54 protein-coding genes and 1 riboswitch (2 of these 55 cut by a window edge) are annotated in these 55968 nt (G+C 68.3%); of the genes, 27 read left to right on the top strand and 27 right to left on the bottom strand.

Annotated elements, in window-relative coordinates:
* From K6T84_RS06300 to K6T84_RS06290, 3 genes are all read right to left on the bottom strand, one after another.
* Nucleotides 1-804 carry the 5' portion of an SCO6745 family protein gene (locus K6T84_RS06300; RefSeq protein ID WP_225401236.1) on the bottom strand. The gene continues 99 nt to the left of window position 1, outside the view, so 804 of the gene's 903 nt are visible here — the first part of the coding sequence; its start codon is at nucleotides 802-804; its stop codon lies beyond the left edge, outside the window.
* Between the two features lie 48 nt (nucleotides 805-852).
* On the bottom strand, nucleotides 853-2328 hold the full coding sequence (locus K6T84_RS06295; protein WP_225401237.1) for a cytochrome P450: 1476 nt from the start codon (nucleotides 2326-2328) through the stop codon (nucleotides 853-855).
* A gap of 128 nt (nucleotides 2329-2456) precedes the next feature.
* Nucleotides 2457-3071 (bottom strand): TetR/AcrR family transcriptional regulator, encoded by a 615-nt coding sequence (locus tag K6T84_RS06290; RefSeq protein ID WP_224864207.1) that lies wholly within the window; start codon nucleotides 3069-3071, stop codon nucleotides 2457-2459.
* Nucleotides 3072-3177: 106 nt separating this feature from the next.
* Here K6T84_RS06290 and K6T84_RS06285 point away from each other — a divergent pair, with 106 nt between their 5' ends.
* Complete coding sequence (locus K6T84_RS06285) at nucleotides 3178-4041, top strand: short-chain dehydrogenase/reductase (RefSeq protein ID WP_224864208.1); 864 nt, start codon at nucleotides 3178-3180, stop codon at nucleotides 4039-4041.
* Between the two features lie 3 nt (nucleotides 4042-4044).
* On the opposite strand, the gene K6T84_RS06280 is transcribed toward K6T84_RS06285, so the two are convergent.
* Nucleotides 4045-4662, bottom strand: a complete 618-nt coding sequence (locus K6T84_RS06280) for a TetR/AcrR family transcriptional regulator (RefSeq protein WP_225401238.1) — start codon at nucleotides 4660-4662, stop codon at nucleotides 4045-4047.
* A gap of 91 nt (nucleotides 4663-4753) precedes the next feature.
* Between K6T84_RS06280 and K6T84_RS06275 the strand changes: the two genes are divergently transcribed.
* The 3 genes from K6T84_RS06275 to K6T84_RS06265 are packed head-to-tail and all read left to right on the top strand — an operon-like array spanning nucleotide 4754 to nucleotide 8264.
* Nucleotides 4754-5662 (top strand): metal-dependent hydrolase, encoded by a 909-nt coding sequence (locus tag K6T84_RS06275; protein WP_225401239.1) that lies wholly within the window; start codon nucleotides 4754-4756, stop codon nucleotides 5660-5662.
* Nucleotides 5659-6738 carry a PDR/VanB family oxidoreductase gene (locus K6T84_RS06270; RefSeq protein WP_225401240.1) on the top strand — a complete coding sequence of 360 codons (1080 nt, stop codon included), beginning with the start codon at nucleotides 5659-5661 and terminating at the stop codon, nucleotides 6736-6738. Before K6T84_RS06275 ends, K6T84_RS06270 begins: the two co-directional genes overlap by 4 nt.
* A 29-nt stretch (nucleotides 6739-6767) precedes the next feature.
* Nucleotides 6768-8264 carry a flavin-containing monooxygenase gene (locus K6T84_RS06265; protein WP_225401241.1) on the top strand — a complete coding sequence of 499 codons (1497 nt, stop codon included), beginning with the start codon at nucleotides 6768-6770 and terminating at the stop codon, nucleotides 8262-8264.
* Between the two features lie 6 nt (nucleotides 8265-8270).
* On the opposite strand, the gene K6T84_RS06260 is transcribed toward K6T84_RS06265, so the two are convergent.
* Nucleotides 8271-9032 carry an isocitrate lyase/PEP mutase family protein gene (locus K6T84_RS06260; protein WP_225401242.1) on the bottom strand — a complete coding sequence of 254 codons (762 nt, stop codon included), beginning with the start codon at nucleotides 9030-9032 and terminating at the stop codon, nucleotides 8271-8273.
* 180 nt (nucleotides 9033-9212) lie between these two features.
* Between K6T84_RS06260 and K6T84_RS06255 the strand changes: the two genes are divergently transcribed.
* A complete protein-coding gene (locus K6T84_RS06255) occupies nucleotides 9213-9989 on the top strand; it encodes a hypothetical protein (protein ID WP_304621310.1) in 777 nt (258 codons plus the stop codon).
* A 99-nt stretch (nucleotides 9990-10088) separates the two neighbouring features.
* Here K6T84_RS06255 and K6T84_RS06245 read toward each other — a convergent pair whose 3' ends face one another.
* Entirely contained in the window at nucleotides 10089-11681 is a 1593-nt protein-coding gene (locus K6T84_RS06245) for an acyl-CoA synthetase (protein ID WP_225401243.1), read from the bottom strand.
* Between the two features lie 374 nt (nucleotides 11682-12055).
* Here K6T84_RS06245 and K6T84_RS06240 point away from each other — a divergent pair, with 374 nt between their 5' ends.
* Together K6T84_RS06240 and K6T84_RS06235 are read left to right on the top strand one after the other, a co-directional pair.
* A complete protein-coding gene (locus K6T84_RS06240) occupies nucleotides 12056-12604 on the top strand; it encodes a hypothetical protein (RefSeq protein WP_225401244.1) in 549 nt (182 codons plus the stop codon).
* A 24-nt stretch (nucleotides 12605-12628) separates the two neighbouring features.
* A complete protein-coding gene (locus K6T84_RS06235; protein WP_224864217.1) occupies nucleotides 12629-13759 on the top strand; it encodes an alkaline phosphatase family protein in 1131 nt (376 codons plus the stop codon).
* Nucleotides 13760-13771: 12 nt separating this feature from the next.
* Here K6T84_RS06235 and K6T84_RS06230 read toward each other — a convergent pair whose 3' ends face one another.
* On the bottom strand, nucleotides 13772-15268 hold the full coding sequence (locus K6T84_RS06230; RefSeq protein ID WP_225401245.1) for a potassium/proton antiporter: 1497 nt from the start codon (nucleotides 15266-15268) through the stop codon (nucleotides 13772-13774).
* A 157-nt stretch (nucleotides 15269-15425) separates the two neighbouring features.
* Here K6T84_RS06230 and K6T84_RS06225 point away from each other — a divergent pair, with 157 nt between their 5' ends.
* Both K6T84_RS06225 and K6T84_RS06220 read left to right on the top strand, forming a co-directional pair.
* On the top strand, nucleotides 15426-16106 hold the full coding sequence (locus K6T84_RS06225) for a potassium channel family protein (protein WP_224864219.1): 681 nt from the start codon (nucleotides 15426-15428) through the stop codon (nucleotides 16104-16106).
* A complete protein-coding gene (locus K6T84_RS06220; protein WP_225401246.1) occupies nucleotides 16103-17017 on the top strand; it encodes an SAM-dependent methyltransferase in 915 nt (304 codons plus the stop codon). The genes K6T84_RS06225 and K6T84_RS06220 overlap by 4 nt, the downstream gene beginning before the upstream one ends.
* On the opposite strand, the gene K6T84_RS06215 is transcribed toward K6T84_RS06220, so the two are convergent.
* Nucleotides 17014-17757: an MBL fold metallo-hydrolase gene (locus K6T84_RS06215; RefSeq protein ID WP_225401949.1), complete on the bottom strand. Its 744-nt coding sequence runs from the start codon at nucleotides 17755-17757 to the stop codon at nucleotides 17014-17016. The two genes, K6T84_RS06220 and K6T84_RS06215, sit on opposite strands and share 4 nt — an antisense overlap.
* Before the next feature lie 64 nt (nucleotides 17758-17821).
* Between K6T84_RS06215 and fgd the strand changes: the two genes are divergently transcribed.
* Nucleotides 17822-18832: a glucose-6-phosphate dehydrogenase (coenzyme-F420) gene (gene fgd, locus K6T84_RS06210; protein ID WP_224864221.1), complete on the top strand. Its 1011-nt coding sequence runs from the start codon at nucleotides 17822-17824 to the stop codon at nucleotides 18830-18832.
* A 9-nt stretch (nucleotides 18833-18841) separates the two neighbouring features.
* Here fgd and K6T84_RS06205 read toward each other — a convergent pair whose 3' ends face one another.
* From K6T84_RS06205 to glnX, 3 genes are read right to left on the bottom strand one after another with little or no spacing between them, the layout of a single operon-like run.
* Nucleotides 18842-21064 (bottom strand): serine/threonine-protein kinase PknG, encoded by a 2223-nt coding sequence (locus K6T84_RS06205; RefSeq protein ID WP_224864222.1) that lies wholly within the window; start codon nucleotides 21062-21064, stop codon nucleotides 18842-18844.
* Complete coding sequence (locus K6T84_RS06200) at nucleotides 21061-22035, bottom strand: glutamate ABC transporter substrate-binding protein (RefSeq protein WP_224864223.1); 975 nt, start codon at nucleotides 22033-22035, stop codon at nucleotides 21061-21063. The genes K6T84_RS06205 and K6T84_RS06200 overlap by 4 nt, the downstream gene beginning before the upstream one ends.
* A complete protein-coding gene (gene glnX, locus K6T84_RS06195) occupies nucleotides 22035-23354 on the bottom strand; it encodes a protein kinase G-activating protein GlnX (RefSeq protein ID WP_225401247.1) in 1320 nt (439 codons plus the stop codon). Before glnX ends, K6T84_RS06200 begins: the two co-directional genes overlap by 1 nt.
* A gap of 159 nt (nucleotides 23355-23513) precedes the next feature.
* On the opposite strand from glnX, the gene K6T84_RS06190 reads away from it, so the two are divergent.
* A complete protein-coding gene (locus tag K6T84_RS06190; protein ID WP_224864225.1) occupies nucleotides 23514-23987 on the top strand; it encodes an NUDIX hydrolase in 474 nt (157 codons plus the stop codon).
* On the opposite strand, the gene thiE is transcribed toward K6T84_RS06190, so the two are convergent.
* The gene (thiE, locus tag K6T84_RS06185) at nucleotides 23975-24661 is read right to left on the bottom strand and encodes a thiamine phosphate synthase (protein WP_225401248.1); all 687 of its coding nucleotides are present in this window, start codon (nucleotides 24659-24661) and stop codon (nucleotides 23975-23977) included. The genes K6T84_RS06190 and thiE overlap by 13 nt on opposite strands.
* 61 nt (nucleotides 24662-24722) lie before the next feature.
* On the opposite strand from thiE, the gene thiO reads away from it, so the two are divergent.
* The 6 genes from thiO to K6T84_RS06155 all read left to right on the top strand — a co-directional run bounded on the left by thiO (nucleotide 24723) and on the right by K6T84_RS06155 (nucleotide 30473).
* Entirely contained in the window at nucleotides 24723-25739 is a 1017-nt protein-coding gene (gene thiO / locus K6T84_RS06180) for a glycine oxidase ThiO (RefSeq protein WP_225401249.1), read from the top strand.
* The gene (thiS, locus tag K6T84_RS06175; protein ID WP_224864228.1) at nucleotides 25736-25933 is read left to right on the top strand and encodes a sulfur carrier protein ThiS; all 198 of its coding nucleotides are present in this window, start codon (nucleotides 25736-25738) and stop codon (nucleotides 25931-25933) included. Before thiO ends, thiS begins: the two co-directional genes overlap by 4 nt.
* Nucleotides 25926-26687 (top strand): thiazole synthase, encoded by a 762-nt coding sequence (locus K6T84_RS06170; protein ID WP_225397010.1) that lies wholly within the window; start codon nucleotides 25926-25928, stop codon nucleotides 26685-26687. The genes thiS and K6T84_RS06170 overlap by 8 nt, the downstream gene beginning before the upstream one ends.
* A 77-nt stretch (nucleotides 26688-26764) precedes the next feature.
* Complete coding sequence (locus K6T84_RS06165; RefSeq protein ID WP_224864230.1) at nucleotides 26765-27526, top strand: SGNH/GDSL hydrolase family protein; 762 nt, start codon at nucleotides 26765-26767, stop codon at nucleotides 27524-27526.
* An 81-nt stretch (nucleotides 27527-27607) separates the two neighbouring features.
* Nucleotides 27608-29086: a M28 family metallopeptidase gene (locus K6T84_RS06160; protein ID WP_408066066.1), complete on the top strand. Its 1479-nt coding sequence runs from the start codon at nucleotides 27608-27610 to the stop codon at nucleotides 29084-29086.
* A 106-nt stretch (nucleotides 29087-29192) separates the two neighbouring features.
* Nucleotides 29193-30473: a TetR/AcrR family transcriptional regulator gene (locus K6T84_RS06155; protein ID WP_225401250.1), complete on the top strand. Its 1281-nt coding sequence runs from the start codon at nucleotides 29193-29195 to the stop codon at nucleotides 30471-30473.
* Between the two features lie 20 nt (nucleotides 30474-30493).
* On the opposite strand, the gene K6T84_RS06150 is transcribed toward K6T84_RS06155, so the two are convergent.
* Complete coding sequence (locus K6T84_RS06150) at nucleotides 30494-31978, bottom strand: flavin-containing monooxygenase (RefSeq protein ID WP_225401251.1); 1485 nt, start codon at nucleotides 31976-31978, stop codon at nucleotides 30494-30496.
* A gap of 63 nt (nucleotides 31979-32041) precedes the next feature.
* Between K6T84_RS06150 and fabH the strand changes: the two genes are divergently transcribed.
* The gene (gene fabH / locus K6T84_RS06145) at nucleotides 32042-33043 is read left to right on the top strand and encodes a beta-ketoacyl-ACP synthase III (RefSeq protein WP_224864234.1); all 1002 of its coding nucleotides are present in this window, start codon (nucleotides 32042-32044) and stop codon (nucleotides 33041-33043) included.
* A gap of 1 nt (nucleotide 33044) precedes the next feature.
* On the opposite strand, the gene K6T84_RS06140 is transcribed toward fabH, so the two are convergent.
* From K6T84_RS06140 to thiC, 3 genes are read right to left on the bottom strand one after another with little or no spacing between them, the layout of a single operon-like run.
* A complete protein-coding gene (locus tag K6T84_RS06140) occupies nucleotides 33045-33671 on the bottom strand; it encodes an alpha/beta hydrolase family protein (protein WP_224864235.1) in 627 nt (208 codons plus the stop codon).
* Nucleotides 33668-34498 carry a bifunctional hydroxymethylpyrimidine kinase/phosphomethylpyrimidine kinase gene (gene thiD / locus K6T84_RS06135; protein WP_225401252.1) on the bottom strand — a complete coding sequence of 277 codons (831 nt, stop codon included), beginning with the start codon at nucleotides 34496-34498 and terminating at the stop codon, nucleotides 33668-33670. The genes K6T84_RS06140 and thiD overlap by 4 nt, the downstream gene beginning before the upstream one ends.
* On the bottom strand, nucleotides 34498-36150 hold the full coding sequence (gene thiC / locus K6T84_RS06130) for a phosphomethylpyrimidine synthase ThiC (protein ID WP_408066059.1): 1653 nt from the start codon (nucleotides 36148-36150) through the stop codon (nucleotides 34498-34500). The genes thiD and thiC overlap by 1 nt, the downstream gene beginning before the upstream one ends.
* Nucleotides 36151-36399: 249 nt before the next feature.
* Here thiC and K6T84_RS06125 point away from each other — a divergent pair, with 249 nt between their 5' ends.
* The 3 genes from K6T84_RS06125 (at nucleotide 36400) to K6T84_RS06115 (ending at nucleotide 39503) form a co-directional block, all read left to right on the top strand.
* A complete protein-coding gene (locus K6T84_RS06125) occupies nucleotides 36400-38148 on the top strand; it encodes an MFS transporter (RefSeq protein ID WP_225401253.1) in 1749 nt (582 codons plus the stop codon).
* 125 nt (nucleotides 38149-38273) lie between these two features.
* Nucleotides 38274-38699 carry a DoxX family protein gene (locus K6T84_RS06120; RefSeq protein WP_224864238.1) on the top strand — a complete coding sequence of 142 codons (426 nt, stop codon included), beginning with the start codon at nucleotides 38274-38276 and terminating at the stop codon, nucleotides 38697-38699.
* A 207-nt stretch (nucleotides 38700-38906) separates the two neighbouring features.
* Nucleotides 38907-39082: riboswitch (M-box (ykoK) riboswitch) on the top strand.
* Between the two features lie 226 nt (nucleotides 39083-39308).
* Nucleotides 39309-39503 (top strand): Rv1535 family protein, encoded by a 195-nt coding sequence (locus K6T84_RS06115; protein WP_224864239.1) that lies wholly within the window; start codon nucleotides 39309-39311, stop codon nucleotides 39501-39503.
* A 2-nt stretch (nucleotides 39504-39505) separates the two neighbouring features.
* Here K6T84_RS06115 and K6T84_RS06110 read toward each other — a convergent pair whose 3' ends face one another.
* The 6 genes from K6T84_RS06110 to K6T84_RS06085 form a co-directional block, all read right to left on the bottom strand.
* On the bottom strand, nucleotides 39506-39781 hold the full coding sequence (locus K6T84_RS06110) for a hypothetical protein (protein ID WP_224864240.1): 276 nt from the start codon (nucleotides 39779-39781) through the stop codon (nucleotides 39506-39508).
* The gene (locus K6T84_RS06105) at nucleotides 39778-44259 is read right to left on the bottom strand and encodes a cation-translocating P-type ATPase (RefSeq protein WP_408066058.1); all 4482 of its coding nucleotides are present in this window, start codon (nucleotides 44257-44259) and stop codon (nucleotides 39778-39780) included. The genes K6T84_RS06110 and K6T84_RS06105 overlap by 4 nt, the downstream gene beginning before the upstream one ends.
* Before the next feature lie 10 nt (nucleotides 44260-44269).
* Nucleotides 44270-44782, bottom strand: a complete 513-nt coding sequence (locus K6T84_RS06100) for a hypothetical protein (RefSeq protein ID WP_225401255.1) — start codon at nucleotides 44780-44782, stop codon at nucleotides 44270-44272.
* 118 nt (nucleotides 44783-44900) lie between these two features.
* A complete protein-coding gene (locus tag K6T84_RS06095) occupies nucleotides 44901-45713 on the bottom strand; it encodes an exodeoxyribonuclease III (protein WP_225401256.1) in 813 nt (270 codons plus the stop codon).
* Nucleotides 45714-45722: 9 nt separating this feature from the next.
* Complete coding sequence (locus K6T84_RS06090) at nucleotides 45723-46556, bottom strand: GNAT family N-acetyltransferase (RefSeq protein WP_225401257.1); 834 nt, start codon at nucleotides 46554-46556, stop codon at nucleotides 45723-45725.
* Nucleotides 46557-46581: 25 nt separating this feature from the next.
* Nucleotides 46582-47175, bottom strand: coding sequence for a peptide deformylase (locus K6T84_RS06085; RefSeq protein ID WP_224864245.1), 594 nt, complete (start codon nucleotides 47173-47175; stop codon nucleotides 46582-46584).
* Between the two features lie 283 nt (nucleotides 47176-47458).
* Here K6T84_RS06085 and napA point away from each other — a divergent pair, with 283 nt between their 5' ends.
* From napA to K6T84_RS06060, 5 genes are all read left to right on the top strand, one after another.
* Nucleotides 47459-47767, top strand: a complete 309-nt coding sequence (gene napA, locus K6T84_RS06080; RefSeq protein WP_224864246.1) for a nucleoid-associated protein NapA — start codon at nucleotides 47459-47461, stop codon at nucleotides 47765-47767.
* Between the two features lie 67 nt (nucleotides 47768-47834).
* Nucleotides 47835-48305 (top strand): LytR C-terminal domain-containing protein, encoded by a 471-nt coding sequence (locus K6T84_RS06075; RefSeq protein WP_224864247.1) that lies wholly within the window; start codon nucleotides 47835-47837, stop codon nucleotides 48303-48305.
* Between the two features lie 9 nt (nucleotides 48306-48314).
* Nucleotides 48315-49028: a superoxide dismutase[Cu-Zn] gene (gene sodC, locus K6T84_RS06070; RefSeq protein WP_224864248.1), complete on the top strand. Its 714-nt coding sequence runs from the start codon at nucleotides 48315-48317 to the stop codon at nucleotides 49026-49028.
* Nucleotides 48985-50148, top strand: a complete 1164-nt coding sequence (locus K6T84_RS06065) for a glutamate--cysteine ligase (RefSeq protein WP_224864249.1) — start codon at nucleotides 48985-48987, stop codon at nucleotides 50146-50148. The genes sodC and K6T84_RS06065 overlap by 44 nt, the downstream gene beginning before the upstream one ends.
* A gap of 13 nt (nucleotides 50149-50161) precedes the next feature.
* Nucleotides 50162-50800, top strand: coding sequence for an LON peptidase substrate-binding domain-containing protein (locus tag K6T84_RS06060; protein ID WP_224865650.1), 639 nt, complete (start codon nucleotides 50162-50164; stop codon nucleotides 50798-50800).
* Between the two features lie 2 nt (nucleotides 50801-50802).
* Here K6T84_RS06060 and K6T84_RS06055 read toward each other — a convergent pair whose 3' ends face one another.
* Together K6T84_RS06055 and K6T84_RS06050 are read right to left on the bottom strand one after the other, a co-directional pair.
* Nucleotides 50803-51642 carry a mycofactocin-coupled SDR family oxidoreductase gene (locus K6T84_RS06055; protein ID WP_224864250.1) on the bottom strand — a complete coding sequence of 280 codons (840 nt, stop codon included), beginning with the start codon at nucleotides 51640-51642 and terminating at the stop codon, nucleotides 50803-50805.
* A gap of 91 nt (nucleotides 51643-51733) precedes the next feature.
* The gene (locus K6T84_RS06050) at nucleotides 51734-52354 is read right to left on the bottom strand and encodes a TetR/AcrR family transcriptional regulator (RefSeq protein ID WP_224864251.1); all 621 of its coding nucleotides are present in this window, start codon (nucleotides 52352-52354) and stop codon (nucleotides 51734-51736) included.
* A gap of 44 nt (nucleotides 52355-52398) precedes the next feature.
* On the opposite strand from K6T84_RS06050, the gene K6T84_RS06045 reads away from it, so the two are divergent.
* Nucleotides 52399-53679, top strand: coding sequence for a cytochrome P450 (locus K6T84_RS06045; protein WP_225401258.1), 1281 nt, complete (start codon nucleotides 52399-52401; stop codon nucleotides 53677-53679).
* Here K6T84_RS06045 and K6T84_RS06040 read toward each other — a convergent pair.
* The 3 genes in view from K6T84_RS06040 to K6T84_RS06030 are tightly spaced (each overlapping or abutting the next) and all read right to left on the bottom strand, a layout consistent with a single transcriptional unit that may run on beyond the window.
* Nucleotides 53676-54476 (bottom strand): carboxymuconolactone decarboxylase family protein, encoded by an 801-nt coding sequence (locus K6T84_RS06040; RefSeq protein ID WP_225401259.1) that lies wholly within the window; start codon nucleotides 54474-54476, stop codon nucleotides 53676-53678. The genes K6T84_RS06045 and K6T84_RS06040 overlap by 4 nt on opposite strands.
* Entirely contained in the window at nucleotides 54454-55260 is an 807-nt protein-coding gene (locus K6T84_RS06035) for a mycofactocin-coupled SDR family oxidoreductase (RefSeq protein WP_224864256.1), read from the bottom strand. The genes K6T84_RS06040 and K6T84_RS06035 overlap by 23 nt, the downstream gene beginning before the upstream one ends.
* Nucleotides 55257-55968, bottom strand: the 3' portion of a protein-coding gene (locus tag K6T84_RS06030) for a mycofactocin-coupled SDR family oxidoreductase (RefSeq protein WP_224864257.1). 119 nt of this gene lie beyond the right edge of the window; only the last 712 of its 831 coding nucleotides appear in the window; the start codon falls outside the window, past its right edge; the stop codon is at nucleotides 55257-55259. Before K6T84_RS06030 ends, K6T84_RS06035 begins: the two co-directional genes overlap by 4 nt.

Raw genomic sequence — 55968 nt, 5'->3', positions numbered from 1 at the left:
CAGGACTTCGCCCAGGTCGTCACCGAGCGCGGCGACGATCGGCGCACAGCCCTCGTCGGTGGTCACCTCGATCGCCTCGCGTGCCGCCCGCCCGGCATCGGTGAAGGCCCCGTCGCGCAGCAGGCCCCGCCCGGTCAGCCGCGCTTCGGCGGCGTCCAAGTCGTCGTCGTTCCAGGCCCGGGTGCGCACGTAACTGCGCAGCGGTATCCCCCAGTACAGCTCGGTGATCAGGCCGATCTCGGCGGCGTCGAAACCGGCGCTGGTCCAGGCGTTGACGTGTACGTCGCCGCGGTATTCGCGCAGCTGGTCGGCCAGCCGCCAGGCATCGGCCAGCGGGTCGCCGGGAAGGCCTTGGGCGAGAAGCCCGGCGAACAGCGGCTTGCCGGCCACCGACAGGCCGTCGGTGGCCCGCCGCAGCAGCTCCACGATGCGGTCGATTCCGTCCGGGGCGGGGCCCAGGATGCGCCGCAACTGCGCCACCGCGCCGTGGGTGCGGGCCGCGCAGATGGTGGCCGCATCGGTCAGGGTCCAGCCGTAGGTGACCGCGGGTACCACGGCGGCCGGATTGAACACCCCGAACGCCGATGCGATCACCTCGCCGGGCACCTGGCCCATGACCGAGCCGCGGGAGCAGAAATACGCCGGCCCGTCGGGCATCTGCACCTCGCCGGCCTTGCCCGGGCTGGGGCCGAAACCCAGTGCCGCATAGCCGCGGTGGCATTCCGGCGAGAAATACACCTGCCCGGCGAATGGTTCGATGGCCAGTGCGAGTGCGCGGGGCGCGGGCATGCTGGCGTGGGGCATGGGTGATCTCCTAACGGGTGACGGCGGGCCCGCCGGTCACCGGCTGAACTACAACTGGCGCAACACGATCGGCATCCCGTCCATCGGGATCGGCATGCCGCCGTAGTCCCAATGCGCCCGGTAGCCGGGGTGGGCCAATTCCATGCGGTAGCGGCGAAGCAGCCGGTGCAGCACGGTCTTGACCTCCAATCGTGCGTAGGTCATACCGATGCACTTGTGCGCGCCGCCGCCGAACGGAGCCCACGCGTAGCGGTGCTTTTTGTGTTCGGCGCGCGGCTCGGTGAAGCGATCCGGGTCGAAGCGTTCCGGGTCGGTGTAGAGCTCGGGCAGCCGATGGTTCATGCTCGGCCAGGTCGCCACCATGGTGTCGGCCGGGATGTAGTGCCCCAGCAGGTCGGTGTCGCGCACGGTCTTGCGAACGTTCATGTGCAGCGGGGTGACCAGCCGCAGCGACTCGTTCATCACCAGGTCGAGTGTCGTCAGGCCCTCCAGCGCCTCGATGTCCAGCGGCCCGTCGCCCAGGCGCGCCGACTCCGCGCGGGCGCGCTCCTGCCACTGCGGGTTGGCGGCCAGGTGATAGGTCATGGTGCTCAGTGTCGAGGTGGTCGTGTCGTGGGCGGCCATCATCAAGAAGATCATGTGGTTGACGATGTCGGTGTCGGTGAAGGTGTTGCCGTCGTCGTCGGAGGTGTGGCACAGCACGGTGAGCATGTCGGTGCCTTGCGCCCCACGGCATTCGGCCACCCTTGTGTAGAAGTAATCCTCGAGCACCTTGCGGCCCTGCAGGCCCCGCCACCACTTGAAGGGGGGTACCGCTGCCCGGATGGTCGCCGTGCCGGCCCGGATGGCCCGCTCGAAGGCATGGTTCACCTTCGCGACCGTCTTGTGGTCGTCGCGCAGGTCCTGGCCCATGAACACCACCGACGCCACGTCCAGGGTGAGCTCTTTGACGGCCGGATAGAACAGGAACCGGCCGTCGTCGGTCGGCCAGTCGGCGACGATCGAGCTGGCCACCCGGTCCATGTCCTTGACGTATTCGGCGATCCGCGGACGGGTGAACGCGCCCTGCATGATGCGCTTGTGCGCCAGGTGCTCGTCGAAGTCCAGCAGCAGCAGCCCCCGTGGGAAGAACGGCCCGATGGCCTCGATCCAGCCCGACGTCGAATAATCCTTGTCCTTGTTGGCGAAGATCGTCTGGGTGGCATCCGGTCCCAGGGCGACCACCGACGGCATGATCGGTGAGTCCGCGAAGAACACCGGGCCGTGGGTGCGGTAGAGGTGCAGCGGATAGTCGGGTCCGGCGCGGAACATCTCGATCATGTGGCCGATGATCGGCAGACCGGCATCCCCGAGCACCGGCTTGAGTCCGCTGCCCGGCGGCGGCTCGGCCAGCATCGTCTGCTTCCAATTCACCCCCATCAGTCGGCGCTCGATCACCCCCATGCCGGGGATGTTGTTCAGCGTCGGCGTCAATCGGCGCTTGGTCTGATCAAGCAGGTAATGCGGGGTGCTGATGGTGGCCATCGGGCTCCTTCACACGCGCCGAGACGGTCGTGACGATCATCACAACCATCTTCAATCTGAAATTGACACCTGTCAAGGAACACGCACTACACGTGCCCGAAAACGCTGTCGTTCGAGGAGCGCTTGCATCAACCGCCGGCGAATATCACGGCAGTCAACTCGGCGCAGTAGTCGGCCAGTTCCGCTTTTCCTAGGGTGAGGGTCCCGGATTGCCAGTCCAGGAACAGTGCCACCAGCGCCCCGGACAGTGCGCTGATCCGCGCGGTTCGCATGGCCGGGGCCGGTCCGTCGGGCGCCGCACCGGTGAGGCTTGCCGCGACCAGCGACACGAATCCGGGTACTGTGGCGGCGCCGTGATCCCGCAGTACATCGCTGGCCAGGGTTTCGCGGAACAAGATGCGGCCGCGGCGCGGGTCGGCTTCGATGAAGTCCATCGCGGCCGCGAACGCCGACCGGACCCGGGTCTGCGGGTCCGGTGCTGCGATTGCCCGCAGCACCACGGCGGTCAGTTCGTCGGCGACCCGGTCGTATGCGGCGATCAGTAGCGGGTCCAGGCCGGGAAAGCTCTCGTAGAAGTACCGCAGGCTCACCCCCGCGCCACGGCAGACGCCGCGCACCGTCGTGGCCGCGCAGCCGACCGTGCCCAGCGATTCCAGGGCCGCAGCCAGCAGTCGTTCCCGCCGATCGGCCGCCCGATCGGCCGCGGACCGGCCGCGCCACAGGTCGGCGGTCGATGAGCTCACGGGTTCCATCGTCTCAGCAGTTGCGGGGGCGGCGGTTGACTTCTGGCGCAAGTATAGGAAACATTTGTTTCCTGTCGTTTACGGCTTCTTCAGATCGAGGTGATTCGTGTCCGTCATCAACCGCCGGCCCCGCCTGGACGTCGCCGGCCGGGTCGTCCTGATCACCGGGGCCGCACAGGGCATCGGGCTGGCCGTAGCCCATCGGCTGCACGATGAGCGGGCGTCGGTGGTGTTGGTCGACGTCGACGGTGCCGCCGTGGACCGGGCCGCCGCCCAACTGGGCGATCGTGCGCTCGGAATCGCCGCCGATGTGCGGGACCGCGCCGCGATGGCCGCCGCCGTGGCCGCCGCGGTCGATCGGTTCGGCCGGCTCGACATCGTGGTGGCCAACGCAGGGGTGACCCCGACACCGGCGACGCTGCGGATGCGCCCCGATGACGACTTCGATCGGGTGCTCGGGATCAACCTCGTCGGCGTCTACAACACCGTCACCCCCGCGATCGAGCAGGTCATCGAGCACCGGGGCCACGTGGTGGTGGTCTCGTCCGCGGCGGCGTTCACCCCGTCGCCGGGCGGCTCGCCGTACATGATCAGCAAGGCCGGCGTCGAGCAGCTCGGGCGCAGTCTGCGTCTGGAACTGGCCGGACACGGTGCCAGCGTGCAGATCGCCTACTTCGGGATCGTCGATACCGCGATGACGCACGCGGTGCTTGACGACGACGATCTCGGGCGTGAGCTGGGCGGTATGTTGCCCTGGCCGCTGAGTCGGCGGATCTCGGCGCAAGGGGCCGCGGAGTCGATCATCGCCGGGATTCGCCGGCGGGCCGCGAGCACCGTGGCCCCACTGGGTTGGCGGCAGTACAGCTGGCTGCGCGGGGTGGCCAACCCGATCCTGGACGGCCTGCTGGTGAAGAATCCGACGGTTCGGGGGATCGTCAGCCGGCTCGAAGAAACCGCCGGTCTCCGCTGATCCTCACTCGCCGGCGGTGGCGATCGGCACCAGATGTACCCGGGCGAATGCCAGCAAACCGGCGTAGTTGTCGAGCGCAACGATCGCATGAGGGGTGAGCAGCACGGAATGGGTGATCCGCACCATCAGTTCGGCGCGCGCAAGCTGAAAGGCGGACGGGGCGGCGTCACCGAGCTCCGGCCAGAGAATCTGCACCGCCGCCGCGACCGCGGCAACCAGCACCGACTGCCCTTCGAGCGTCATCTGCTGCAACGCCGAATCGGTTTCCAGGGTCAGCAGGCGCTGCCAGAGGGCATTGTCACGAAAGGCGGTCACCGTGGTGGCGAAGCTGACCGCGATTCGTTCGGTCGGGCCGTCGGCGGCCTCCACGGCGGCCATCACCCCGGTGAGCAGCCGCTGCATTTCCCGGACCAGCACGGCGTTCACCAGGTCCTGTTTGCCGCCGATCTTGCGGTAGATCGTGACGCGACCGATCCCGGCCTGTCTGGCGATGTCGTCGACGGTGGCGCGACGCAGGCCGAGCGAACCGAAGACCGCGAGTGCTGCGTCGAGGACCGCGTCGACGTCGACCGATCCGTCGGTCGACGAGGCGGAGCCATTGGCAACGGTGAATGCCGGCATGCACCTGATGATACAACGAGCCATTGATACATTCTTCATCTCTTTGTATCATCGAGCTATCCGGCTCCGCCGTGAAGACAGGGGACATCCGATGAACGCGCCACGCGCCACCGAGTTGCACGAGTACGACGAGGAGTCCTTGGCGATCAACGCCCGCCATGTGCAGTTCGAATGGGACACCGACCCGCTCGACTACATCCCGGGCGACATCTATGCCACCCAGTTCTGGAACGTCATGCACCTGGTGCTGCCCGAAGGTGAGCGGGCGATGGCCGACGTGTTCGCCCAGGCGCTGCCGCTGATCGACGACGAACGTCTGCACGAGGAGGTCGTGGGCTTCGTCGGGCAGGAGGCCACCCATGCCGCCACCCACGAGGGCTTCCGGCGCTACCTGGACGCCAACGGCATCGACATCTCCGCGCAGGTGCGCCGCATCGAGTACATCGTGCACAAGGTCTTCGGCGACCACGGACTTGCCGGCCGTGCCGGCGAGCGGTGGCTGGCCGAGCGGCTCGGAATCTACGCCGCCGCCGAGCACTACACCGCGGTGGTGGGGGAGTGGCTGCTCGACAACCGCGAATTCGAGCGCCGCGCAACCGATCCCACCATGCTCGACCTGCTTCGCTGGCACGGCAGCGAAGAGTTGGAGCATCGCAATGTCGCGTTCGACGCGTTCAACCACGTCGACGGAAACTACTGGCGCCGGGCCCGCACCGCGCTGATCGCCTCGCTGGGCCTGGCCGTGCTGTGGTTCGCCACATCGGCCGAGATGTACCGCAAAGCCCGGCGGGGAAGGCGCTTTCAGCTGTGGTGGCCGCTGGCCTACTTCCGGGCCGCGCACCGCGGTCTGGTGCCCAATCTGTGGTTCCTGGTGTCTCAGACCTGGCTGTACCTGCAGCCGGGCTTCCATCCCTCCCAGATGGGCGACATCGACAAGGCAATCCGCTACCTGGCGCAGTCGCCGGCCGTGCAGGCGACCCGACCGGGCGGTGCGTCATGAGCTACCTGGGCGCTCCGACCAACGACATCGACCGGGCCGGCACCGCGGTGCGGGCCATGGGCGCGCTGGCCAAGCGATACAGCCAGATCGTGACCAGCCCCCGCGCCGCCATGCGATTCACCGCCCCGGATCCGGTGCGTCACACCGGCTTCAGCGCCGAGCTCGAGATCGCCCGGGTACAGACGGCCGCGACGGATGTCGCGATGCTGACCCTGGTCCGCCCCGACGGCGCCGCGCTGCCCGCATGGACACCGGGTGCGCACATCGACGTGTTCACCCCCGCCGGCCGGCAGCGGCACTACTCGCTCACCGGAGACCCCGCCGACCGCGGCTCCTACCGGATCGCGGTGCGCAAGATCCCCGATGGTGCCGGCTCCGTCGAGATGCACGCACTCGCAGAAGGCGACACGTTACGAATCCGCGGTCCACGCAACGCATTCCGCCTCACCGATGAGCCGGTATACCACTTCATCGCCGGCGGTATCGGTATCACTCCCATCCTGCCGATGGTCCGGGCGGCGGCCACCGGCGGCGCCCGCTGGACGCTGGACTACCTGGGCCGCAGCCGCGACAGCATGCCGTTCCTGGATGAGCTGGAATCGCTCGCGCACACCGGGACGTTGCGGGTGCGCTGCGATGACGAGCACGGGGTGACCGAGGTCGCCGACCTGTTCGCCGACGACTTCCGCGCAACGGTTTACCTGTGCGGCCCCACGCCCCTGATGGACGCCATCAGCGACCACCTGGCCGGGCTGCCGGACCGGCCGCCGCTGCACAGCGAACGGTTCAGCGCGCCCACCGTCCGCGGCGAGAAGCCGTTCACCGCGGTGCTGGCCCGCTCCGGGGTCAGTGTCGAGGTCGGCCCCGACGAGTCCGCGCTCACCGCGATCCGGCGTGCGCTGCCGATGGTGAACTACTCCTGCCAGCAAGGGTTTTGTGGCGCATGCAAGACCATCGTGCTCGACGGTGAGGTCGAGCACCGCGACCGCGTCCTGGTGGGCGAGGAGCTGGACACCTCGATGATGATCTGTGTCTCCCGCTGCGCCGGCGGCGGCGAGCTGGTCCTGGATCTGTAGTCGAAAACCTCTGACAGCGAAGGCAACTCATGACCAACCAGCATCACCGGGTAGCCATCATCGGCGCCGGATTCGGTGGCCTGGCCACCGCGATCCGACTCAAGCAAAGCGGCAGCGATGATTTCGTGATCCTCGAGCGCGAATCCGGAATCGGCGGCACCTGGCACGCCAACACCTATCCCGGCGCCCAGTGCGACATCCCGTCGGCGCTGTACTCGTTCTCGTTCGCGCCCAACCCGCAGTGGAGCCGGCTGTACCCGCTGCAGGTCGAGATCAAGGATTACCTGCAGGACTGCGCGCGCCGGTTCGGGATCCTCGACCGCATTCGGTTCAACGAAGACGTCGTCGACGCGCAGTGGGACGACGAGGCGCAACTGTGGCGGATCACCACCGCATCGGGCTACGAGTGCACCGCCGCGACACTGGTGGCGGCCACCGGACCGTTCAGCCAGCCGTCGGTTCCCGACATCGACGGGATGGCCGATTTCGGTGGGACCGTGCTGCATTCGGCGAGGTGGGATCACTCGGTCGACCTGGCCGGCAAGCGGGTCGCGGTGATCGGAACCGGTGCCTCGGCGGTGCAGCTCATCCCGCAGATCCAGCCCGTCGTCGATGAGCTGGTGGTGTTCCAGCGCACCGCGACGTGGATCATGCCCCACCCGGACCGGCCGGTCGGCGCCCGGATGCAGCGGGCGTTCGAGCGCTGGCCGGTTTTGCTGCGTGCATTGCGGGCATCGGTGAACGCGGTTCAGGAGATGATGGTGCCGGGCCTGATCTACCGTCCGGCGCTGCTCAAGGGTGCCGAAGCCGTCGGCCGCTGGCATCTGCGCCGACAGGTGGCCGATCCGGTGCTGCGGGACAAACTGACGCCGCACTACACCTTCGGGTGCAAGCGGCCGACCTTCTCCAACACCTACTTCCCGGCGCTGGCCGCCCCCAACTCGACCGTCGAAACCGAGCCCATCGAGCGGATCACCGCGTCGGGGATCCAGACCCGCGACGGCCGGCAGCACGAAGTCGACGTCATCATCCTGGCGACCGGATTCAACATCACCGGCAATGACGGCTTCAAGCGCATTCGCGGGCGGCACGGTCTGACCCTGACCCAGACCTGGGAGAACAACGGGATGTCGGCCCATCTGGGTACGACCGTCGCCGGCTTCCCGAACTTCTACGTGATCTTGGGCCCGAACTCGGCGATCTACACCTCCCAGGTGGTCACCATCGAGGCGCAGGTGGACTACATCATGGCAGCGCTGGAGCTGATGGACCGGCGCAATCTGGCCAGCCTGGAAGTGCGGGCCGACGTGCAGCAGGGATTCATCGACAAGACCGATCGCATCCTGGCCGGATCGACGTGGAACAGCGGCGGGTGCGCCAGCTACTACCTCGGTCCGGACGGACGCAACATCACGTTCTGGCCGGGGTTCGCCCGCAGCTTCCAGACCCGCATGCGGCACCTGCGGGAGGGCGACTTCGTCGGCCAGGAGGCCGATAGCCCCGCGGATGTCGCCGTCACCGGGTAGCCCGCACTACTTCCAGCGGCCCAGGACCTCACCGGCGTGCTTGCTCAGGGCGGCCTGGAACAGCGGCCCGAAGCTGACCCGGCCCACGCCGGCCTGGCCGAAGATGGCCGGGTCGTCGGAGTCCGGTGCGGCCAGGGCGTTGACGGGTTTGGGCAGTCCGGCGGTCAACCGGCGCAGTGTCTCCGCGTCGTGCCGGCCGACCGGGTAGAGCACGTCCGCCCCGGCCTGCGCGCACTCGGTCAGCCGGGCGATGGCCCGCTCGACGCGGTCGGCGTCGTCGCCGTCCTTGCGGACGAACAGGTCGGTGCGAGCGTTGATCACCAGGTGGGTTCCGGCGGCGTCCGCGGCCTCGCGCAGCGCGGCGACGTACTCGGCGTGCTCGGCGGACGACCGCAGGCGCTTGTCCTGGCTGTGCACCGAGTCCTCGATGTTGCAGCCCACCGCGCCGGCCTCCAGCAGGCCCTCGATCAGCCGGGTGGCCGACTCGCCGTAGCCGGATTCGATGTCGACCGACACCGGGACGTCGACGGCGTCGGTGATCTGACGCACCCGGCCCAGCACCTCGGCGAACGTCATTCCCTCACCGTCGGTGCTGCCGATCGACTGGGCGACCGGATTGCTTCCCACGGTCAGCGCGCTGAATCCGGCGCCGACGGCCAGCTTCGCCGACCACGCGTCCCACACCGTGGGCAGGATGACCGGCGTGCCCGGTTGATGCATTGCCAGGAACGCCGTTGCCCGCTGCCCGAGTGCCTCATGAGTCGTCATTTATCCAACTCTTCCATGTGGTAAATATCCGCGCAATCATCGGGGCGGGTTGACGGGCGATCTTCGACAGAAACGTGCCAATGGTGCGGTGTTACCGCGCTGTGAGCCACCAAAAATCCTGCATCGGCGCAGGTCGCCTCCGCACGTTCGGCAATTTCTCGATCAGAGGAAGTGGCGAAAATGACCAGTCAACGCATCGTCGGTGCCGGAGCCGCCGCGGCGGCGTTCTTGGCCATCACTGTCATCCCGCTCAGCTCGGCGCCGCGGGCCCACGCCGATGAGCTGGATTGGATCCTCGACCTGTTCAGCCCCGCGGACTGGGCGGCGCCGGCCAGCGACACCGGGGTGGCCACCTTCGACTGGGATGCCCTGTTCTCGGCCGGGCCGGCCGATGCCTCCGGCCTGGACGGCTCGCTGCAGTCCACCGCTGAAAGCCTGTTCGGCTTCCCGATCGACGGGAACACCTACGACATGATCCACAGCTTCGAGCAGAGCTGGATCACCAGCGACTTCGGCCAGTTCGTCGACAACTCGATCAACCTGCTCTCCGGTCAGTTCCTGATCGGCAACGGAACCGACGGCGCCGACGGCGGCACCCTGGCTGCGGCCGCGGGCGGCAATGGAGGTCTGTGGTTCGGCGACGGCGGTGCCGGCGGCACCGATGCCAGCGGTGTGGGCGGCGTCGGCGGGGACGGTGGTGCCGGCGGGACGCTGATGGGCATCGGCGGCGCCGGTGGCACCGGGGGTAACGGGGTGCAGGGCGTAGACGGCGGCGTCGGTGGCCTCGGCGGCAACGGTGGTGCCGGCCTGGGCACCATGTTCGGAGAGGGCGGCGTTGGTGGGACCGGTGGCGTGCCCGGCCAGCCGGGCCCGACCAGCGCGAACGGCGGCAGCACGGGCACGCCCGGTCAGCCCGGTCAGCACGGCGCGGACGGGCCGCCGGTCAGCAGCAGCTGATGCATCTCGGGAGTGCCCTCATAGGTCAGCACCGACTCCAGGTTGAACCATTCGCCGATGTGCGGCATGACATGTTCGGCGCAGAACTTCGCGACGGTGTCACGTAGTGCGATCTCGTCGTCGGAGAGCAGGCTGTCCAGCCTCAGCGGCTTCTGCGTTGCCCGTCCGATCCGAAATCTCCTCGCGTAAGTGATATTTCACCACCTTGCCGGACTGGGTGCGCGGCAGCGCGTCGACGACCTCCAGCCGGATCGGCAGCTTGAACGCGGCCAGCTTGTCGCGGGCGAAATCCCGCAGCTCCTCCAATGTCAGCGCCGCACCCGGGCGCAGTGCCACCACCGCGGTCACCGCCTCGCCCCACTTCTCATGCGGAGTACCCAGCACGGCCACCTCGGCGACGGCAGGATGCCCGTACAGCACGTCTTCGACCTCGGCCGGGTAGACGTTCTCGCCGCCGGAGATCACCATGTCCTTGACCCGGTCGATGACCCAGACGTAGCCCTCGTCATCGGCTTGGCCGATATCGCCGGTGTGAAACCAGCCCTCGTCGTCGATCACCGCCGCGGTGGCTTCGGGATTGCGCCAATAGCCCGCCATCACCTGCGGGCCGCGTACGCAGATCTCCCCGCGCGTGCCGGCGGGCACCGGGACGTTGTTGGCGTCGACCAGGCGCACGTCCGACAGCGGCAGCACCTGGTTGCCGGCGGCCCCGATCTTCACGCCCACCTCGTCGGGGCGCAGCACCAGCGCCAGCGGCGCCGTCTCGGTCAGCCCGTACCCCTGAGCGAACGGGATTCCGCGTGCGCCGTAGCACTGGATCAGGGGCTCGGGCACCGGAGCGCCGCCGCAGACGAAGTTGCGGACACTGGACAGGTCGGCGTCGGCGAACTGCGGCAGCTGGCTCATGAACAGAAACATCGCCGGCACCCCGAACATGGTGGTGATTCGATGTTCGGCGAGCAGGCGCAGGGCCTCGCCCGGATCGAACGTGGGCATCAGCACCACGTGCCCGCCCTTCTGCAGTGTCACCAGTGTGGTGACGTTGAGACCGCCGATATGAAACAGCGGGGCGCACACCAGCGACACGTCGTTCTGGCTGGTGTCGAACGTCAGCAGGGCATTGATGTTGTTCCAGAACAGGTTTGAGTGGGTGAGCATCGCACCCTTGGGCCGCCCGGTGGTGCCGGAGGTGTACATCAGAATCGCGACGTCATCCGGTTCGGCGAACACCGGATCGGCCAGCGGGGCACGTCGGGCGATCAAGTCGTCGGCCACTTCCCAGCCCGGCACCGGCGTCAGCGCGATGGTGCGTTGCAGTCCCGCCTCGGTGCGCACCGGATCGATCACCGCGGCGCGCTCGGCGTCGGCCACCAGGGTGTGTACGCCCGCGTTGTCGAGGATGTAGCAGAGCTCGTCGGCGGTGAGCCGCCAGTTCAGCGGCACGAAGGTCGCGCCGATGCGGGCGGCGGCGAACAGCGTGACCAGAAAGTCCGGGTGGTTGAGCCCGGCGTAGCCGACTCGATCCCCACGCCGCATCCCGCCGGCGGCCAGCTCGGCGGCCAGCCGGTCGATGCGGTCGGCGAAGTCCCGGTAGCTCCAGGTGTCCTCGCCGAAGGTGATGGCCGGCAGGCTCGGCGTGGCCGCGGCCCGGCGGGCGATCCAGGAGCCGAGATCGATCGGGGGTGTGCTCACCCACTGAACGCTAAACCCGCGGGGTGTATCCCGGGCCGATTCGTGATCGGCCGCTGCGCCCGGCGGGCGGCACTTATCGCTCGGCGTGATTTTTTGACGCCGGAAGTTCACAAACAGATATGAGCAGCGTGGTTTTTATGTGGATAGCCGAATATCCGACCCTTGTTTTCGCTGTAAACCATTGTGACCGACGTCTCAATTATGAGCGTGACCTGCGGATACAGCGCACCGGTGAGCGAGGGATGACAGGGGGTGAACAGCCTCTGAATTCTTCCAATATGACGAAGATCCAGGTCGCCTTTCTTCGCGCGGGGCGGCTATTTTCGTTTCTGCCGGGCATCACCCGGTGTGGACAGTGGTGAAGGGTTTCGCGGATGAGCGTTGGTTCTGGTCGAGTGGTGGTTGCGGCGTTGGCGACGCTGGGCTGCTGCCTGCTGACCGCGCCGGCCGCGAGCGCCGACTTCGAGGATCTGTTCGACCCGTTCTTCGGCGTGGCGAGCGCCGGTCCGGATCTGGGGGACGCCGGTGCCGTCGACGTCCCCGAGGTGGCTGACGTCAACTCGGTACTCAACGACCCACTGGCCCAGCTCGACCAGTTGTTCCACAGCTCGCCCGCACCGTCCGGTGCCGATGAGCAGGCCTCGGCTCGCGCCGACAGCCACGACGACACGACCGGTTCCGGGCACAGCAACTCGGACGACTCCAACAACTCCTCGTCCAACAACTCGTCCAGCCTGCCCAAATTCAGCATGCCCAGCGGTGGCAACGGGGGTGGCGGCAGTGGTGGCGGTGGCAACGGCGGCGGTGGCAACGGCGGCGGTGGCAACCCGGGCAACGGTGGGGCGAAGACGAAATCCAACACCAGCCGACACGGGCCCGCGCCCGAAGGCGCCGCCCCCGGCGAGGCTCCGGCGTTGCCGTAGCTGCGGAGGTGGCAGGCTGAGCGGGTGCCCGGTTCGATCTGCGACATCCTGCCGTCGGCCGCCGCGGTGCTCGGCGTCCCCGAGGCGCACGACGTACTCGGCTTGACCGATCGCATCGGCGATGTACGGCGGGTGGCGGTGGTGCTCGTCGACGGTCTGGGCTACCACCTGCTGCCGCAGCTCGCGGCCCACCAAGAGCACCCAGCCCCGCTGCTGGCGTCGGTGCTGGCCGGCGACACCGGACATCTCACCGAGCTGACCTGCACCTTCCCGTCAACCACCCCGACCAGCCTGGTCTCGCTGGGAACCGGCGTGGAGCCCGGGGAACACGGCGTACTGGGGTTCACCGTCAACGTTCCCGGAACAGACCGGGTGCTCACCCACATCCTCTGGCGTGACGACCCGCCGCCGGCAACCTGGCAGCCCGTGCCGACTTGGTTCGAACGACTCGGCGCCGCGGGCGTCGGCGCCCGGGCGGTACTGCCGGAGATGTTCGTCGGCAGCGGGCTGACCGAGTCCGCCTACCGGGGAGCGGAATTCCACCCCACCGCCAAGGGCACGCACTACGCCGCACACCTGGCCGAAGAGATCGCGGCGGCGCCCGGGCTGATCTACGGCTACACCGCAGCGCTGGATCACGCCGCACACCTCTCGGGCATCGGCTCACCGCACTGGCACGCCGCGGCCGCGAAAGTCGATGCGCTGCTGCGTCATCTGATCGAGGAACTCCCCGGCGACGCGGCGCTGGTCGTCACCGCCGACCACGGCGGCCTCAACGTGCCCGACGACGCCCGCATCGACTGCGATGCGGAACCAATGCTGCGCAACGGAATCCGGGTGATCGCCGGTGAGCCGCGGGTGCGCTACCTGCACACCGAACCCGGCGCCGCCGCAGATGTGCTGGCCGCCTGGAGTGAACTGCTGGCCGGCCGGGCGATGGTGCACAGCCGCGAGGACGCTGTGGCCGCCGGCCTGTTCGGGCCGGTGCGCGAGGAGCACCTGGCGCGCATCGGCGACGTCGTCGTCACCTGTACCGGTGACACCGCGATCCTGGCGACCGACCATGAACCGCCGCAGGCCTCGGCGTTGGTGGGCTTCCACGGCGGGCTCACCCCGGCCGAGACCGCGATCCCGCTGCTCACCTTCACCCGATGAAACGGCGGGGAGTTACTCCGAGTCGCCGTATTCGTCGAACCAGTGGGCCAGTTTGCCGCGTCTGCTGACTGCCCGCAGCCGCCGTTCGGCCGCTTGGCGGGTTTTGCTGGTGGTGACGATCAGCAGCTCGTCGCCGGCGGTGATCCGGGTGTCGGGCTGCGGGACGAAAGTGTCGCCGTTGCGGATGATCAGCGTGATGACGCTCGGGTCGGGCAGTCGCAACTCCAGCACGGAGACATTGTGCAGCTTGGATTCCGGCTGCACCGTCATCGTCAGCAGCTCAGCCTCCAGGACGTCCAGCGGGGCCGCCTCCACCTGAATCTCGCGGGTGGTGTCGCGCGGGATCAGACCCAGCCAGTGCGCGAACAGCCCGAGGGTGGGTCCCTGGACCACGGTGTAGACCACCACCAGGATGAACACGATGTTGAGCAGTCGATAGCTGTCCGGCACGCCCTCGACGATCGGGAACGTCGCCAGCACGATCGGGACCGCGCCGCGCAGGCCGGCCCAGGACAGGAAGAGCTGTTCGCGCCACGGCACCTTGAACCAGATCAGTGAGGCGATCACCGACAGCGGCCGGCTCAGCAGCAGCAGCACCGCGCCGATCACCAGCGCGGGGATCAGCTCGCCGGAGAGCTGACTCGGGCTCACCAGCAGGCCCAGCAACACGAACAGGCCGATCTGCGCCAGCCAGCCCAGCCCCTCGGCGAACGACCGGATGGCCGCGCGGTGCGGCAGGCCGGAGTTGGCCAGCACCACGCCGGACAGATACGCCGCGATGAATCCGCTGGCGTGCAACGACGCCGACGCGGCAAACGCCACCATCGCCAGCCCGAACGTCGCCAGCGGGTACAGCCCGGAGGCCGGAAGCGCGGTGCGGCGCAGCATCATCGCCCCGAGCGCTCCGGCGATCAGACCGATCGCCGACCCGCCGACCAGTTCGTAGATGACATCGCCCACGGCGTGCACCGGGTTGATCGTCAGCGGCACCGTGCTCAGCATCAACACGACGATGGCCGCGGGGGCGTCGTTGAATCCGGACTCGGCCTCCAGCAGACCGGCCACCCGCCGTGGCAGCGGCAACACCCGCAGAATGGAGAAGACCGCCGCCGCATCGGTGGGCGACACGATCGCACCGAGCAGGAACGCCAGCTGCCAGCTAATACCCAGCAGCAGGTGCGCGGCCACCGCGATCACCGCCATGCTGACCACCACGCCGACGGTGGCCAGCACGGTTGCCGGTGCCAGCAGCTTGCGGATGTTGGCGAACTTGGTGGTCAGACCACCTTCGACCAGGATCACCGCCAGCGCGGTGGTGCCCAGATCACTGGCCAACTGCACGTCGGAGAACTCCAGGCCCAGCCCGTCGTTGCCGATCACCACCCCGACCAGCAGGAACAGCAGCAGGCTGGGCAGCCCGACCCGATCGGCCGCTCGAGTGGCGATGATGCTGGCCAACAGCACCAGGCCCCCGATGAGCAGGGCCAGGTAGAGCTGTTCCAGGCTCATCTGATCCCCATTCGGGCTGTTGGTGGCGGTCGGACCCGCCCATGTGATTCGCTCAAGGTCAGCGGGTTCGTGTTAGGTGTCAGTAAATCAGTAGCGCTGTCACGACCGTGTTACGCCCGAAGCGGCCGGGGGCAACCCGGGGATGAGGGGAGCAAGCATGCGCATCGGGATCGCCGGTGCCGGCGCTGTCGGTCGCTCCGTCGCGCGCGAGCTGATCGGCGATGGCCACCGGGTGCTGCTGATCGAGCGGAATCCCGCGCACTACGAGCCGCACGCCGTCCCGGAGGCGGAGTGGTTGTTGGCCGATGCCTGTGAGCTGTCCGCGCTGCAGGAATGCGGAATCGAGATCTGTGACGTGGTGATCGCCGCGACCGGTGACGACAAGGCCAACCTGGCGACCGCGCTGCTGGCCAAGGCGGAGTTCGGGGTGGACCGGGTGGTGGCCCGGGTCAACAACGCCCGCAACGAGCGGCTGTTCACCGATCAATGGGGTATCGATGTCGCGGTTTCCACGCCGCGGGCCATGGTCGCCGCGATCGAGGGCGCCATCGACGTCGGGCATCTGGTGCAGCTGATGGGACTGCGGCGCGGCCAGGTCAATCTGACGAAAATGACGCTGCCCGAAGATAATCCACTGATCGGTCAACTCGTCTGCGACGTCGTGCTGCCCGAGGGCGCAGCCCTGGTGGCGGTGCAGCGCGGCGACGCGGTGATCCTGCCGCGGTCATCGGAGGTGCTGCAGGCCGGCGACGAGATGCTGTTCGCCGCAGCCAGCGGCATGGACGGGCAGATCCGGAAGGTCCTCCACGGCGCGCCGGCCGGCAGAAGGCCGTATTGAGTACCGCACGCGCCGACCGGCACCTGCCCGGAAGCCTGGCCGCCGGTGCCGGCGTCATCGCCACGGTGCTGGCCTCGGCGCGCGCCGCGGCGACGACACGCGGGCTGATCAACGACCCCTTCGCTGCGTCACTGGTGCACAAGGTGGGCCTGGAGGCGTGCATCCGGGTCGCCGACGGCGAACTGGACATCAGCCGGCTCGGTAAGGACGGCGGGTTTCCCCGGCTGGCGGAGTTCTCCGCGGCGCGCACCACGTTCTTCGACGCCTTCTTCACCGACGCGGCGCGCGGTGGGATCCGCCAGGCGGTGATTCTGGGCTCAGGCCTGGACACCCGCGCCTACCGGCTCTGGTGGCCGGCCGAGACCGTCGTCTACGAGGTGGACCACCCGCCGGTAGTCGATTTCAAGACCTCCACCATGAGGGCCTGGGGTGCGACGCCCAGTGCCAACCGGCGAGCGGTCGGCATCGACCTGCGCGACGACTGGCCGTCAGCGCTGCGGCGGGTGGGATTCGACGCGGCCGCCCCCACCGCGTGGGTGATCGAGGGCCTGCTGGTCTGGTACGTGCCGTCGGATGCGCAGAACCGGCTGCTGGACGGGGTGACCGAACTCAGTGCCCCGGGCAGCCGGCTGGCCGCCGATCACGCGGTGCCGCCGAGCCGGCCGCAGGCGGTGCACCACGACTCGCTGGTCGAGCGCTGGCGCCGCCGCGGGCTGAGCCTGACCGGGCCGGGGCCGTTCTATTCCGGCGAACACACCGACGTGGTGCGTCACCTGGCCGACAGCGGCTGGGTGACGGTCGACTCCGGTATCGGCGAACTGTTCACCGCGGCAAGGCTGTCCAAGTTGACCCCCAGCGAACTCGACGGTGCGCCCGCCGCCATCCGCTACGTCGCTGCGACGCGGAGCTAACCGAGGCGCGCCTTGGCGATCGCGGCCTCGGCGGCCTGCCGGATCGGACCGCGCCACACGTCGCCGTGCCCCGGCGCGAGCACCTCGGTCTCCAGCAGCGCCAGCGCCGACAGACTGCGGATGGCGTCGTCCTGGCTGTGGGTGAACAGCGCCGGGAGCAGCTGCGGGCCGTCGCTGCCCAGCACCGCGTGACCGGTCACCAGGGCGTCGCCGCTGGCCAGCGCACCGTCGACCAGATACGAGCAGTGCCCTCGGGTGTGGCCGGGGGTGGGGATGGCGATCGGATGGCCGGGTAGCCCGGCGGCGATGTCGGCGGTGAGCGGCTGCGCGGTCGGGATGCCCTCGCGGCTCAGGCCGCCGCTGCGCACCACGTGCATGCTCCACAACGCCCAACTCGGCCGCCACAACTGCGGAGCCAACGCCAGCGGCGACACCTGCTCGAGGTACTCGCGCTTGGCGTGGCCGACTTCGTCGGCGTGGCAATACACCGGTGTGCCATAGGTTTTGGCGAGCCAGATCGCCGAGCCGAAATGGTCGATGTGGGCGTGGGTGAGCAGCACGGCCCGCACATCGGCGGCCTGGTGGCCCAGGGCGCCCAGCGACGCCAGCACGTCGGCGCGATCACCGGGATAACCGGCGTCGATCAGCAGCACCCCGGTGTCATCGGTCACCAGCACCCAGTTGACCGCCTCACCGCGGGCCAGATGCACCCGCTCGGTGACCGGAACGAGCTCGACCAGCCTGTCACTCATGCTCGTGAGTCTAGGAGTGAGAGCCCGGTCGAGACCGTGTAGAAATGGTGGAATGGCGGAATTGAAACTCGGATACAAGGCGTCGGCGGAGCAGTTCGCACCACGGGAACTGGTCGAACTCGGTGTCGCCGCCGAGGCGCACGGCATGGACAGTGCCACCGTCAGTGACCACTTCCAGCCCTGGCGGCATGAGGGCGGGCACGCCCCGTTCTCGCTGGCCTGGATGACCGCGGTCGGGGAGCGCACCAAGAAGCTCCAGCTGGGCACCTCAGTGCTGACCCCGACGTTCCGGTACAACCCGGCCGTCGTCGCGCAGGCCTTCGCCACCATGAGCTGCCTGTACCCGAATCGCATCTTCCTGGGCGTGGGCTCCGGAGAGGCATTGAACGAGATCGCCACCGGGTTCACCGGCGAGTGGCCGGAGTTCAAGGAGCGCTTCGCCCGGCTGCGCGAGTCGGTGCGACTGATGCGGGCTTTGTGGGGCGGTGACCGCGTCGACTTCGACGGCGACTACTACACCCTCAAGGGCGCCTCGATCTACGACGTGCCCGAAGACGGCGTGCCCGTCTACATCGCGGCCGGTGGTCCGGCGGTGGCCAAGTACGCCGGGCGCGTCGGTGACGGCTTCATCTGCACCTCCGGCAAGGGCGAGGAGCTCTACACCGAGAAGCTGATGCCGGCCGTGCGTGAGGGTGCGGCGCTGGCCGAGCGCAACGTCGACTCGATAGACAAGATGATCGAGATCAAGATCTCCTACGACCCGGATCCGGACCTGGCGCTTAACAACACCCGGTTCTGGGCACCGCTGTCACTGAGCGCTGAGCAGAAGCACTCGATCGACGACCCGATCGAGATGGAGAAGGCCGCTGACGCATTGCCGATCGAGCAGATCGCCAAGCGCTGGATCGTCGCCTCCGACCCGGACGAGGCCGTGGAGAAGGTCGGCCAGTACGTGGGGTGGGGCCTGAACCACCTGGTGTTCCACGCACCCGGCCACGACCAGCGGCGTTTCCTGGAGCTGTTCAAGACCGATCTGGAGCCGAGGCTGCGCAAGCTGGGCTGAGGGCTCCGCTCAGAACGTGCTCATCGGCCGCACCGCGTTGGCCATGTCGACCAGCGCGTAGCGGTGCGCCTGGGTGGGTGCGAGCCGGGCCAGGCTGCGCAGCGCCATCTCCACCCCGAGACGCAGGCCGTGGTCGGTGAACGGGAACCCGAGAATGTGGTTCGTACTCGCCTCATGTTCGGCCAGCCAGTCCATCGCCGCACCCAGCACCAGCGCCCGGATCTGCAACACCCGCGGCTCGGTGTCGGGCAGGGTCTCCACCCGGCGTGCGGCATCGCGGATCTGGGCCTCGGTGATCTCGTTGGACGACCGCCCGGACAGCAGGGTCACCGCGCTGGTCAATCGCGCGGTGGTGAAATGCCTTGAGGTTGCGGGTACTTCGTCGAGTGTGCGAACCGCCGCAGCACGGTCGCCTTCCGCCGAGGAGGCGCGGGCCAGGCCGAAGGCCGCCGAGATCACGCTGTCGTCGGTGTGCCACACCGACTCGTAGAAGCCGCGTTCGTCGTCGGTGCCGGCCAGCTCGGCGGTGGCCGCCAGTGCCATCTTGGGGGCCAGCTCTCCGGGGAACATGTCGAGCACCTCGGTGAAATCCTTACGGGCCGCATCGAAGTCGCCGGTGAGCAATTCGGCCACACCCCGGAACCACACCAGTCGCCACGGCCAGCCGACCTGCTCGGCGAGCTCGTCGAGCTTGGCGGTGGCCTTGGTGACATTGCCCAGGTCCAGTAGCGCACGCACCTCCATCAACGGCAGCGAGACAGACTCGGACAGGTCGATGCCCTCGGATTCCAGCGCGCTGTTGCGCACGGCGCGAAGCGAATCCAGCGTCTGCACCGGCTCGCTGAACTCGATCGACGTCAGCAGCGGGGCGGCCACATCGGCCTGATCCACCAGCGGCACCTGCAGCGCGGTGATGATCTCGCGGGCGGTCAGCTTCTCGGCGTGCACGTGACCGTCCAGGTAGACGTCGGTGTGCGCCACCAGCAGGTGCTCACCGAACGTGGACCGCGAGCGGGTGAACACCGTCGACAACCCGGGCCGGGGTGTTCCGGTGTCGCGGGCCACCACCTCGCGCAGCACGCCCATCAGCTGAGCCGACATCTCTTCGGCGGTGCTGAACCGGCGCCGCGGGTCGGGATCTATTGCGCGCTGCAACAATCGGCGGTACGAGTCGTACTTCTTCAGGACCGGGTCATCGTCGGGCAACCCGTCGACGTAGCGGCCGTCGCGGGTGCGCAGTTTCAAGGTCAGCGCGGCCAGGGTGCGGCCGACGGTGTAGATGTCGGTGGCCACCGTGGGTCCGGTGCGGACGATGTCGGGAGCCTGAAATCCGGGGGTGCCGTAGAGGTACCCGAACGAACCGATGCGTGCCACCGCACCGAGGTCGATCAGCTTGAGCTGCTCGGCGGTCAGCACGATGTTCTCCGGCTTGAGGTCGTTGTAGACCAAGCCCAGGGAGTGTAGGTAGCTCAGCGCCGGCAGGATCTCGAGCATGTAGGCGATGGCCTGGGCCACCGGCAGGCGGCTGTCGCGGCGTTGCTTGAGTGACTGTCCGCCGACGTACTCCATCACGATGTAGCCGACCGGGTCGCCGTGCGAGTCCGGGTGCTGAACGAAGTTGAAGATCTTCACGATCGACGGGTGGGTGACCTCGGCGAGGAACTGCCGCTCGGCCATCGCGATGGCCTGGGCCTCGGCGTCGCCGGAATGCACCAGGCCCTTGAGAACCACCGGGCGCTCATTGACGTTGTGGTCCACCGCCAGATACACCCAGCCCAGGCCGCCGTGGGCCACGCAACCCTTGATCTCGTACTGTCCGGCCACCAAATTGCCGGGTTTCAGTTGTGGCAGAAAGGAATACGGACTTCCGCAGTGCGGACACGAGCCTTCGGAGTCGCCCTTCGCCTCGCCGGCGGACCGCCCGACGGGCCGTCCGCAGTTCCAGCAGAACCGCTTGGACTCCGCGACCACCGGGTCGGCCATCAGCGCGGCCAGCGGGTCGATCTCGGGTACCCGGGGGATCTCCACCAGACCGCCGCCCAGGCGTCGCCGCGGCGCGACCGGGCGCACCTGCGCCGGCCCGGGGCCCCCGCCGTCCGGGTCCTCGTCGTCGGAAGCCTCGCGGGGGCGGAAGATCGCCTGGGTCGACATCGGCCGGCGAACCGAGGACGATTCGGCCAGCACGTCGGCGCGCTGGGTGGCCGGGCCGTCGTCGAACTCGTCGTCGGTCATGATTCCGCATACCTCGGCGTGGGTGGTACCGGCGCGGGGCCCAGCACCGTCAGCCACTTGCGGTACAACGTGTTCCACGTTCCGTCGCGCCGGATGCGTTCCAGGGTGCCGTTTACGAAGCGGACCAGGCCGGTGTTCTCCAGGTTGATCCCGATGCCGTAGGGCTCCTCGTCCATCGACGGCCCGACGATGTGCAGATACGGGTCTTGGGCCATCAGTCCCGCCAGGATCGAGTCGTCGGTGCTGACGGCGTCGACCTGGCGTTGCTGCAGGGCCACCAGACAGTCGGCCCAGTTCACCACCGACAGGATGATCGGCGCCGGATCGATCTGGCGGATCCGCCGCAACGAGGTGGTGCCCTGCGCGACGCAGACCCGCTTTCCGGACAGATCCTTGGCCTGGCGGATCGAGGAGTCGCGTGGCACCAGCAGGCGCTGGTTGGCCACCAGATAGACCGTCGAGAAGTTCACGTCTTTGCGGCGACCGCACGTGATGCTCATGGTCTTGACCACGATGTCGACTTCTGATTTCTGCAGCGCCGCAATGCGTTCGGCCGACGACAGAATTCGGTACTCGACCTGCGTGGGGGTGCCGAAGATGTCGCGGGCCACCTCGCCGGCGATGTCGACGTCGAAGCCGGTGATCTCACCGGTGATCGGATCACGGAAGCTGAACAGGTTGCTGCCGATGTCCAGTCCGACGATGAGCCGGCCGCGCTGGCGGATCTTGGCCACCGCCGCGTCGGCCTCGACTCTGCTGCGGAACGGGCGCAGGCTGGCGGTGGCGTCGCAGTTGTCGGCCGGTTCGGGCTCGTGCGGTGCGTCCGGGGTCAGCTCCTGCATGCCCGCCGGTGTCGGCGCCGGCAGCGTCGGCACCGCAGCCGGCAGCACGAGTTCTGAATGGCCGCAACCGGACAGCAGCAGTAGTGCGCTCATGGCGCTCAGCAGCAGGCGTGTTGGTGTGCGCATCATCACCTGTACTCGTTCAGTCGAGGCCACAGCCCGAGTGCGACGGCGATCGCGGCCCCCAGGCTGAGCACCGCGCCGCCGACCGGGGCCACTGACAGTACCCGCCGGGCGTTGAACACGTCACTGCGAAGCCGGTTGCGGCTGTGCTGCGTGGCTTTGTCCAACGCGGCGTCGAGCTGGTCGAATGCGGGTGTGGAGTCGTCCCCGCTGCCGCCCAGCGCTACTTGGGTGGCAGCCCGGTAGTTGCCGACGTCGATGTAGGCGTTCATCCTGTCGTTGGCCTGGCGCCAATGCGCCAGCAATTCCCCGGCACCTGACAGGTCGGCCAAGGCGGCGGCGTCGCCGCGCTGCAGGTAGCTGTCCAACTGCTGCTGCATGGCGTCGATGCGCTGGTAGAAGGTCTCCTTGCGGGTCTCCTCGTCGCCGCGGCGGATCAGCGACAGGGTCTCGTCGGCACGGGCCTGCTGAGCGGTGATCGCCAGATTGGTGATCGCCTTGAGGGATTCGGCACCGGTGTTCTTCGCGTTGCGGCTGCCGCTGGTGGAGATCACCAGCACAGTGCCCATCCAGATCACCAACAGCGCGATGGCCAGCCCGCCGGCCACCAGGCCGGGGTTGATCCGGCGCCTGGTGTGCCGGGCCAGCCAGCGGTGCGCGAACGCGCCGAAGAGCACGGTGGCCCCCACCACGAGGATCACCGGCGCCGGCACGCGGGTCGACGCCGTGGTCTGGGTGTCCACCGCCGCCGAGGTGGCCTGATAGAGCCGCTGGGCGTCCGGCAGGATCGTGTGCTGCATCAGTTCGGAGGCTTCCGACAGGTACGACGACCCGACCGGGTCGCCGGATCGGTTGTTGGTTCGGGCGGTCTCGATCAGGCCGGAGTAGACGGCCAGCCCGGTGTTGATCCTCCCCAACAACTGCAGCAGCGGCTCGTCGTTCAGGCCGCTGGAGGCCCGGGTCACCGCCACCGCGGCGTCGGTGATGGCCTTCTCGTAGCGTTCCCGCACCGCTCGCGGTTCACCCTGGGCGATGAACGCGGTGGCCGCCGCGGCGTCGGCGACCGACAGTGTGGTGTAGAGCCGACCGGCGGCATAGGCCAGCGGTTCGGTGTGGTCGAGCACCGTGGTCAGGGTGTTCTGCCGGTTGTTGATCGTGGTGGCCGTGGCGAACGCGCTGATGCCGCCCAGGGCGGCCAGGATCAGGCCGATGGCCAGGATGCGGCCGGGGGTGGTGGTGAAGAACCACCATCGGGGTCGGGCCGCTTCGGCCGGCGACCGTACCCCCGCCGGCTCGGTTGACGGATGCGCCAACTCAACGGTCACGTCTGTCCAGACTCCATCCCTACGGGTGTTCGAGACACATAGTAAAGGAATTCTAAGAGCGCCGACGGCATCCGCGCTCTGCGCCGCGACGGTTGTTTCCGATTTGGTGGTGCGATCTCGCCTCAACCGAGACATTGCGGTCCCGATACGCTGCCAAGCGTGCGTGGAGACGGCGACGGGTGGGCGATCTCCGACACCGGTGCGCGGTTCTGGGGCCGGCACGGTGCGGCAGGTCTGCTGCTGCGGGCCCCCCGGCCCGACGGCTCCCGCACCGTATTGCTGCAGCACCGCGCGTGGTGGAGCCACCAGGGCGGTACCTGGGCGCTGCCCGGCGGTGCCCGCGACAGTCACGAGACGCCCGAGCAGGCGGCCATCCGCGAGGCCCAGGAGGAGGCCGGCCTGCCCGCCGACCGGATCGTGGTCCGCGCTGCCGTCGTCACCGCCACCGCCAGCGGTACCAGCTGGACCTACACCACCGTGGTCGCCGATGCCGACGAGCTGCTGCCGGTGGTACCCAACGGGGAGAGCACCGAGCTGCGCTGGGTGGACGAACACCAGGTTGCCGAGCTGCCGCTGCATCCCGGCTTCGCCGCGAGCTGGGAGTCGCTGCGCGGGTTCACTCAGCCCGGCTGAGGTGCGCCCAATCCCGAACGCAGCGCCGCCGCGGCCGCTCGCGGATCCTCGGCCGCGGTGATCGCCCGCACCACCACCACCCGGCGGGCCCCGGCGGCCAGCACGTCCGGCAGCCGCGGCCCGTCGATCCCGCCGATGGCGAACCACGGCTTGGCCGCATCCGCTTGGGCGGTGAAGCGCACCAGGTCCAGACCCGGCGCCGGCCGGCCCGGCTTGGTGGGGGTGGGCCAGCACGGTCCGGTACAGAAGTAGTCGACCGGCTCGGCCAGGGCCGCGCTGACCTGCCCGCGGTCGTGGGTGGACCGGCCGATCAGCATGTCGGGTCCGATGACCTCCCGCGCGATCGCCAGCGGCAGGTCGTCCTGGCCCAGATGTAACAGGTCGGCACCGGCGGCGCGGGCGATGTCGGCGCGGTCATTGACGGCCAGCAGCGCCCCGTGCCGGCGGGCGGCCTCGGCGAGAACCTCCAGCGCCGCAAGCTCGCCGCGGGCCTCCAGCGGGCCGAAGCGCTGCTCACCGGGTGAGCCCTTGTCGCGCAGCTGGATGATGTCCACGCCGCCGGCCAGGGCGGCGTCGGCGAACTCGGCCAGGTCGCCGCGTTCCCGGCGGGCATCGGTGCACAGATACAGCCGGGATTCGGCGAGCCGGGTGAGACGGTCGGAGCGTTTGTGCACACCGCGACGCTAGCGGCTAGCTTGGTGAGTTGACAGGCGAGCAGGTGGAAGGGAGCCGCAGATGCCCGGACCCTCGCTTGGTTCGCTGGCGGTGATCGGCGGCGGTGTCATCGGGCTGGCGGTGGCGCGGAGGGCCGCTGCGGCGGGGTGGACGGTGCGGGTGCACCGCACCACCGAATACGGCGCCTCCTGGGTGGCCGGCGGCATGCTCGCCCCGCACAGTGAGGCCTGGCCCGGCGAGGACCGGCAGTTGCGGCTGGGGCTGCGCTCGCTGGAACTGTGGCACGACTTCCTCGACCGGCTGCCGGCCCGGGTCGTCACTGCGCGTGAATCGCTGGTGGTGGCCGCCGATCGGGCTGACGTGGCAGAGCTGCGCACCGTGGCCGACTGGCTGTCCGGGCAGGGCCACCCGGTGATCTGGGAGTCGGCCGCCCGCGACGTCGAACCCCTGCTGGCCGCCGGAATCCGGCACGGATTCCGGGCCCCCACCGAACTGGCCGTCGACAACCGCGCCGTGGTCACCGCGCTGGCCGACGCCTGCGAGGAACTCGGCGTGTCCTGGGCCCGACCGGTGGGGGAGCTGGCCGAGGTGCGCGATTACGACGCGGTGGTGATCGCCAACGGCATCGATGCTCCGGCGTTGTGGCCCGGTCTGCCGATCCGCCCGGTCAAGGGCGAGGTGCTGCGGCTGCGGTGGCGCAAGGGCTGTCTGCCTGCGCCGCAACGGGTCATCCGGGCCCGGGTGCACGGTCGTCAGGTCTACCTGGTGCCGCGCCCCGACGGCGTGGTGGTGGGAGCCACCCAGTACGAGCACGGTCGTGACACCGCTCCGGCGGTCTCGGGGGTGCGTGACCTGCTTGACGACGCCTGCACCCTGGTGCCGGCACTGGGTGAGTACGAGCTGGCCGAATGCGCGGCAGGCCTGCGTCCGATGACACCGGATAACCTTCCGCTGGTGCACCGGCTCGATGAGCGGACGGTGGTGGCCGCCGGGCACGGGCGCAACGGCTTCCTGCTGGCACCGTGGACCGCTGAATATGTTGTGTCCGAACTACTTCCGGTTGGAGTGCAGCAATGATCATCAATGTCAACGAGAAACAGGTCGAGGTCGCCGAGGCGACGACCGTCGCGGCACTGCTGGCTTCGATGGGTTATCCCGACCGCGGTATCGCCGTGGCGGTGGACCAGTCGGTGCTGCCCAGGTCGCGGTGGGCCACCGCGCTGTCCGACGGTGCCCAGCTCGACGTGGTTACGGCGGTGCAGGGTGGTTGACGACGCGAAGCTCACTATCGCCGGACGGGAGTTCACCTCACGTCTGATCATGGGAACCGGTGGGGCGCAAAGTCTGTCGTCTCTGGAAGCCGCGCTTCTGGCGTCCGGAACCGAGCTGACAACGGTCGCGATGCGCCGGGTCGACGCCGAGGGCGGCACCGGCATGCTGGATCTGCTGAACCGGCTGGGCATCACGCCGCTGCCCAACACCGCAGGATGTCGCAGCGCCGCCGAAGCGGTGCTGACCGCGCAGCTGGCCCGCGAGGCGCTGGGCACCGAGTGGGTCAAACTGGAGGTGATCGGCGACGAGCGCACACTGCTGCCCGACGCCGTCGAGTTGGTCCGCGCCGCCGAACAATTGGTAGACGACGGGTTCGTGGTGCTGCCCTACACCAATGACGACCCGGTGCTGGCTCGCCGGTTGGAGGACATCGGGTGCGCGGCCGTGATGCCACTGGGCTCACCGATCGGCACCGGCCTGGGTATCGCCAATCCACACAGCATCGAGATGATCGTCGCCGCTGCCGGGGTGCCGGTGGTACTCGATGCCGGGATCGGCACCGCAAGTGACGCGGCACTGGCCATGGAATTGGGTTGCGATGCGGTGCTTTTGGCGACCGCGGTCACCAGGGCGGCGGATCCGGCGGCGATGGCAGCGGCGATGGCCGGCGCCGTGACCGCCGGCTATCTGGCTCGTCGCGCCGGCCGCATCCCGAAGCGGTTCTGGGCGCAGGCGTCCAGCCCGGCACTCTGAGCGCGAGCGTGCATGTTTGTCCGCGAAACGCCGCCCAAACCCGTACCGATCTGCACGCTCGGCGGAAGTAGTCGAGCATGAGTCGCTATGTCGCGCTGGGCAGTTCGATGGCTGCGGGCCCCGGAATCCGTCCCACGGTCGTCGGTTCGCCACTGGCGGCGGGCCGCTCGTCACGCAATTACGCGCACCTGGTGGCCAACGCACGCAACCTGGACCTGGTCGATGTCACGTACTCCGGTGCCACGACAGCCCACCTGCTGACGGATCGCCAATTCGGAGCGCCGCCGCAACTCGAGGCACTCGAGGGCTCGGAATCCCTGGTGACGATCACCATCGGCGGCAACGACGTCGGATATGTGCCGCTGCTCAGCGCGGCATCACTGTTCGGCCCGCTGGCGCCGCACCTGCCCGTCACCGGACCGCTGTTGGACGCCGCCGAGCGGCAGCGGGCCCTGGACGGCATCGAGGCAGCTCTGGCGGCTGTGGGCTCCGCGGCGCGGGAGCGGGCACCGCAGGCCCGGGTGTTGTTCGTGGACTACCTGACCCTGATGCCGCCGGCCGGGACCCGGGCTGGGCGGCTGCCGGGCCATGTCGCCGATCTGGCCCGCCACGTCGCGGGCGAACTGGAGCGTCACACGGCCGCGGCCGCGGCTGCCACCGGCTGTGAGATCGTGCGTGCCGGACAGGCGAGCCGGGAGCATCACCCGTGGTCGGCGCGGCCGTGGACGGTCGGGCACGCCCTGCTGCTGCCGTGGCGGCCGTGGCCGTGGCACCCGAATGCCGCGGGTATGGCCGCGGTGGCCGACCTCATCCTGGCCCAACTCGGCGACCAGGGCTAGGTGGCTGCGCGGGACCGACCCCGACGGCCACCGACACGCACACCCACTAACGTGGACGCGGTGGATTACAAGTCGAAATTGATGCCCGTCCTCGGCGCCGTGCTACTGGCCACACTGTTCAGCGGTGGTTGCGCCCGAACCCCGGAGAACTCCGACGGGGCGCCGGACCCGGCGGCGGCCGTCGATTTCGCCAACGACCTGCGCGACAAGGTCGGCATCGACGCGATGATGGCGCACCTGCAGAAGTTGCAGGACATCGCCAACGCCCACGACAACACCCGCGCAATCGGCACCCCCGGATTCGACGCGAGCGTCGACTATGTGGCCACTACCCTGCGCGACCACGGGTTCGACGTACAGACCCCGGAGTTCGTGGCCCGAGTGTTCAAATCCGAGAAGGGCTCGGTGCAACTCGGCGACAAGACCTTCGAGGCGCGAGCACTGCAGTACAGCCTCGGCGCCCCGCCCGAGGGCATCACCGGTCCGATCGTCGCCGCACCGACCGATGACACCCCGGGCTGCGGCCCGGAGGACTACGACGGGCTGACGGTCAAGGACGCCATCGTGCTGGTGAACCGCGGCAGTTGTCCGTTCAAGGAGAAGATGGCCGTCGCCGTCGAGAAGGGCGCGGTGGCGCTGATCGTCGCCGACAGCGTCGACGAGGAGAAGATGGGCGGCACGCTGGGGGAGAAGACCGAGGTCAAGATCCCGGTGGTGAGCGTCACCAAAGCCGACGGCGCGGCGTTGCGAGACGGGCACGGCGAGCTGACCCTCAAGCTCGACGCCCACACCGACGACATCCCGGCACGCAACGTGATCGCCCAGACCAAGACCGGCTCGACCGAGAACGTGGTCATGCTCGGCGCACACCTGGACAGCGTCCCGGAGGGCCCGGGAATCAACGACAACGGATCCGGGGTTGCGGCAGTGCTGGAAACGGCTCTGCAGCTTGGCGATTCACCAAAGGTGCGCAATGCGGTGCGGTTCGGATTCTGGGGTGCCGAGGAGATCGGCCTGATCGGATCGCGCAACTACGTCGAGTCGCTCGACGCCGATCAGCTCAAGAACATCGCGCTGTATCTGAACTTCGACATGCTCGGCTCGCCGAACCCGGGCTACTTCACCTACGACGGCGACCAGTCGCTGGACGCCGAGAAGCGCGGCCAGCCGGTGGTGCCCGAAGGCTCGGCCGGCATCGAGCGGACCATGGTCGCCTACCTCAAGTCCGCGGGCAAGGAGCCGCAGGACACCATGTTCGACGGACGCTCCGACTACGACGCCTTCACCCAGGCCGGCATCCCGGCCGGTGGGTTGTTCTCCGGCGCCGAGGTGAAGAAGTCGCCCGAAGAGGCCAAGATCTGGGGCGGCGCGGTCGACGAGCCGTTCGACCCGAACTATCACCAGGCCGGCGACACCGTCGATAACATCGACCGTGACGAGCTGGCAATCAACGGCCGGGGCGTGCCGTACGCCGCGGGACTGTATTCCCAGGATCTCAGTGGACGCAACGGTGTGCCGATTCGGGAGGACCGCACCCGCCATGTCATCACCACGCCGTAATGGGCAACGGTTGTTGTCGGGCCCTTCGGTAGGTTGTCTGGAGTCTTGTGTTAATAATGCTGTGCTAAAAGTGACACAGCTGGTGGGTGTCTAGAGTCGATTCGGGGTGGTCATCACGCTCGGTGCTACGAACGATCCAACCGGGCCGGCGAGCGCCCGGATCAGGCGACGTCCGAAGGATCGCAAAGCGCAGATCACCCGGGCGGCCGCCGAGACTTTCAGCTCGCAGGGCTACGTCGCGGCCAGTATGGAATCGATCGCCGCCAAGGTGGGGATCTCCGCTCCAGCGCTTTATCGCCATTACCCCAATAAATATGAGATGTTCTCCGTTGTAGTGCGCATGCTCGGTGAGCATCTGGTCGACTGCACCGCGTTCGTCGACGACGTCTCGGACGCCGAAATGCAGAACGACGCGGCCGCGGTGCTGGATCGAGTGGTCGACGCGCTCATCTCGTCGGCGATCCGCGACCAGGAAGCCAGTGGCCTGTACCGCTGGCATCAGCGCTACCTGCAACCCGATGACGAGGCTGCGTTGATGGCGCAGATTATCCGGGTCAACCGACGGCTGCAGCGTCCCCTACTGGTGATGCGCCCGGAGTTGAGCAGATGGGAGCGCTGGACGTTGTCGGCCGGTCTGCTCAGTGTGACCGGCAGCGTCATCGGGCACCGGCTCGACATTCGCGACACCGAGATCAGGCCGCTGCTCCTCAAGGCGGCGCGGGATCTGGCGGCCACCGAACTGCCCAAGCAGGGCGCCGTCGAGGTCCCGCAACCGGCGGTGTGGCGCATCTTCACGCCGGCCGCCGGGCCGTACGAGGCGCTGTTGCACTCGGCGATCCTGTTGTTCGGCCGGAAGGGCTACACCGAGACCAGTGTCACCGAGATCGCGGAAGCGGTCGGAGTTCCGGCTTCCGGCGTATATCGGTACTTCTCCAGCAAGAGCGACATCCTGACCACCGGCCTGCAACGTGCCATGGATCGGTTCGCCGGGGAGATGTCGGCTATCGCCGGCGTCTTCGTCGAGCCGAAGGAGACGCTGTCCCGGTTGACCCAGGCATACGTGGCCACCGTGTTCGCCAATCCCGAGCTGACCGCGGTTCACGACACCGAGCGGGTGAACCTCGGGCCCGCAGAACGGGAACTGCTGCGGGACTCCGAGCGCGTGTTCGTCGACACCTGGGCCAAGCCGCTGATGGAGACCCGGCCGGAGCTGAGTCGGATGCAAGCCCAGTTCCTGGTGCATGCCCTGACCGAGGTGGTGGCCGACATCGGGCGGGTGACCCGCCAGACGAATCTGGCGGGCAAGGTGGACCAGCCCGTCGACTCCGACTATGCCCAGGCGTGCCTGCGTGCGCTCATGGAGTCGATCGTGCTGGGCAGCAGCTGACGGCTGGATCTGGTTGCGGCTCAGGCGATCTCGTAGTCGTCCAGCGGGAACCGGGCGCCCTCGCGGACGGCGTTACGCACCGTGGTTGGCCGCAACAGCGTCGCCTCACCGCTCGGGTTGAAGTAGTACGACCGTGAGCCCGCGCACTGGCCGGCGTAGAACACCGTGCGGTCCAGTCGCTTGGTCATGTCGTCGAGGAATCGGGTGTTGGCGGCCTCGGTCACCTCGAAGGTGGTCGCATTTCGGCGCTGCACCTCGCCGAAGAGCCGGCCCATGTGCCGCATCTGGTATTCCATGGTGTTGAAGAACGACAGACCGCAGAACGCATACGGGCTGGCCAGGCTCAGGAAATTCGGGAAGGCCGGAATCGACACGCCCTGGTATGCCTGGAACCTGTTCTCCCGCCACCACTTTCCCAGATTCCGCCCATTGCGCCCGACGATCTCGATGGCCGGGAAGTTCGCCTCCCACATGTCGAAACCGGTGGCCAGCACCAGCGTGTCGATTTCGGTCTTGCGCCCGTCGGTGGTGACGATCCCGTCCGGGTCGACCCGCTCGATTCCGACCGTCTCCAGGTGCACGTTCGGCTTGGTGAAGCTGCGGTAATAGTCGTTGGACCAGCTGGGGCGTTTGCAGCCGATGTCGTAACTCGGGGTCAGTTTGGCCCGCAGTTCCTTGTCCCGAATCGAGATGAATCGGTGGATCTTGCACAGGTCCATCGCGCCGATGGACAGCCGGCGGAAGTAGGGGAAGTTGAGGATCCCGACGAACGTCATGAACCCCAGCAGACCGTCGGTCACGTACCGTAGCCCCCGCTGGGCCAGCGGCACCCGGGCGAACAGGCGCTGTACCGCCGGCGAGATCCCGAAGTCCAGCTTGGGTGCCACCCAGATCGGGGTGCGCTGGTAGACGGTCAGGTCGCCGACGGTCTTGGCCAGCTCCGGAATGAGCTGCACGGCGGTGGCACCCGTTCCGATCATGCCGACCCGGCGACCATGGAAGTCGTGGGAATCGTCCCAGGCGGTGGTATGCACCACCTTGCCGTCGAAGCCGGCGATCCCGGGGATGTCCGGGGTGTGCGGCTGGGACAGGAATCCGGTCGCGGTGATCAGGTAGCGGGCGCTCAACGTCGTGTCGTCGGCCAGGCTCACCTGCCAGCGCTGCGCCTCCTCATCCCAGCGGGCGCTCTCGACGGTGGTGTTGAACCGCATGTGGCGCCGCACGTCGTACTTGTCGGCGACGTGCTCGGCGTAGCCCTTGAGTTCCGAACCGGTGGCGAACAGCCGTGACCAGTTCGGGTTGGGCTCGAACCAGTAGGAGTAGGTGGTCGAGGGGATGTCGACGGCCAGGCCGGGGTAGCGGTTGACGTGCCAGGTCCCGCCGAGGTCGTCCTCCCGGTCGAGCACCACGATGTCGTCGTAGCCGAGCTTCTTCAGCTCGATCGCCGCACCTATCCCACCGAAGCCCGCACCCACGATGACGACCTCGAACTGCTCCGTACTCATGAAAATCACGGTACCTGACCGGCGGGTAACCAACGAAGCTCGTCAACGCTATGGTTAGACGCCGTGAGTGAGATTCGCCATCCCGCGGCCACCCGGTCGGTAGGCCTGCTCAGTGTCGGCGTGTGCCGGCCGTCGCGGGTGGTCACCAATGACGAGATCTGCCAGGGCATCGACTCCTCCGATGAGTGGATCTTCTCCCGCACCGGCATCAAGACCCGGCGCTTTGCCGCGCAGGGGGAGACCGCGGCCAGTCTGGCCATCGAGGCCGGCCGGCAGGCGTTGGCCAACGCGGGGCTCGACGGCTCCGGCGTCGACGCGGTGATCGTCGCGACCAGCACCAACTTCCGTCAGACTCCGTCGAGCGCGCCCGCGGTGGCCGTGGCCCTCGGGGCGCCCGGTGTCCCGGCGTTCGATGTGGCCACCGGGTGCGCCGGATTCGGCTACGCGCTGGGGATCGCCGCGGAGCTGCTGCGCGGACGGACCATGAACACCGCGCTGGTGATCGGCTCGGAAGTGCTCTCGACGACCATCGACATGGCGGACCGGTCGAACTGCTTCATCTTCGGTGACGGTGCCGGTGCGGTGGTTCTCGGCGAGACTCCCGTCCACGGGATCGGGACGACGGTGTGGGGCAGCGACGGCGAGAACTGTGATGCGATCCGCCAGGACATCGACTGGATCAGCTACACCGAGCAGCCCGACGGTCCGCGGCCGTATCTGCGGATGGACGGCGGTGCGGTATTCCGTTGGGCCGCATTCGAGATGAGCGGTGTGGGCCGGCGCGCCATGGAGGCTGCCGGAGTCGGGCCGCACGACATCGACGTTTTCATTCCGCACCAGGCCAACGGCAGGATCAATGCCCTGATCGCCAAGAGCCTGGAACTGCGTCCCGACGTGGTGATCGCCAATGACATCGAGAACACCGGCAACACCTCGGCGGCGTCCATACCGCTGGCCATGGAGCAGCTGCTCAGCTCCGGCGCCGCGAAATCCGGCGATCTGGCGCTGCTGATCGGATACGGCTCGGGCCTGAGCTACGCGGCCAGCGTCGTCGTGCTGCCCTGAATCAGCCCAGCAGTCGCAGCGCGGCGTCGACCGCCAGGGCCGGCACGTCGAGCGTTTTCGACGCCAGATCGTGTCGGGCACCGGTGATTTCGACGACGTCGTGCGGCGCCGGGATCAGATCGGCCGCGGCGCGGATCTGGGTCGGCGCGCCGAACGGATCCGAGCTGCCGTGGGTGAACACGGTCGGCACGCCGATCGCGGGCAGATGCTCGGTGCGCAGTCGCTCCGGCTTGCCGGGCGGGTGCAGCGGATAGGAGAACAGCGCCAGCAGGTCCACCGGGACGCCCCCGTCGGCCACCACCATCGATGTCTGCCGGCCACCGTAGGAATGCCCTCCGGCGATCAGCGGACCGTCCGACAGTCCGCGTGCGTAGCCGATCGCCGCGGTGATGCCGTCGCGGTCGCCGGCGCCGGATCCTGACGGCGGGCCCTTGGGCCTGCGCCGCCGGAACGGCAGGTCGTAGCGGATCGCGAGGTACCCGCGCCGTGCCCATTCATCGCAAAGTCGTTGCAGCATAGGCGAGTCACGGTTCCCCCCAGCGCCGTGCGTCAGCAGCACCACGCCGGCGGGACTGCCTGCCGGGGCGTGGACGATCCCGGCGATCTCCGCCGGATCGTCGCGGGTCATGCCCACAGTCGGAACAGCGGAGAGACCGGGCCGTGCCCGTGCCCCAGCGGGTAGGCGGCCCGCAGGCACTCGGTCACCCAGCGCTTGCCGAACTCCACCGCCTCGGGGAGTGGCAAACCGTGCGCCAGTGCCGCCGTCGTCGCCGCGGCCAGGGTGTCGCCGGCGCCGTGGTCATCGGTGGTGGACACCCGCAGCCCGGGGAACTCACGGAAGTCGTTGCCGTCGTAGAGCAGATCGGGACTGAACTGCGCCGAGGGAAGATGACCGCCCTTGACCAGCACCCAACGTGGGCCGAGGGCATGCAGCGCGCGGGCCGCCGCCCGTTGGGATTCGGCATCGACGACGTCGATGTCCACCAGCAGGCGCACTTCGTGCAGGTTCGGCGTGACCAGCGTTGCCAGTGGAAACAGGCTGTCGCGCAGGGCGTCCAGCGCCGAGGGGGCCAGCAGCGCATCGCCGTGCATGGATGCCGAGACCGGATCGACCACCAGTGGGATCGCAAGGTCGAGGTCTCGCCACGTTGTGGCCACTTGCGTGATGATCTGCGCCGAGGCGAGCATCCCGGTCTTGGCCGCGGTGATCCCGATGTCGGGGACCACCGCCGTGATCTGTCCCGCGACCGTATCGGCGGGGATCTCGTGAAAACCGCTGACGCCGAGGGTGTTCTGCACCGTGACGGCGGTGACCGCCACGCAGGCGTGTACGCCGAGCAGCGCGAAGGTGCGCATGTCCGCCTGGATGCCCGCGCCGCCGCCGGAATCGGATCCGGCAATGGTCAGCACCCGCGCCGGTGTGGTCGCGGGTGCTGACAGCGGCAGGAACTCCACTAGGACGTGATCGGTAGATACACCCGGTTGCCGTGCTCGGCGAACTCGGCGGACTTCTCGTCCATGCCCTTCTGAATGGCCGCGTCGATGTCTTCCTGGGTGTGCAGACCGTGCTCGTCGGCGAAGTCGCGCACGTCCTGGGTGATACGCATCGAGCAGAACTTCGGCCCGCACATCGAGCAGAAGTGTGCGGACTTGGCCGGTTCGGCGGGCAGCGTCTCGTCGTGGTACTCCCGCGCGGTGTCCGGGTCCAGCGACAGCGCGAACTGGTCGTACCAACGGAATTCGAAGCGGGCCTTGGACAATGCGTTGTCGCGGTCCTGGGCGTGCGGGTGCCCCTTGGCCAGGTCGGCGGCGTGGGCGGCGATCTTGTAGGCGATCACGCCGTCCTTGACGTCCTTGCGGTCCGGCAGTCCCAGGTGCTCCTTGGGCGTGACGTAGCAGAGCATCGCCGTGCCGGCCTGGGCGATGATCGCCGCACCGATCGCGGAGGTGATGTGGTCATAGGCCGGAGCGATGTCGGTGGCCAGCGGCCCGAGCGTGTAGAACGGCGCCTCTTCGCACAGTTCCTCCTCCAGGCGCACGTTCTCGACGATCTTGTGCATCGGGACGTGGCCTGGGCCCTCGATCATCACCTGCACGCCATGGGATTTTGCGATCTTGGTGAGCTCGCCCAGGGTGCGCAGTTCGGCGAACTGAGCCTCGTCGTTGGCGTCGGCGATCGATCCCGGCCGCAGCCCGTCGCCGAGGGAGAACGTGACGTCGTAGCGGGCCAGGATCTCGCAGAGCTCTTCGAAGTTCGTGTAGAGGAACGACTCCCGGTGATAGGCCAGGCACCACGCGGCCATGATCGCGCCGCCGCGCGACACGATCCCGGTGACCCGCTTGGCGGTCAGCGGAACGTAGCGCAACAGCACGCCGGCGTGCACGGTCATGTAATCCACGCCCTGCTCGCACTGCTCGATCACGGTGTCGCGGTAGATCTCCCAGGTCAGCTTGGCCGGGTCGCCGTTGACCTTCTCCAGTGCCTGATAGATGGGCACGGTCCCGATCGGCACCGGTGAATTGCGCAGAATCCACTCGCGGGTCTCGTGGATGTCCTTGCCGGTGGACAAGTCCATGACGTTGTCGGCGCCCCAGCGGGTGGCCCACACCAGCTTGTCCACCTCTTCGGCGATCGAGCTGGTGACCGCCGAGTTGCCGATGTTGGCGTTGATCTTCACCTTGAACGCCTTGCCGATGATCATCGGCTCGAGCTCGGGGTGCTTGTGGTTGGCCGGGATCACCGCGCGCCCGCGGGCCACCTCGTCGCGGACCAGTTCTGCGGAAACTCCTTCACGGGCGGCGATGAATGCCATCTCCGCGGTGATCTCGCCCGCCCGGGCGCGCTGCAGCTGGGTACCGCGATCGGTCACCACGCCCGCCCGCGGCGCCAAGCCGCGGTGCAGGTCGATTTCAGCATTGGTGTCGGTGTAGGGACCGGAGGTGTCGTAGACATCGAAGTGCTCACCCGTGGTCAGGTTGATGCGCCGGAACGGCACTTTCATCGTGATGCCGCCGGGCCCTTCGATCTCGCGATAGGTCTTCTCGCTGTAGGGGATCGGCCCGGTGGTGACCTGGGGCTCCAGCTGCGTGTTCAAGACGTCGGTCATATTGCTTCCTCTCCCTTGCCGGCATGACCCGGTCAGGTTCGTACGGTCGACGGCCCCGGCCGTCCTCTCAGCGCACTGGCTGCGCTCCCGCGGTTCGATTTCTGCACTGCGAATACTGCATGGCCACGCTATCGCAGCAAGGCTCGCGGCGTAAGCCGCCGATGGGGCCACGGCATCACGAATTAGGCATCCGATGTTTTGATTAGCTAATATATGTGCTTTGGCGACACTGAGGACGCGGGGTGATTGATGACTGCGCAGGCTGAGAGGGTCGGGGTCGACCCGGGTGCGGTCGCCACCGCCCGTCGCCGGCGGCGCTACGACCGCAATCACCCGCAATACAAGTGGATCGCGCTGTCCAACACCACCCTGGGCATTCTGCTGGCCACCATCAACGGCTCGATCGTGCTGATCTCGCTGCCGGCGATCTTCCGTGGCATCGGACTGAACCCGCTGGACCCGTTGAACGTCAGCTACCTGCTGTGGATGCTGATGGGGTACCTGCTGGTGTCGGCGGTGCTGGTGGTGTTCTTCGGCCGCCTCGGCGACATGTTCGGCCGAGTGCGCATCTACAACTGGGGCTTCGTGGTGTTCACGGTCGCGGCGATCGCGCTGTCGATCGACCCCTTCCACCTCGAGCCCGGCGCCATGTGGCTGATCGGATGGCGGGTGGTCCAGGGTGTCGGCGGCGCCATGCTGATGGCGTCGTCGGCGGCGATCCTCACCGATGCCTTCCCGGCCAATCAGCGCGGCATGGCCCTGGGCGTCAACCAGGTGGCCGCTGTCGCCGGGTCGTTCCTCGGTCTGCTGATCGGCGGACTGTTGTCGGAATGGGACTGGCGGGCGGTGTTCTGGGTCGGCGTACCGATCGGGGTGCTCGGCACCATCTGGTCGCTGCGATCACTGCACGAACTCGGCGAGCGAACACCGGCCAAGCTGGACTGGGCGGGCACCGTGACGCTGGGCCTGGGCCTGACGGTAGTGCTGACCGCGATCACCTACAGCATTCAGCCGCACGGGACCTCGCCGACCGGTTGGGGCAGCCCCGCGGTGCTGGGTTCATTGGCGCTCGGGGTCGCCCTGTTGGTGTTGTTCTGCTACATCGAAATGCGGGTAAGCGCCCCACTGCTCGATGTGCGGCTGTTCAAGATTCCGGCGTTCGGCCTGGCCAACGGGGCAGGGCTGCTGGCGGCGATCGGGCGCGGTGGTCTGCAGTTCATGCTGATCATCTGGTTGCAGGGCATCTGGCTGCCGTTGCACGGCTTCAGCTTTGAATCCACGCCGTTGTGGTCGGGCATCTACCTGCTGCCTATGACGGTGGGATTCCTGGTGGCCGGACCGTTGGCCGGTGCGCTGTCCGATCGGCACGGTGCCCGGCCGTTCACGGTCGGCGGCATGGTGTTGATGGCGGTGACGTTCGTGGCACTGGTCGCGCTCCCGGTGGACTTCGACTACTGGGCGTTCGCGGCGCTGGTGTTCCTCAACGGCCTGGGGGGCGGGATCTTCACCGCGCCCAACAGCGCCGTGGTGATGTCGAGCGTGCCGGCCGAGCACCGCGGCGCGGCGTCGGGCGTGCGGGCCACGTTCTTCAACGCCGGTACGTCGCTGTCGATCGGCATCTTCTTCTCGCTGATGGTGATCGGGTTGGCGAACACACTGCCGGGCGCGCTGGCTGCCGGCCTGCAACAGCAGGGCGTGTCCGCCGGGGTCGCCGATCAGGTGGCCAACACTCCGCCGGTGGGCAGCCTGTTCGCCGCCTTCCTGGGCTACAACCCGATCGCCGAGCTGCTGGGACCCTCCGGGGCGCTGGATCAGCCCGGCGTCGATACGCAGGCACTCACCGGGCACGCCTTCTTTCCGCAGCTGATCTCCGGCCCGTTCCACACCGGATTGGCCGTGGTGTTCGCCGCCGCCGCGGTGATGATGGTCCTCGGCGCGCTGACGTCATGGGCGACGCCGGGGCGGTACGCCGCTGAGCCGCTGAACCTGCGGGACTGAATCCACCGATTTTCGTGTACGGCGGGACCGTCGGCACACAAGGTAGTTGACAAGACAACTATCTAGCCTCTAAAGTCTGGGTAGTTAGTTGACAATGAAACTATCTTAAGTGGAGGGATCAACTCGTGGACATCGTGATTCTGGTCGGCCGCATCCTGTTCGGCGCCGTGTTCATCGGCGGTGCGCTGGGGCACCTCACTCAGATCGAGCCGATGGCCGCCTACACCGAAAGCAAGGGCATCAGGCCCGGCAAGCCGGCGGTGGTGGCATCCGGCGTGTGGATGCTCGCCGGTGCGACCCTGGTGATCCTGGGCGCCTGGGCCGACCTGGGCGCGCTGATGCTGGCGGCCTTCCTGCTGCCGACGGCGTTCATCATGCACCCGTACTGGGCTGAGCAGGACCCGCAGGCCAAGGTCAATGAGCAAAACCACTTCATGAAGGACGTTTCGCTGGCGGGTGCAGCCCTGGCATTGTTCGGGTTCTTCGTCACCGCCGGTGCCGGCACGGGATTGCAGCTGACCGGCCCGCTGTTCGCATCGCTGGCCGGCTAAGTCGGCACGTTCTACGAGGCCCCACGGCCCGGTTCTGCGCGACGGTCGCAGAACCGGGCCGTTGCGATCTCGATCTGGTACCAAAGTGACTGGTGTGACTACGCTGACGCCCCCTCGTGGAGGCGATCAGTGCACGTCAGGGGCACGGGACACGCCCATGAGCTGTGGAGTTGACCGGGCCTGGTCCGTGGTGCACTATGGACCACGCAAGCACCTCGTTAGGTGAGGCGTCTGCACGGACACAGGCCACTGACCCCGAACGTCGAAAGACGCCCCGGGTCAGGACAGCTCCTCCCGGCTTAAGGGTTGAGCCCAAGTGGCTTCCGGCCCCCGGGGGCAGGACACGCCGTGCAGTGCCGAAGCTCTGACGAGAGGGGTGCGGTCTTCCGACAGTCGTCGGAACTGCCTCCCAAAGCATGCGGTGAAACCGGCGCGTCAACGCGCCCGCGACCGAGAGGAGGTGAGGGACGAATGAGTTCCGGTGATAGTCCGAGCCGATATTTGACTTCTGTTCCGTCCCCATCCGCACGGTCGCATACCGCCTCCAGCTAAGCCACGATCTGGCCTCTGGCTCGTCGCGCAGCGCCGTTACGCGACTAGGAGGCCATCATGGTTGCGATCGCATACACCGACATTCAGGCGCCGGCACCTCGTGCCATCAGCACGCCGAAGAAGGTGGACAGCCGCCCGGCTGCTCCCGCCTCAGACCCGTTGGTCGACATGACCTCTCGTCTGCTCAGCGGTCCGCTGCACCAGATGTACGCACTCCTGTGGCGCGTCGGAGTGCTGACCGTAAGCAACTGAGGTCAAACCTCTTCGAGCGCCTCGCCGAGTTGCTCGAGCACATCGTTGCGGTGGTTGCTGGCCAGAATGTGGCCGGCAGCCACCGCAACTGCTACCGGCCAATCGATGATCTCGAACGCGGCCAGCAGCGCCAATCCGCCGTAATAGGCCAGCTGCTCGGGCCGCGGAACCGTGACCTTGCCGAACAGCGGCAACTCCACCGCGAAGCCCTCCGCCTCCCGGATATGGGCCACCGCCTCGCGCTGCGACGACGAACGCCGCGGCTTGTCCGCCATCATGAACCTCCTGCTGGCGACGGGTCGCCGGATGGGTGGGCCGCGGCCTTTCCGCGGCTCGAGCCAGTGTCCCCATTGTGCACAAGCCGCAGCACCGGCGCGGACTGGCCATCGGGCGCCGGAGTGCCGTCCGGTCGTCGCGGCCCCGGCACGATGAACTCGACGGGCGGCGCATCGTCGTCGTCCGGCGCGGACAGCAACCGGGGTACTACCGCCGCGCCGACGGTGGCCACCGTCGCGGTGCCCAGCGCCTGAGCCCAGCCCAGCGGGCCCAGCGGAGTGCAGCCCAGCAGCTGACTGACCCCCGGGATAGTGATCAAGGTCCCCATCACACCGAGTGAGCCCACGGCGGTTGCCACCACCAGCGGGTCGCGGGAATCCAGCAGTGTCTGGCCCAGTTGGGTGGCGACCAGCGACACCAGCGCGACCGTCGACGCCCGCTGTTGGCGGCCGGTGACCGAGGCCAGCGCCCATGCGCCCACCGCGGCCGACGCGGTCGTCACCCCGCGCACCGCCACCGTGCGCCACAGCGTGCGCTCGTCCGGGCCGCGCGCATCGACGGCGGCTTCCTCGCTGAGCGAACTGACCGCCAAGGCTGTGGCCGGCAGCGCATCGGTGAGCATGTTCACCAGCACCAGCTGGCGGGCGTTGAGCGGCGAGCTTCCGGTCAGCGCGCTGCCGATGATCGCGAACGCCACCTCACCGGCGTTGCCGCCCAACAGGACCGCCACCGCCGCCTGGACCCGCTGCCACAGCTCGCGACCCTCGTCCAAGGCGTCGAGCAGAGTGTCGACCCGCCCGTCGAGCAGCACCACGTCGGCGGCGCTGCTGGCCGCCTCGCTGCCGTGGGCGACCACGGCGATACCCACCGTTGCGGCGCGGATCGCCGCGGCGTCGTTGGCGCCGTCACCGACCATCGCTGTCACCTTGCCGGTGCGTTCCAGGGTCTGCACGATCTGAACCTTGTTCTCCGGTGACATCCGGGCGAACAACACCCGGTCGGCAACCGCACGTTCCTGGCCCTTGCGCGACAACGCATCCCACTGCGCCCCGCTGATCACCTGGTCGGCCTCGACCGCCAGGCCCATCTCCCGTGCGATGGCGGTGGCGGTCAGCGGGTGGTCGCCGGTGATGAGCCGCACCGGGATGCGGCGGCGATCCAGATCGGCGAGCAGTTCGGTGGCCTCGTCGCGCGGAGTGTCGGACAACCCCAGCAGACCGACGAATGTCATCTCGTCGCCGCAGTATTCGGCGATCTCATCGGGCTCGGGGTCATCACCCAGGGATTCCAGCTGTACCGGTGTCAGGTCCCGGCGGGCCACCGCGATCACCCGCAGGCCGTTGGCGGCCAGCTCAGCCACCGACTTCCTGACGGCCGGGCTCGCGCCGGTGCACGCCAACACCACTTCCGGGGCGCCCTTGAGTGCCAACTCGGATCCGCGGACCGACGCCGAATACGGACGCCCCGAGCGAAACGGCAGGTGCGCGGCGGGGCCATTGGGTTCCGGCACGCCGGCGGCGAGCGCACCCTCCACGATGGCGTTGTCGGTGGCGTGCACCCGAGGGGCGCCGTTGGACGTCGGCGCGGCGCCGGCGGCGTAACGAAAAACTTCTTCGTCGGTGAATCCCGGCGCCGGGTGCACCTGCGCGACCCGCAGTCGGTTCTTGCTCAGGGTCCCGGTCTTGTCGAAACACACCACGTCGACCCGGCCCAGCGCCTCCACGGAACGTGGAACACGCACCAGCACGCCGGCTTTGGTCAACCTGCGCGCCGACGACTGTTGCGCCAGGGTGGCCACCAGCGGCAGCCCTTCGGGAATGGCGGCAACGCTGACCGCGATGCCGCTGGCCACGGCCTGGCGCAGCCCGATCCGGCGCGCCATACCCAGACCGGTCACCAGTGCGCCACCGGCCAGGCTGATCCGCCAGGCCTTACGGGTGAGCAGGCTCAGCTGGTGCTGCAACCCGATCGCGGACTGATCGCCGGCCACCAGATCTGCAGCCCGGCGGCCGTAGGTGTCGCCGCCGCTGGCGGTCACCAGCGCCACCGCTGTTCCGGTGACCACGGTGGTGCCGGCGTAGACCATGCACTCGCGCTCGGCCAGATCCGCGCCCGGAGTGGCTTCGACCTGCTTGACCACCGTCAGCGACTCACCGGTCAGTGACGACTCGTCGACCTCGAGGTCGACGGCCTCGATCAGCCGGCCGTCGGCAGGGATCACCTCGTGGGCCCGCACCTCGATCACCTCGCCGGGGCGCAGTTGCTCGGCGTCGACGTCGACGTAGTCGCCATCGGCGAGGACCTTGCGCGCGGCGGGGATCTGCTCGTTCAACAGGACACTGAGCCGGCGCTCGGCGACCAGACGCTGCGCGGCGGCGAGCATCGCGTTGCCGCCCAGCACCGAACCGACCAGCATGGCATCCACGGGTGAACCCAGCACCGCGCTGGCCGCGGCCCCCAACGCCAGCACCGGCGTGATCGGGTCCGCCAGCTCCCCGCGCACCGCGTGGGCGAACTGCCAGAACAGACGTGGCGGTGCGGTCTGCGCGCCGCGGCGGGCCAGGTCGACCGCCGCCAGAGCGGCGGACGCAGCGGGTCCGTGCGGATTCTCACTCGGCACCACCAGATCCGGCGGCTGCAGTATCGTGCGCACCTGGTCGACCGACATGGCATGCCATTCGTGGGTCGCTACCGGTCTGGGCACGGTGGCGTCGACCGCCCGGCGAGCCAGCCAGTAGCCGGACAGTGCGCCGGCCGCCGCGCCGGTGGTCACCGGTCCCGGTCCACGTCCGCGAACCCCGGGAAGCAACAGCAATGCACCCAATGTCGATGCCCCGGTGGCGATCTCGACGCCACGACGGCTGGCTGACCGAGCCGCCGGCAGCGCGTGCAGCACCCGCCACACCGCGGCCAGGTCGGTCAGCAGGACATCCGCGCACCACGGCGGGCAGCCCTGCTCAGGCAGCATTCCCAACGCCACGTCGGCCGCCGCCAGGGCCCGCACGGCGGTCGTGGAGAGCACCGCGACGTCGTGGCCGTCGGCTTGGTAGGCGGCGACCGTTGCGGCGAGCGCCTCGTCCACCGTTGCCCCGTCCAGCGGGCGAATGTCGTCGAAGATCGGACGCAGCTCCCCGAGCGTGTCGGACTCGACCGAGACCACCTCGACGTCGGCGTGCCGGGCCTCGGTGACCACCGCGGCGGCCAGCGGCAACAGCGCAGGCTGGAAAGACGCCTCGACGCCGGGTCGCGGGCCGATCCGGTGCCAGCCCGCCTCCAGCCCGGCATCGCCGAGCCGGGACTGGGCCTGCGCCCATGCCGCTCGCAGTTCGTCGTCGTCGGCGCCGCGGACCTGCGCCACCCGCAGGGTCTCGCCGCACAGCACCCGCGGGTCGATGACCACGGTGTCGACCCGATCCAGCTCGCGCAGACTGCCCGGCCGCAGCACCACCGCGCCGTGCCGGTCGGCCAGGCCGCGGCCCAGTGTCGAGGCGAATGACTCACGCGTGGTGCGGGTGGCCTTCGGTGCCATCACCGCCGCGGCGGTGCCGGCCAGGTCTGGGCTGCGGGTCGCCGCGGCGATCACCCCGGCGCCGACGGCCTGGACCACCGAAGCGCGGTCCAGGTGCCGTTCGATCGGACCCGGGGGCCGGGGGGCCGGCCGGCGCGGGACGGTCACCCGCGGGTGTTCGGCGTACTCGGCGAGCTCCGGTTCGCGGCGACGCCAGGCGCGCTCGGCGGCACGCTCCTCCCCGGCGCGCATCGCCTCGACCGACAAGTCCACCGCCAGCGAGGTGGGTGCGGTGTTGAGGGTGTGCACGGTGGCACTGGCCAGCGCCAACACCGCGTCGGTCGCCTGCTTGCCGATGTTGTCTTCCAACAGCGCCCGGAGCCGTGGCTGGTAGTTGACCACGGTGACGCCGGCTTCCAGGCCGAGCGGCAGGGCCGGCAGTCGCAGCAACCGGCCCGCGGTCGCCAGGCCCAGACCGGCGACGTTGGCGCCGACCGTGAACGCCCGCAGCATCTGCGTCATGCCATCGCCGGGCAGGGTGGTGGGTGTGCTGTTGCGCGGGAAGGGGGACACCCGGCGGTACTGGTGCTCGATGTCGGTGACCACCCGCAACAGCTCACGCATTGACACGACGTCGGGGTCGGCTGAGTCGAGCCCGACCACCAGGCGTGACAGCGGATGGTTCAACCGGACCGAGGTGACCCCGGGCAGGCCGCGGGCTGCGGCCAGCACGGTGGTCGCCACCTCGTCTCCGTTGGCCCCGTCAAGCCCGCGAACCTCGACCCAGGCCCGCTCCGGGCTGCGGAAACACCGCCGGTTCAGTGCCGGGCCGGTGTCATAAACCGGTCGGAAGGCGCCGGCCACGCCGGTTACGGTCTGGACAGATGCGGTCAGTACTGCAGAGGTGGCCTGAACGCCGAAGTTCGCTGCTCGCAAAGGAAGAGAGTGCCGTATGGCACGGCCTAAATCCACGCCTGCCCGATCAGCTGCGCGCGCGAGCGCGGCCGCCGGCGCTGCCGCGCGGCTGACGTGCGGTGCTCTTCTTGGCCTGCGGGCTGCGCCGCGTACCCGAGCTCCCGGACCCTGACGTCGCTGATGCCGTCGACTTCACGGCTTTGAGCGGACGCGCCGGGGTAGCGGTCTTCTTGGCGGACTTGGTGCCCGGCTCCGCCGTCACCGAAGTGGTGGACGCCTTCGAGTCCCTGGACCGGTTGTTCAACTGCTTGATCACCAGCGCGGTGCCGCCGACGGCTACCAGCACCGGCCACTCGACCAACCCGGCGGCGCCGAGCGCGCCCAGCGTGAGTGCGGCTGCGGGGGTGGAGTGGCTGCCATCGCTGAGGCCGCGCTGTACGCCGCCGGCCACGCCCTTCACACCGCCGATCACCCCGCCGACCGCCGCACCGCCGACTGCGCCGGCCGCTTCGGTGGTCATGGTCACCGCGCGGTTCGCCGCCCGGGTCAACTGTCGTACCGTCCCTGCGACGGCGTTCATGGAGATTCCCTGCCCTTCAATGTGAGGCAAAATGCGTAATCAGACCATCCTAGGCGCAGTTCGGCGGGCGCCGCGGAATCCACACTGAATTCATAACTTCCGCAACTTGATGCGGCGGTCAAGCCGGATTGATCTCCACCATCACCGGGGCGTGATCACTGGGCTGTTTGCCCTTGCGCTCGTCGCGCACGATCTCGGCGTGGGCCACCCGGGACGCCAGCGCGGGCGACCCCAGGATGAAATCGATGCGCATGCCCTGCTTCTTGGGGAACCGCAACTGCGTGTAGTCCCAGTAGGTGTAGATGCCGGGTCCGGGCGTGAACGGGCGCACCACGTCGAGGTACTGCGCATCGACCATCGCGTTGAACGCCGCACGTTCGGGTTCGGAGACGTGCGTGGCGCCGGCGAAGTACTCCATGCTCCACACGTCGTCGTCGCGCGGGGCGATGTTCCAGTCGCCGACCAGTGCGATCGGCGCCGAAGGGTCGTCGCGCAGCCAGCGCTGCGAGGTATCGTGCAGCGCGGCAAGCCATTCCAGCTTGTAGGTGTAGTGCGGATCATCCAGCGCGCGGCCGTTGGGGACATACAGGCTCCACACCCGAACCCCGCCGCAGGTAGCGCCCAGCGCCCGCGCCTCCACGAGGGGATCGGCGTCGCCCTTGGCCCAGGACGGCTGCCCGGGGAAGCCGATCTCGACGTCGTCGAGGCCCACCCGGGAGGCGATCGCCACCCCGTTCCACTGGTTGAGGCCCACGTGCGCGACTTCGTAGCCCAACTCGTGAAACGGCAGCGCGGGGAACTGCGCGTCGGTGCACTTGGTCTCCTGCATGGCCAGTACGTCGACGTCGGCGCGGGCCAGCCAGTCCGTCACCCGGTCCACCCGGGTTCGGATGGAGTTGACGTTCCAGGTGGCCAGTCGTAGTGCAGTCACGCAGCCACCCTAGATCGTGCGGGCATCGAGGTAGCGGGTGCGATGCTGGCCGGCGAAACCGATCGCCTCGAAGAAGCCGAACGCCTCGGTGCCGGCCTGGGCGTAGCCGCGGGTGGCGCCGCGATCGGCCCCCCAGGCCTGCAACGCCGCGCAGATCGCCCGCCCGTGGCCCTGTCCGCGGCTGCCTTCGGCCACCCGAAGACAGGCCACCCCCAGCCATCGGGTGCCGTCCGGGCCTTCGGTGACCGCACCCCGGCCGAACGCCACCCCGGCTATCCAGGCGAACGCCACCTCGCTGTCGGCCAGAACGGTCAGCGTCACCGTGGGAGGCGTTGTCTCGACGGCCAAGTCGCGCACCAGGGTGCGGGTCTGATGTACCGCGGGCAGGTCCTCGGGCAGTCGCAGCAGCCGCTCCGGGACCGCCAGTATCGGCGGAACATCCCGCTGCGCATACCAGTCGATGATCGCCGGGATGGTGTTGGTGTGGGCGAACATATCAAGGGGTACAGCGGAATTGGCGGCCAAATCGGCACCGGGCGCGGCACGCAGAAACCAGCCGTCCAGCCACTGGTGTTCGCTGCCCGGCCAGGCCAGCGCGGCGGCGTGTTCCACCGACCGAATCGCGGAGTTCTTCACCGGCCGATCGGTAAGCCGGCGTACGTAGAGCACGTCGGTTTGCCGGAACTCATGCACCGTGCCGTCCGCCGAGCGGACCCGCACCCTCGGCCCGGCCTCCACCAGATGCCCGATCACGTCGCCCATCGGTGGCTCGGAACCCGGGGGACGCAGATACCGCAGACTCACCCGGACGCCGACCTCGGGGAGTTCGGGGGGCTGGGCCATCACAGGAGATTCAGTACCGGATAGCTCAGTGGCCGAACGGATCCGGCACTTCGCCGGGCATCCAGGACAGGCCGGGCACTCCCCAGCCGTTGGACTTCACCGTGCGCTTCGCCGCGCGGGCGTGCCGGCCGACCAGCATGTCCAGGTACAGCAGGCCGTCCAGGTGGCCGGTCTCGTGCTGCAGCATCCGGGCGAACAGCCCGGTGCCCTCCAAGGTGACGGGGTTGCCGTCGCCGTCCAGGCCGGTGACTCGAGCCCAATCCGCCCGTCCGGTCGGAAACGCCTCGCCGGGCACCGACAGGCAGCCCTCGTCGTCTTCGTCGGGGTCGGGCATGGTCTCGGGCCGATCCGAAGTCTCCAGGACCGGATTGATCACCACACCGCGGCGGCGCGTCGTCGAGCGCCGGTCGTCGGCGCAGTCGTAGACGAACAGCCGCAATCCCACGCCGATCTGGTTGGCGGCCAAGCCCACCCCGTTGGCGGCGTCCATGGTCTCGTACATCGACGTGATCAACTCACCCAGGTCGGCCGGCAGCGACCCGTCGTCGCCGACGGGAACCGGGCTGGTCCGGTTGTGCAGGACGGGATCGCCCACAATGCGGATCGGTACGACGGCCATGACCGAAAATCTTAGGTGGGCGGTTCAGCGAGGCTCGACGCAGGAGAGGCGAAGCTGGGACCGCCGGTGTTCGCAGCGGTTCAGCGAGGCTCGACGCAGGAGAGGCGAAGCTGGAACCGCCGGGCTCATGCGGCCTCCGGTCGGTCGCAGCGACCACGGCGACTCGCGGGGCGGGCTCCCGGTTCAGCGGCGCCGGGCGTGATTGAATAATCGCCGGAACACGCCGCCGAGTAGCACGGACGTTTCAGCCAGAGAACTTTCCGGAAGGGTCCAGGAAACGATTATGGACGGCGCTATGGCGCAGGCGAATCGCTCAGGGGACGATTCGGAGCCCACCGACGGACTGAGCCGTCGCGAACACGACATCCTGTCCTTCGAACGGGACTGGTGGAAGTACGCCGGTGCCAAGGAAGAGGCCATCAGGGAACGGTTCGCGCTGTCGGCGACCCGCTACTACCAGGTACTCAATGCGCTCGTGGACCGGCCCGAGGCCCTGGCCGCCGACCCGATGCTGGTCAAGCGACTACGTCGGCTGCGGTCGAGCCGGCAGAAGGCGCGTGCCGCGCGGCGACTCGGATTCGACATCACCTGAGCCCGGTGAATCGCCTGATTGTTGGGCGTTTATCGGTCATGGCCCATTTCTCGATACAGTTGTCGCGATGAACGATCACGTTCCCGACTCCTCCCGACTCCCACTGCGCGCCATGGTGATGGTGCTGCTGTTCCTGGGCACGATCTTCTTGCTGGTCGGGTTGCAGGCGCTCGGCTCGTCGAACAGCGACGAGGACAGCGCGCATACCGCGACGTCGAAGGCGGTGGCCACCAGCTCGGCGGAGGCCAAGCCCGAACGCGTCGTTCACAAGCCGGAGGTGCGGGTCTACAACATCTCCGAGCAGGCCGGACTGGCAGGCCGCACCGCCGACCAACTGCGCGAGGCGGGTTGGAACGTAACCGACGTCAGCAATCTCGAGCTGCCCCAGGTCACCGAGAACACCGTGTACTTCAGCGACGCCGAGGGCGAGCATGAGGCGGCCAATTCGGTGGGCGAATTGCTGCACGCCGTCGTCGAACCGCGCATCCCGGATGTGGCGGAGCAACCACCGGGCATCATCGTGGTGGTCGCGGGTTAAGCTCCTCGCATGGTCGTGTCAGCTCACCGCAGAGCCTTTGCCTCCGTCGTCTTCGCCACCCCGGTCGTGCTGCTGGCGGCGTGCAGTCCCCCCAACGAGCAGCCGTCGGAAGTTCCGGGCACCACGCCGTCGGTCTGGACCGCCTCGCCGGCTCCGTCGGGTGCGGCGGACGAGCCGGGCGGCTCCGGCGGCTCGGACAACCTCGTCGCACAGCTGGCCACCCCCGAAGGCGGCCGGGCCGCCACGGCGACGTTTGAGTTCAGCAAGGCCGGTGGCAAGGAGTTCGTCACCATCACCGTGCAGACCACCAGCACCGGCATCCTCAAGCCCGGTTTCCACGGGCTGCACATCCACGGCGTCGGCAAGTGCGAGGCCGACTCGGTCGCACCCAGCGGCGGGGCGCCGGGCAACTTCCTGTCGGCCGGTGGGCACTTCCAGGCTCCGGGTCACAACGAGCACCCGCAGAGCGGTGACCTGACGTCGTTGCAGGTGCGCTCCGACGGCAGCGCGCTGCTGGTGACCACCACCGACGCGTTCACCAAGGCCGAACTGCTGGACGGCGACGGGACGTCGCTGATCATCCACGCCGACGACGACAACTTCGCGAACATCCCGGCGGAGCGCTACACCCAGGTCAACGGCACTCCCGGCCCGGACCAGACCACGCTGACCACCGGAGATGCCGGCAAACGGGTTGCCTGTGGTGTCATCGGCGCCGGATAACCGTCCAGCCCGGATCGAGTTCGCCCACAGTGCTCGGCCCACCATCGGGGTGGAGTGGGAGCTCGCCCTCGTCGACGCGCAGACCCGCGACCTGAGTAACGAGGCTAGCGCTGTGTTGGCCGAGCTCGGCGAAAACCCGCGCGTGCACAAGGAATTGCTGCGCAACACCGTCGAACTGGTCACCGGCATCTGCGCCGACACCGGCGAGGCCATGGACGACCTGCGGCAGACCTTGGCGGCCACCCAGCCCATCGTGCACAGCCGGGGCATGGAACTGTTCGGCGCAGGCACCCACCCGTTCGCCCAGTGGTCGGCGCAGAAGCTCACCACCGGGCCGCGCTATGCGGAACTGATCAAACGCACCCAGTGGTGGGGCCGGCAGATGATGATCTGGGGGGTGCACGTCCACGTCGGCATCTCCTCGGCGCGCAAGGTGATGCCGATCATTTCGTCGCTGCTCAACTATTACCCGCACCTGCTGGCGCTGTCCGCGTCGTCACCGTGGTGGGCTGGCGAGGACACCGGCTACGCCAGCAATCGGGCCATGATGTTTCAGCAGCTGCCGACCGCCGGGCTGCCGTTTCAATTCCAGACCTGGTCGGAGTTCGAGGGCTTCGTAGACGACCAGAAGAAGACCGGGATCATCGATCACACCAACGAGATCCGTTGGGACATCAGGCCGTCACCGCACCTGGGGACCATCGAGGTCCGGGTCTGCGACGGGGTGTCCAATCTGCGTGAGCTCGGCGCGCTGGTGGCGCTGACCCATTGCCTGATCGTCGATCTGGACCGCCGGCTGGACGCCGACCAGAACCTGCCGACCATGCCGCCCTGGCATGTGCAGGAGAACAAGTGGCGCGCGGCCCGATACGGGCTGGACGCCGAGATCATCCTCGACGCCGACAGCCGGCAGCGGCTGGTCACCGAGGATCTCGACGAGGTGCTCAACCGGTTGGAGCCGATCGCGGCACGTCTGAACTGCTCCGACGAGTTGGCGGGCGTGGCTGAAATCTATCGGACAGGTGCGTCGTATCAGCGTCAGCGCAGGGTTGCCGAGGAGCACGACGGCGACCTGCGGGCGGTGGTCGATGCGCTGGTCGCCGAACTGGATGTCCACTGATGGAACCGGCCTGATGGAACTGCCGATGTTCCCGCTGGAATGGGTGCTGTTGCCCGGCGAGGAACTGTCGTTGCGGATCTTCGAAATGCGTTACACGGTGCTGGTCGGCGACCTGATGCGCAGCGGTGATCCGCGCTTCGGGGTGGTGCTGATCGCGCGCGGCCGTGAGGTGGGCGGTGGTGAGCAGCGCAACGACGTCGGCACCATGACCAGCATCACCAACTGCGCCGAACTGGGTGCCGGCCGTTACGCGTTGCGCTGTCTGACCGGGGAGCGGATCCGGGTCGGTGGGTGGCTTGTCGACGATCCCTACCCGCGCGCCGATGTCGAGCTGTGGCCGGATGAGCCCGGAGAGCCGGTGAGTGACAGCAGGTTTCGTGAGTTGGAGGATCGGATCGTCGCGCTGCACAAGCAGATGGCGGTGGCCCAGCGGCGCTGGCTGGCGCCGGGACGCAACGCCATGCTGGGTGGTCGAAGGATGCGGTCGCTGGAGCCGACGCAGCGGTTGTACTCGCTGGCCTGCCGGGTTCCGATGGGCGAGGCCGATCGGTACGCGGTACTGGCGGCGCCGTCGTTGAACGAGCGGCTCACGGCGCTGCACGAGGCGATCGAGACGGTCTCGGCCCGAGTCGAATTCGAATCGCCGCGCTGAGGCTACTTCAGCATGCTTCCCGCGTCGACGGTGAGGGGAAGCCCGGTGACGTAACGGGATTCGTCTGAGGCCAGGAACAACACGGCGTTGCTGATGTCTTCGGGCTCGACCCAGCCGATCGGCAGCACGTGCATGAACTGCGCGGCGACGGCCATGTCGTCCGGGCCGGGGTTCTGCAGGTCCGGGCGGAACAACCTCATCGTTCCCTCGTTCATGAACAGTGGGGTGTTGACGTTGGTGGGGTGTACCGAGTTGACCCGGATGAAGTGCTGTCCGAGTTCGACGGCGAAGGTCCGCATCAGCCCGACTACTCCGTGCTTGGCCGCGATGTAATGCCCGGTGTGCGGGTAGGCCTTCAACCCGCCCACCGAGCTGGTCAGGATGATCGAACCGCCATTGCCGCCGGAGATCAGATGCGGTACAGCGGCTTTGACGGTTTTCCAGACGCCGGAGAGGTTGACGTCGATCATGTCCTGCCAGTCGGCCTCGGAGGTCTTGTCCAGGGTCGCACCGCCGTTGCCGATACCGGCGTTGGCGACGATGACGTCGAGCCGGCCGAGCTGTTCGACTCCGCTGTCCACCGCCGCCTTGAGGGCGCCGAAGTCGCGGACGTCGACCTGTGCGGTGACGATGCGGCGGTCCAATCCCTTGACCAGCTCGGCGGTGTGCGACAGGTCATCGGGTGTCGGGGCCGGGATCTCCTTGTTGCTGCTGATCCGGGCGCAGACGTCGACCGCGATGATGTCGGCGCCCTCCTGCGCGAGCCGAACTGCGTGGCTGCGGCCCTGACCGCGCGCCGCCCCGGTGATGAACGCAACCTTGCCCTCGACTCGCCCAGCCATGTGAAGCACCTCGTCTCTTGTTGGTCGAATGATCAGCAAGGCTGGCATCGAGCGGCCCGGTTGTCAAGGTTTGGCTGTGCCGTAGCTGCTTTCAGCTGGCGGTGCGCGGTGGTGGCGCCAACCGGGTCAGCTGGCGCTGCACGAAGGCGCGCAGCTCGTCGTGGCCGCTGGTCACGCCCACCGCATGCTCGTTGCAGAGGTTGCGTGCGGTCTGCGCGATCAGCATCGAGATGGCGGCCGGCGGGTAGTCGCCCAGGTCGACCCCGTTGGCGCGTAGCGCCACCGTGACGGCCGCCGTCTCGATGTCGCGCACGCGTTCGGCATAGGCCTTGAGCTCGGCCCGGATCGCCTTGCGATGGTTGGCCAGCGCCATGAACTCGGTGTTAAGGCTGGTCAAACGAGCGTCGCTGTTGATCTCCCACAGCGTGCGTAGCGGGTCGTCGTCGGTGAGGGCGGCGCGCATCCGCTCCAGTGCGGTGTCGGCCCCGGCTCGCAACACCTCGACGAACAGGTCGTCCATGGTGGGGAAGTAGTAGTAGACCAGAGCTTGTCGCACGCCGGCCTCGGCGGCCACCTTGCGCGAAGTTGCCGCGGCGTAGCCCTCCTCCCGCATGATCCGGGCGGTGGCCTCGATCAACCGGCGGCGGGCGTCGGTGTCGGTCGAACGTGCCTTGCGTGTGCTTGACCGCTCCGGACGCTGCGTGGTAGGCATGGTGCATTCTAGCAATCTGGTCAGTCGATCAGCAAAGGACAACGATGCCCGATCTAGCCGCGGTGGACTACTTCTCCGATGCAGCCGTCGCCCAGGACCCCTACGCCTACTACGAATACCTACGGGAGCAGGGGCCGGTGTTCGCCGAGCCGCACCACGGCGTCGTCGCCGTCACCGGATATCAAGAGGTCCTCGCCGCGTTCAAGGACCACGACTCGTTCTCGGCGGTCAACGCCATCGGGGGGCCGTTCCCGCCGCTGCCGTTCGAGCCCGAAGGCGACGACATCACCGCACAGATCGAGGCGCACCGGCACCAGTTCCCGATCTTCGAACACGTCGTCGTTATGGATCCGCCGGCGCACACCCGGGCCCGGTCTCTGCTGAGCGGTCTGCTTACCCCGAAGCGGCTGAAGGAGAACGAGGAGTTCATCTGGCGGCTGACCGACACCCAGCTCGACGAGTTCATCGGAAATGGCCGCTGCGAGTTCCTGTTCGACTACGCCAAACCGTATGCGACGCTGGCCATCACCGACCTGCTCGGGGTTCCCGAAGATGACCGTGCCGAGTTCCGCGCCGCGCTGGGCGCCGGACACCGCGACGGACAGCACGTGGGATCGCTCGACGGCACGCCGGTGGGACTCAACCCGCTGCACTACCTGGACGAGAAGTTCAGCGGCTACCTGAGCGAGCGGCGACGGCAGCCCTGCGGCGATGTGCTGAGCACCCTGGCCACCGCCACCTATCCCGACGGCTCGACGCCGGAACTCCTGGAGGTGGTACACCCGGCAACCTTCCTGTTCGGGGCCGGGCAGGAGACCGTCACCAAACTGCTCGGCACCGCGGTGCAAACCCTCGGCGAGCGGCCGGAACTCCAGCAGACGTTGCGCGACAACCGAGCGCTGATCCCCGCCTTCATCGAGGAGGCCCTGCGAATTCACAGCCCCACCAAGATCGATTTCCGGCTGGCCCGCAAGACCACCACGCTGGGTGGGGTGCGTATCAAGGCCGGCACCGTGCTGATGCTGTGCCTGGGCGCGGCCAACCGGGATCCACGCAAATTCGAGAACCCTGACGAATTCCGGTTGGACCGTCGCAACGTCCGTGAGCACATCGCATTCGGGCGCGGCATCCACACCTGTGCGGGTGCGCCGCTGGCCCGGGTCGAGGGCCGGATCACGGTGCACCGCATGCTGGACCGGATGGCCGACATCACCATCAGTGAGGAGCATCACGGCCCGGCCGGCCAGCGCCGCTACGCTTTCGAACCGACCTTCCTGCTGCGCGGGCTGACCGAGCTGCACATCGAATTCACCCCGGTGGGTTAGCCCTCGGCGGCCCACTCCTGTGTGACGCGCTGCTTCTGCTCGTCGATCACCTGCGTCAGCCGAGACGCTTTCGGCCAGCCGTAGTAGGCGCCGAAATGCATTGCGACCTCGTCCATCTCGTCGAACGACACGTCGCGACTCTTCAGCGCGGCGTAGACGTGGCTCAGGATGGGATACGGCGCGTCCTGAAAGGCGACGCACGCCACCGTGATCAGCCGGCGTTCCTTCATGCCCAGCCCCGGGCGCAGCCACATCTCACCGAAGACGAAGTTCAAGATGCCCGCACCCGAATAGGGGTTGTCGCGAATCGGTTCATATGGAACGCAGTTGACATCGCGGAAGGCCTGTTCGCCGACGAGCAGGCGGGCTTCAGGATCGCTGGGGGTTCCCAGCGGCAGCAACGGCTGCGGGGCCGGTGCCGGCTCGCCGCGGTCTTGGTGGATGCGTTCCCACTGCTCGTCGACGATCATGTTGAACAGCGAGGCCTTGGGCCAGCCGGAGTAGACCGCGAAATGCAGGACGGCCTCCCGTATTTCGTCGATCGTCAGATCTCCGCTGACCAGCGCGGCGTAGACATGCTCACGCAGTGGCTGTTCCGCGTCGGCCGCCGCCACGCAGGGCAGTGCGACGAACCACCGGTCGCGCCGGCTCAGCCCCGGCCGCTGCCACACCTGCGCGAAGACGAAATCGAGCATGGTTTCGGCAGCGGGTGCGGCTTCGGCGGGTGTGGGCAGGGCCATCAGCGCGGCGAACGCGCGCCCGCCGGGACCCGACTCAGCGGAGGGTGGCACCGGCATCGACCTTGAACTCCAGCCCGGTCACGTGCCGGGACTCGTCGGAGACCAGGAACAGCACCGCGTTGCTGACATCGCGGGCCTCGGTCATCACGATCGGCAGCGCATTGGCGAAGATCGGGCCCAGACCGGCGTGCTCGCTGCGCTGCAACAGGTTGATCAGCTTGTCCGGGCGCATCCCGGTCTCCACCCCGGTGGGGTGCACGGTGTTGACCCGAACATTCACCGCGGCAAGCTCATTGGCCAGTGCACGGCTCATACCGACCACACCGTGCTTGGACGCTGTATAGGGGGTGTGCAGCGGGACGCCCTTCAAGCCGGCAACCGAGCTGATGTTGATCAGGCTGCCGCCGCGCTCCACCAGATGCGGCAGCGCCGCCGAGCAGGTGTTCCAGGTCCCGATCAGGTTCACGTCGATGACGGTGCGCCACTGCTCGGGCGTGGTGGCGTCCCAGGTTCCGGAGGTCAGCACTCCGGCATTGGCCACCGACGCGTCCAACCCGCCCAGTTGGGCGACCCCGTCGTCGACCGCGGCAGCCAGCGCGGCCGCGTCGCGCACGTCGACCACATGGGTGACCGCTCGGCGGCCGTGTTCGGCGACCAGGCGCGCTGTCTCGTCGAGTTCTTCTGTGGTGGACAACGGATATTCGATGTCCGGCAGTGACGCGCAGATATCGACCAGGATCAGGTCGGCGCCCTCCTCGGCCAACCGGACCGCGTGACTGCGCCCCATGCCCCGCGCGGCCCCGGTCACCAGGACGCGCTTGCCGGCAACGCGGCCGCTCATAGCTTGTTGTTGAAGCCGGCGTCGACGGGGAAGGTCACCCCGGTGACGTAGCGGGCGCCGTCGGAGACCAGATAGGCGACGGCGTCGCTGATGTCCTCGGGCTCGAGCATCTGCACCGGCATCGGGTTTTGCAGGTGCGGGCCGCCGCCGGGGTAGTTCGCCAGGAACTCGGTGATGGCCGGATTCACCGCCATCATGGTGTTGACCCCGGTCGGGTGCACGGTGTTGACCCGAATGCTGTGCGGCGCCAGCGCATTGGCCAGGGTTCGCATCAGGCCGACGATGCCGTGTTTGGACGCCGCGTAGCCCAGGCCGCCGCCTTGCAGACCGCCGAAGCCCTTGAGGCCCGCCGTCGAGCTGGTGAACACGATCGCGCCGCCGCGTTCGCCGGCGATCAGGTGCGGTATCGCGGCTTTGGCGGTGTGAAAGGCGCCGACCAGGTTGACGTCGAGCACGTCGGTCCACTGTTCGAGGTCTTCGGCGTCGGTGAGCTCCCGAAACGCCATGGTGGCGATGCCCGCGTTGACACAGACGATGTCGAGGCGGCCGAAGTGCTCCGCCCCGGCGTCCACGGCGGCCTTGAGTGCGGCGTAGTCGCGGACGTCGGCCACCGAGGCGATCATCTTGCCGCCCTGGGCTTCCACCAGTGCGACGGTCTCGTCGAGTTCGGCGCGCGATCCCATCGGGTAACCGCTGGATGCGATGTCG

It is taken from the genome of Mycobacterium zoologicum (assembly GCF_020181635.2).
GTDB lineage: Bacteria > Actinomycetota > Actinomycetes > Mycobacteriales > Mycobacteriaceae > Mycobacterium > Mycobacterium zoologicum.
Note: the sequence above shows the minus strand (reverse complement) of the source record. Positions and strands in the feature narration are given on the sequence as shown.

Coding starts and splice junctions, on each gene's coding strand:
- K6T84_RS06205 (WP_224864222.1), bottom strand. CDS start 21,064: ATGACCGACGACGAGTTCGACGACGGCCCGGCCACCCAGCGCGCCGAC.
- thiC (WP_408066059.1), bottom strand. CDS start 36,150: ATGACCGACGTCTTGAACACGCAGCTGGAGCCCCAGGTCACCACCGGG.
- K6T84_RS06075 (WP_224864247.1), top strand. CDS start 47,835: ATGAACGATCACGTTCCCGACTCCTCCCGACTCCCACTGCGCGCCATG.
- K6T84_RS06125 (WP_225401253.1), top strand. CDS start 36,400: ATGACTGCGCAGGCTGAGAGGGTCGGGGTCGACCCGGGTGCGGTCGCC.
- K6T84_RS06255 (WP_304621310.1), top strand. CDS start 9,213: ATGACCAGTCAACGCATCGTCGGTGCCGGAGCCGCCGCGGCGGCGTTC.
- K6T84_RS06295 (WP_225401237.1), bottom strand. CDS start 2,328: ATGGCCACCATCAGCACCCCGCATTACCTGCTTGATCAGACCAAGCGC.
- K6T84_RS06065 (WP_224864249.1), top strand. CDS start 48,985: ATGCCGGCAAACGGGTTGCCTGTGGTGTCATCGGCGCCGGATAACCGT.
- K6T84_RS06115 (WP_224864239.1), top strand. CDS start 39,309: ATGGTTGCGATCGCATACACCGACATTCAGGCGCCGGCACCTCGTGCC.
- K6T84_RS06150 (WP_225401251.1), bottom strand. CDS start 31,978: ATGAGTACGGAGCAGTTCGAGGTCGTCATCGTGGGTGCGGGCTTCGGT.
- K6T84_RS06035 (WP_224864256.1), bottom strand. CDS start 55,260: ATGAGCGGCCGCGTTGCCGGCAAGCGCGTCCTGGTGACCGGGGCCGCG.
- K6T84_RS06060 (WP_224865650.1), top strand. CDS start 50,162: ATGGAACTGCCGATGTTCCCGCTGGAATGGGTGCTGTTGCCCGGCGAG.
- K6T84_RS06045 (WP_225401258.1), top strand. CDS start 52,399: ATGCCCGATCTAGCCGCGGTGGACTACTTCTCCGATGCAGCCGTCGCC.
- K6T84_RS06165 (WP_224864230.1), top strand. CDS start 26,765: ATGAGTCGCTATGTCGCGCTGGGCAGTTCGATGGCTGCGGGCCCCGGA.
- K6T84_RS06265 (WP_225401241.1), top strand. CDS start 6,768: ATGACCAACCAGCATCACCGGGTAGCCATCATCGGCGCCGGATTCGGT.
- K6T84_RS06200 (WP_224864223.1), bottom strand. CDS start 22,035: ATGATGCGCACACCAACACGCCTGCTGCTGAGCGCCATGAGCGCACTA.
- K6T84_RS06055 (WP_224864250.1), bottom strand. CDS start 51,642: ATGGCTGGGCGAGTCGAGGGCAAGGTTGCGTTCATCACCGGGGCGGCG.
- K6T84_RS06085 (WP_224864245.1), bottom strand. CDS start 47,175: ATGGCCGTCGTACCGATCCGCATTGTGGGCGATCCCGTCCTGCACAAC.
- K6T84_RS06230 (WP_225401245.1), bottom strand. CDS start 15,268: ATGAGCCTGGAACAGCTCTACCTGGCCCTGCTCATCGGGGGCCTGGTG.
- K6T84_RS06270 (WP_225401240.1), top strand. CDS start 5,659: ATGAGCTACCTGGGCGCTCCGACCAACGACATCGACCGGGCCGGCACC.
- thiO (WP_225401249.1), top strand. CDS start 24,723: ATGCCCGGACCCTCGCTTGGTTCGCTGGCGGTGATCGGCGGCGGTGTC.
- K6T84_RS06240 (WP_225401244.1), top strand. CDS start 12,056: ATGAGCGTTGGTTCTGGTCGAGTGGTGGTTGCGGCGTTGGCGACGCTG.
- K6T84_RS06040 (WP_225401259.1), bottom strand. CDS start 54,476: ATGCCGGTGCCACCCTCCGCTGAGTCGGGTCCCGGCGGGCGCGCGTTC.
- K6T84_RS06275 (WP_225401239.1), top strand. CDS start 4,754: ATGAACGCGCCACGCGCCACCGAGTTGCACGAGTACGACGAGGAGTCC.
- fgd (WP_224864221.1), top strand. CDS start 17,822: ATGGCGGAATTGAAACTCGGATACAAGGCGTCGGCGGAGCAGTTCGCA.
- K6T84_RS06090 (WP_225401257.1), bottom strand. CDS start 46,556: ATGGCCCAGCCCCCCGAACTCCCCGAGGTCGGCGTCCGGGTGAGTCTG.
- K6T84_RS06225 (WP_224864219.1), top strand. CDS start 15,426: ATGCGCATCGGGATCGCCGGTGCCGGCGCTGTCGGTCGCTCCGTCGCG.
- napA (WP_224864246.1), top strand. CDS start 47,459: ATGGACGGCGCTATGGCGCAGGCGAATCGCTCAGGGGACGATTCGGAG.
- K6T84_RS06260 (WP_225401242.1), bottom strand. CDS start 9,032: ATGACGACTCATGAGGCACTCGGGCAGCGGGCAACGGCGTTCCTGGCA.
- K6T84_RS06110 (WP_224864240.1), bottom strand. CDS start 39,781: ATGATGGCGGACAAGCCGCGGCGTTCGTCGTCGCAGCGCGAGGCGGTG.
- K6T84_RS06280 (WP_225401238.1), bottom strand. CDS start 4,662: ATGCCGGCATTCACCGTTGCCAATGGCTCCGCCTCGTCGACCGACGGA.
- sodC (WP_224864248.1), top strand. CDS start 48,315: ATGGTCGTGTCAGCTCACCGCAGAGCCTTTGCCTCCGTCGTCTTCGCC.
- K6T84_RS06160 (WP_408066066.1), top strand. CDS start 27,608: ATGCCCGTCCTCGGCGCCGTGCTACTGGCCACACTGTTCAGCGGTGGT.
- K6T84_RS06050 (WP_224864251.1), bottom strand. CDS start 52,354: ATGCCTACCACGCAGCGTCCGGAGCGGTCAAGCACACGCAAGGCACGT.
- thiS (WP_224864228.1), top strand. CDS start 25,736: ATGATCATCAATGTCAACGAGAAACAGGTCGAGGTCGCCGAGGCGACG.
- K6T84_RS06100 (WP_225401255.1), bottom strand. CDS start 44,782: ATGAACGCCGTCGCAGGGACGGTACGACAGTTGACCCGGGCGGCGAAC.
- K6T84_RS06140 (WP_224864235.1), bottom strand. CDS start 33,671: ATGACCCGCGACGATCCGGCGGAGATCGCCGGGATCGTCCACGCCCCG.